The organism is Streptomyces sp. 796.1 (genome assembly GCF_047525675.1).
Taxonomy (GTDB): Bacteria; Actinomycetota; Actinomycetes; order Streptomycetales; family Streptomycetaceae; genus Streptomyces.
This window is the reverse complement of the sequence record NZ_JBLIWA010000020.1, coordinates 56,485-114,155: the sequence shown is the minus strand read 5'-3', so window position 1 is coordinate 114,155 and position 57,671 is coordinate 56,485. Positions and strand designations below refer to the sequence as shown.

Below are 57,671 nucleotides of genomic sequence, written 5' to 3'. Positions count from 1 at the left end.
GCCAGCCGCAGCCGTGGGGCGACGCCCGCCGTCCAGCGGCTGATGCGCAGTTGCAACAGCACCACGAGGACCGGGCCGAGCGAGTACACCACGCCCCAGGTGGCCGGGGCGATGCCGTAGCTCTGGGTGAGGGCGATGGGCAGCACGGTCTCGTACGCGTAGACCACCGTCCAGGCGGAGGTGGTGGCGAGCATCAGGGCGTACAGCCGCCAGTCGCCGAGCATGGCCAGGCCCGCGCTCCGGCGCGGCCGGGCGGCCCCGGAGGTGCCGGGGGCGTCCGGGGCGCCGGGGGCGGGTGCGCCGGCGCCCGGGGTGCGGTAGGGCACGCGGAGGGCGGTGAGGAGCGAGAGGGCGTAGAGGGCGGTGACTTCCAGGTGCAGCAGCCACCAACTGTGGTCCACGAGTCCGGCGCCGAGCAGCGGCCCGGCGAACGTGCCGACGTTGATGATCAGCCGGTAGCCGGCGAACAGTTCCTCGCTGCGGCTGTCCGGCGCCGCGTCCACCAGGGCGATCCGTTGGGCGACGCCGCGCAGCGGCTGGAGGAAGGTGACGGCGACGAGTACGACGCAGGCGGTACGGACGCCGACGCCGGGCAGCAGCAGGACCGCGCAGCCGGTGACCTGGCCCGCGGCGCCGAGGTGCACGGCGGCGCGCGGCCCGAACCGGTCGGTGATCCTGCCCCCCAGGTAGCCGCCGCAGACGCCGGCGAGACCGGCCACGACGTACGCGGCGGACGCCTGCCCGGCGGAGGCGCCGAGTTCGCCCACCAGCCAGGGGCCGAAAAAGGTGGCGAACACCGAGAGGGCCGCGAAATTGACCCCGATGGAGGTCAGTGGCCGACGCGCCGGACGCGGAATGTCGGAGCCCAGGACCCGCCGCATCAGAAACTCCGTATTCGGCATGTACACGAGTCAACCAGCGCATCCGATACACCGTCAAGACAATCGAATGGAGGGCGCATTATGGCGCCGCCGATAGCCCCCTGCGAAGAGGTCGACCACCTCGCCGACCTCGATCTGGAGCGCTGGGACGCATCGCTGGGAGCACACGATTTCTACGCCTCTTCGACCTGGCTGCGCATCGCCGCTGACACCGCCGACCTACCTCCCTGCTATCTCCGTACGGCCTACTCGGACGACCAGCATCTAGCCACTCTCGCCTGCTATCCGATGGCCGCCGACTCCCCTTTTCCTTTCTGCCGTGCGGAATTCCTCGCCACGCGTTTCCTCACCTCCTGCGCGACGGGTTCCGGTGCCCGTACCGCCGCGTCGTTGATGCCGGCGCTCTTCCTCGGTGGCCGGAATCCGGCGCACACCCGGATCGGCACCGGCGGCCTGGAGCCGGGGTCGGACGCGGAGCGGGCCGTGCTGGACAGGTTGCTGACCGGCGCCGAACGCGCCGCTGCCGCGCGCGGGCTGCGCAGCGTCGGCATGCTCTACGTCGACGAGGACGCCGCGCCGCTACGGCAGGCGCTCACCGAGCACGGCTACGTGGCGTTCCCGCACCACGAGGCGGCCGTGCTGACCGTCCCGGCGGGCGGCTTCGACGCGTACGCGCGCGGGGCGGCCGACTGCCCGCTGACGGCGAACATGCGGAACAACGTGCGGCGCGAGCGGAAGCGGCTGACGGCCGCCGGCGTGCGCTACCGCGCCGGCGGACTCGACCCGGCCGCGCTGGCCACGGCAGACCGGCTCGAAGGGTGGCTGAACCGGAAGTACGGAACCTTCGACGACGCGGCAGTGCGCCGGCTGCGGGAGCGGATCGCCGCGCACGCGGGTGACGCGGCCGGGCTTGAGTTCGCCGACCTCGACGGGCGGACGGTCGGCTCGCTGCTGTACTTCCGCCACCGCGACGAGCTCTACGTCCGCACGGTCGGCTTCGACTACGCGGCGACCGACGGCCTGCCGGTCTACTTCGGGCTGCTCTTCTACCACCTCATCGAGCGGGCCGCCCGGTGCGGCGTGCGCACGGTGCACTACTCGGTGGGCAGCGCGGAGGCCAAGCGCCGCCGCGGCTGCCGCCTCGTCCGCCAGCACGCCTACGTGAAGGGGCTCGCCCCCGGTCTGCACGCGGCCTTCGCGGATGCGGTGGCGGCGGGGTAGCACGGCGACGGCGGGCCCGGGCCGTTCGTGGTGCCGGCGGGCCGGTGGCGGTGGCGGTGGGCCGGTCACGGTGGCGTCGCGGGCGGGGCCGGCCGGTGGGTGAGGGGCCGGGCGGTTGCCGGTGGGCGGGCGGTAGTTGCCGGTGGGCGGGCTGAGCGGTTGCCGGTGGGGAGCGGCCAGCCCGCCGGGGGAAAATGCGCCGCGTCATGCGGGGGCGCCCGGTTACCGTGTGGCCATGCAATGACGCCTGCCCGCCGCCCGGGCACCACCTCACCTCCTTCGTCACCTCGGCGCTTCGTCACCCCAGTGGTGCGCCACCTCGGCGACCGCTGGAACCCGAAATCCACGAAGGAGAAGTCGACATGAGTTCCTCCCCCTCGGGCCCGCCCCCGGGAGGCCGTGCACCCGACCCCGCCACACCGGCCAACCACGCACGCCCGCACGCGCGATTCCACGCGCGCTCCCACACCAAACCCACCGGACTCGTCGTCCCCGACGCGTTCGCCGCCTCGTACGCGCTCGTCAGCCCCACCGGGCGGGACTGGGTGGCCGGGGTGCCCGCGCTGGCCGAGGCGATGGTGGAGCGCTGGGAGCTGCGTATCGAGGGGCCGGTGAGGTACGGGATGGCCTCCCTGGTAGCGCCCGTGACCTGCGCGGACGGCACGCCCGCGGCGCTGAAGTTGCAGGAGGTGCGGGAGGAGACGGCCGGTTCGGTGGCCGCCCTGCGGGCCTGGGACGGTGATGGCGTGGTGCGGCTGCTCGACCACGATCCGGCCACGGCCAGCATGCTGCTTGAGCGGCTGGACGCGGCCCGGCCGCTGTCGGCGGTGGCCGACGACGGCACGGCGATGCCGGTCATCGCCGATCTGCTGGTGCGGATGACGGCGCTGCCGGCGCCCGCCGGGCTGCGCCACCTCGCCGACATCGCCGCGGAGATGGTCGAGCAGACCGCGGGCGCCGTCGGCGCGCTGCGGGAGCCGGCCGAGCAGAAGCTGTTGCGCTACTGCGCGGACGCGGTCGCCGAGCTACTGCCCGAGCCCGGGGACCGGCTGCTCCACTGGGACCTGCACGGCGGCAACGTGCTGGCCGGCGTGCGGGAGCCGTGGCTGGCGATCGACCCGGAGGCGCTGGCCGGCGACCCCGGGTTCGAGCTGCTGCCTTCGCTGGATGACCGCTGGCCGCCGGGCGTCACGGCGGACGAGGTGGCGCGTACGGGGCTGCGCCGCTTCGACCTGCTGACCGAGGCGCTCGGCCTGGACCGGCAGCGGGCCGTCGGCTGGACGCTCGGCCGCGTCCTCCAGAACGGCCTGTGGGACGTCGAGGACGGCAAGCACGCCCTGGAGCCCACCCAGGTCACCCTCGCCACCGCACTCATCGACCGCTGAGCCCACCCGTCGTACGGCCCCGGCGCACGGGCCCCGCCGTCCGAGGACCGCCGTACGGGCCTGCCGTACGAACCCGCCGTACGGGCCGGGACGATCCGCCGCGGACACGGGCACGGACACCGACCTGCACGCGCACGCCCACGCGCGCACGGGGACGCGGAGGCGGACGCCCACGCAAACACGAACACGGGCGGGAACACCGGCGCGGAGATAGAAAAGGACGAGCCCCGGATGAATTGACATCCGGGGCTCGTCCCTGCATATATTAAAACCTTCATGCCCGCTCAAAGAATGGCATGAAGGAGAAACTTTCTGCGAGCAGCATATCCCGTCAGGAGTGAAATTGTCAACCGAGGAAATGCGGCAGGAACAACAATTCATTACCGGCGTCTATGCCCGCCTCGACGAGCTGCGGGAACAGGCGGCCGATGCGGTGCGCGAGGCGCTGGCCCCGGTCGGGAACGGTTTTCAGGCCAGGCTTGAGCGGGATGTGCGGGTGGCGGAGCGCGCCGGCCTGCTCCAGGCGATCGAGACCGGTGAGAACGGGCTCTGTTTCGGTCGGCTCGACTTCCGGGACGGATCGACCCACCACATCGGGCGCATTGGAATTCGCCGGGACGACCCGTCCCGTACGCCGTTGGTGGTGGACTGGCGGGCCGAGGTGGCGCGGCCGTTCTACGTGGCGACCGGGCACTCCCCGATGGGGCTGCGGCGCAGGCGTCACATCAGCACCGAGGGCCGCACGGTCACCGCGCTGCACGACGAGTTGATGGACCTCGGCGACCCGACCCGTACCGGGCACGAGGGCGCGGACGCCGACGAGGTCCTGCTCGCCTCGCTGGACGCGGCCCGTACCGGGCGGATGCACGACATCGTGCGGACCATCCAGGCCGAGCAGGACGCCATCATCCGCGCCCCGCACCAGGGCGTGCTGGTGGTGGAGGGCGGCCCGGGCACCGGCAAGACGGTCGTGGCGCTGCACCGGGCCGCGTACCTGCTGTACGAGCACCGGGAGTTGCTGGCCCGCCGCGCGGTGCTGGTCGTCGGCCCGAACCCGGCCTTCCTCAGCTACATCGGCGACGTGCTGCCCTCGCTCGGCGAGACCGGAGTGCTGCTGGCCACGCTCGGCGAACTCTTCCCCGGCGTGCGCGCCACCGGCGCCGACACGCCGGCAGCGGCCGAGGTCAAGGGCCGGGCCGCGATGGCCGACGTGCTGGCCCGCGCGTTGCGGGACCGGCAGGTGGTGCCGGAGCGTGCGATCGAGATCGACCACGACGGGTACGGGACGCTGTCGCTGGACCGGGCGATGGCCGAGGACGCGCGCTGGCGCGCGCGGGAGAGCGGGCTGCGGCACAACCTGGCCAGGCCCGTCTTCGCCTTCCACGTCATCGACGCGCTCACCGCGCAGTTGGCGGAGCGGATCGGCGCCGACCCGTTCGGCGGGCCGAACCTGCTGGGCCCCGACGACATCGCCCAGTTGGGCAAGGAGATCGCGACCAGCCGGGCGGTGCACGCGGCCATCGACGAGCTGTGGCCGCAGCTCACGCCGCAGCGGTTCGTCGCGGACTTCCTCGCCGACCCGGTGCACCTGGACGCCGCTTCGACCGAGCTGATCCGGCGCGCGGACGGCCCCTGGACCCCGGCGGACGTGCCGCTCCTGGACGAGGCGGCCGAACTGCTCGGCGAGGACGACAGCGCGACCCGGGCCGCCGAGGAGGCCGCGCGCCAGGAGCGGATCGCCTACGCGCAGGGCGTGCTCGACCTGTCGGCGGGTTCGGAGACCTACGAGTTCGAGGACGAGGAGTCGGAGGTGCTGGCGGCGCACGACATCATCGACGCCGAGCGGATGGCCGAGCGGCACGAGGAGGCCGACCACCGCAGCGCCGCCGAACGCGCCGCGGCCGACCGGACCTGGGCGTTCGGCCACATCGTCGTGGACGAGGCGCAGGAACTGTCGGCGATGGCGTGGCGGCTGCTGATGCGCCGCATCCCCACCCGCTCGATGACGCTGGTCGGCGACCCGGCGCAGACCGCGGAGGCGGCCGGCCTCGGCTCCTGGGAGCGCGTCCTTCAGCCGTACGTGGCCGACCGCTGGCGCCACGTCAGGCTCGGCGTCAACTACCGCACGCCGGCGGAGGTGATGGAGGTGGCGGCCGGCTTCCTGCGCGCGCACGACCCCGCGTTCGCGCCGCCGGGTTCGGTCCGCTCGACCGGGGTGCGGCCCTGGTCGCTGCGGGTGGCCGCGGACGGGCTGGCCGGTGCGGTCGCCCGGGCGGCCAGCGGCGCGCACGCCGGCGGCCGTACCGCCGTCATCGCCCCGTCCGACCTGCACCGCGACCTCCTCGCCGCCCTGCCGGAAGCGGCCCACGGGCCCGTCCCTGACCTCACCCGGGACCTGGTCCTGCTCGATCCGCGGCAGGCCAAGGGGCTGGAGTTCGACACGGTGCTGGTGGTGGAGCCCGCCGCGTACGGCGTGAGCGACCTGTACGTCGCCCTGACCCGCGCCACCCAGCGGCTCGGCGTCCTCCACGCCGGGGAGTTGCCGGTGGGGTTGGCGGGGACGGAGGGACTTGAGGTGCTTGAAGCGCTGGACGGGCTGGACGGGCTGGACGGGGTTGCCGGGCCGACGGGGGCTGTCTGACGGCACGCGGTCGCAGGGGCCGGTGAGGTCGCCCGGGGCCGATGAGGTCGCCCGGGGCCGATGAGGTCGCCCGGGGCCGGTGAGGTCGCAGAGGCGAGCAGGGTGGGGGCGGGCGAGGTCACGACAGCCGGCAACGTCGTACGGGCACGGGCCGGGGTCGAGCCGCTGACGGCGGGGAAACCGCTGGTCAGACCGGCCGGCGGCCGGATTGTCAGTGGGGCCGGATACGCTCGCAGGCATGAATTGGCCCGAGCGCATCGCACAGTTGCGGCAGTGGACCCGGGGCGGCACGCGCGCCCCGCACAAGCCGCTGCTGGTGCTGTACGCGCTCGGTCACTTCCAGCGGGACGCGGACGCGCAGCTCCCGTACACCGCCGTGGAAGCGGACCTCGGCCGGCTGCTCGCGGAGTACGGGCCGGCGCACAAGACCACCCCGGCCTACCCCTTCCACCACCTGGTCACCGACGGCGTGTGGGAGGTGCGCACCGCCAGCGGTGCCGGCAGTCCGGGCCCGCTGGTGCGGGAGTTGCGGGCGTCGGGGGCCGCCGGCCGGCTGGCGCCCGAGTTGCGCGCGGCGCTGCGCGGCGAGCCGGAGCTGCTCGGCCGGCTGGCCCGGGTGCTGCTCGACCGGCACTTCCCGCCGTCCCTGCACGGCGAGTTGTGCGAGGCCGTCGGCCTCGACCTGGAGCCGGCGGACGAGGCCAGGCTCATCGCGGCCCGCCGCCAGCGCGACCGCAGGATGCGGAACCTGGTGCTGACGGCGTACGAGTACCAGTGCGCGTTCTGTGGTTACGACGGGCAGCTCAGCAGCGCCGGCGCCGGTATGCAGCCGGTGGGGCTTGAGGCCGCGCACGTGCGGTGGTGGGCCTTCGAGGGTCCCGACGAGGTCGAGAACGGGCTGTGCCTGTGCTCGCTGCACCACAAGCTGTTCGACAAGGGTGTCCTCGGCATAGGCGATGACCTGCGGGTCCTGGTCTCCCAGCAGTTCGTGGGCCGCAGCCGGGCCGCCCGCGAACAGGTCATAGCCCTGGCCGGCCGCCCCGTGCTCGGCCCGCAGCCGGGGTCGAGCCCCGTCGCCGCGGACCACCGCACCTGGCACACCGAGCAGGTCTTCCGCGGCACGGCCCGGCCGGCGATACCGGTGGGCTGACGGCACGGGGACGTCTCCTTGACCGGGGTGCCCCTCTGACCGAGGTGTCCCGTTGCCCGTGACCGGGACGTCCCTTCGGCCGGGTCGACCCAGTCAGCTTGGCGGGAGCCCACAGCCCGCCCGACCGACCCTGCCCCCTCCAACACCCCAGCCGCGCGGCCCTCGACCCGACAGCACCGGATCAAGTACGCATCACAGGATGAAACCACAGGGAAAATGACCTCTAAATGATCGGCCCCTCGTTCCGCCACCTGACCAATGCTTCCCTGTCTTTACTCTCAGCCACGACGACAAAGTACTCCTTGTGCATGTCGACGTAGAAATCATTCTCGAAGGTCCAACTGATCGTGGAGACGTCGAGCGCATTCTCATGAGTGAACAATTCGCCAATTCTCGCCCCATATTTGTCTTCCACTGAACTCTGGTACGGGAAATCGTTCACACTCAAGGTAATCTCACTCAGGTCACTCTTTGGCTCGCCTCTCTCTCCATCGTCCTGAACTTCCCCTTCCTCCCTTTTGACGAATGATTCAAATTCATACATATCCTGCTTTACGGGAAATGAGGCGACGCGCACAGAAATCCCATTGGCCTCGGACTCGGAGAGGGCCGTACCTGCGCCATATTTTGGTGTACATGAGAGCGTGACGTTTGCTCCAGGTATCCGGGATAGACCTTCCACGGATTTACAATCCAACAATGCGTGCTTGACTCGATCATTGAGGCGCTCCTCGCCCTCAGTGATTTCGCGAGGCTTCTCTACTGGGGTTTCAGGCACAGTCGCATCTCTGCTCGGCTTAGCCTCCGGGGCGCCATCTCTTCCCTCGCTGTCGCCATTCCAAGGGCCGATCCAGATGACGAAGGACGCGATTCCCGCGATGGCAAGTACCGCGGAACCTACAGCAAACCACTTCCTCGATTTTCTAGCCGCAGGTGCAGGTGGAGCCGGAGCTGCGGAATCACTTGGCGGGATGGCTGAGTTTTTCGGCGCCGACACTGAAACCACAGTGAACTGGTCGGGCAGCCACCCGGCCTCAGGGAGCACCTCAGTCAGGCCGAGCCGGTTTCCCACCTCCCGGCACATGGAGGCCACCTCGGCAGCTTCGGGCCGATCAGCGGGGTTCATCGCCAGGCAGCTACCAATCAGGGCCCGCAGCGGTTCCGGGCAATCGGTAAGATCCGGTTCGCCACCCATAAGGTAAGGAATGGCGGCGAGCAATTCATCCGCGAAAGGATGGAATCCCGTCGCGGCGACATGGATGGTCAACCCCAGGGCGAATACGTCCACGGCCGACGTGGTTGGCGTATCGCGCTTAAATTGCTCGGGAGCCATGAAGGCTGGGGTGCCGATGCGGGTGTTGGTGCCCGTCAGAGAAGTGGGGTCCAGAACTCGCGCGATGCCAAAGTCGATCACGGATAATCCACTTTGGGTCAGGACGACGTTTCCCGGCTTGAGGTCCCGATGGATGATGCGGGCGGCGTGGATGGTTTCCAGGGCGTCCGCAACGCCGGCCGCCAATCCTATACATGTTCTGATCGGAAGCGAGCCATGAGTGGAAATGGCTTGCGCCAGCGATACACCTGGAACGTACTCTGTGGCCAGCCAGGGCATCGGCCCTTCGATATTGCTGTCCACTACGTTTGCAATGTACTGCCCTCGCACACTTCGGGCAGCCTGCACTTCCCGTTCGAACCGCTGCCGAAAACGCGGATCCATCGCGAGGTCAGGGCGCACTGTCTTGATGGCGACTGGTTGCCCCCCGCGTGTGGCTGAAAGATATACTGCCCCCATCCCGCCGGTTCCCAGGCGGCCTTGGAGTACGTATCCCGAGATGACGTCTGGGTCCCCCTGGCCTAATGAATGCACCACCATGTGTATCCCCCCGATCTCCTCATGACTGGAACTGCTCATCCTATCCAGCCTTCCAACTTCGCGAGGAGTCTTGCCGTCAAGTCGTTGGCTCGAAATGCCGTAGAGGTCCTTCGCCCGCACTCGTTGAAGGCGTCGCGGTTCAAGTGCGCTGATGGGGACATTGGTGGCGAACGCGGTGGGCTGTAGCCCACCGCCCCGACCACGGCTGGCTCGGCCCGCAGCACGACGCCGGCCTGCGACGTCGCCGCATGGCCAGCGACAACGACGAGGCACACAGGACTCACGCCTTGTGCCACGGTGGTCGGCATGGATCGGCAGTCCGAGAGCCCAGAACTCTGGGCGTTCCTGGGGTCACTGCACCATGGCGAGATCCTGTCGGGCACCCGTCTCGCCGATCGAACGCTTCGGGTCTTCGTGGCCCTGGACGACGCCCCTGATCGTCCGACACTGCCCAGCGTTGGATTCACCGTGCCCCCGAACTGTCCTGGCGGCGCTTCGACCGCTGCCACAGCAGCCGCCGGTACTTGCCCCCCCTCACCCCGCCCCGTACCAAGCCCCCACCAGCGCCGCTCCCGCCACCAGCCCCAGCGCCAGGACGAGCGCTCCCGGGGGGAGGCCCTTGGGGTGGAGGGTGCGGGCCGGGGGTGGGGCGGGGAGGTGGGTTGCTTGGGAGCGGTGTTCGGCGGGTGGGTTGTTCGGGAGGATGACGCGCCAGGGTTGCTGCGGGTCGTACTCGACCACGGCGCGGTCCCGGTGCAGCAGCCCCTGGAGGTCCAGCGGGTGCCGGAGGCGGATGCGGTACGGCGCGTGGCCGGCGGGCGGCACCACGGTCAGGTCGAACTCGAAGGCGCTGTCCGGCGAGCGGGGGTCGCCGGCCGGGCCGTTGGTGGTCCGGTCCACGGCGCGCACCCGGTGCACCACGGCCGGCGCGTAGGCGCGCGGACCGCCCTCGCGCAACGGCCACGCCACCTCCTGCGTCGTCGTAATGCCCGCCTCGCCGATGGCGCCGAACGCGGCCAGCACCAGGGCGCTGGTGAGCAGGCCGACCAGGAGCAGCCAGCGCGGCCCGGAGACGGCGCCCACCGTGAGGGCGGCGAGGCACAGGCCGGTGACGGCGGCGGAGAGCAGCGGCAACACGGTGAACAGCCGGCGGACGGTGAACGGGACGGTGCTCATGGCCGGCTCCACAGGGTGCGCGGGGCGATGGCGACGCGGATGCGGCGGGCGTCGGCCGGGTGCTGCTTGTCGTAGACGGCCCGTACGGTACGGCGCAGCGCGATGCGTTCGGTGACGGCCGGGACCTCGTACGCCACGCCCTTCTCGTCCTCGAAGGCCACGGTGACCTCGCCGTACTTGCCGCTCACCGAGCGCCAGCCGGAGAGCGTGGCCTCGGCCGTCGCGTACCGGCCGGTCAGCCGGCGCAGGGCGGCGCTGCGGCGGAGGCTGACGGCCGCTCCCCACCAGGCGAGGACGGAGCCGACGCCCACCACGCACCACAGGACGGTGAGCCAGTCGGAGACGGAGTGCGTGGAGATCGGCAGCATGATGTGGAAGGCGGTGACCGAGTCGTGGCCGACCAGCCCGTCGGCCACGGCGTCGTGCCAGCCGACGATGCAGGCCAGGGCGCAGAACACGGCCACCGTGCCGCCGGCCGCGCGGCGCAGGAAGCGGGTGGCGAGGAGGCCGAGCACCGCGCCGGTGGCGATGCCGAGGAGGGGTGCGCCGGCCGCGAAGGAGTCGCTGGAGCAGCCTTGGGAGTCGCAGGTCCACTCCACGTCGGCCGCCTCGTAGCTCGCCGCGTGCCACACCAGCCACACGTGCCAGGCCAAGAGCGCGCACGCGAGCGCGCGCAGCCCCGTTCCGTAGGCTCTCCGTCGCACGCCGCCGGCCCCCGCTCCTGTGCGGCCCCCCTGTGGTCCGGCCGCGTCGTCCCCAGGACGATAACGGCCCCGGCCGCGCCCTGTCGGTGAGCTCCACCACGGAGCGGGGCGGGGGCTCGGCTGCCGGAGCTGGCCCACGGGTCAGCGCGGGGTGCGGGGCCGGGTGGGGTGCGGGGCCGGCCGGGGGCTGCTGGGGCGAGTGGGTCGGGCGGGTCCTGGTACGGCCCGTGGGCTGGGTGGCCGGGTACGGGTGGCGCGAGTGGCGGGCGGGGCGGGGAAGCCGACGGGGCGGGGCCGGCCGGGGGCTTGGACAACGCGCGCATCCGGATTCGGTATGGCTGGCATACGAAGTCTTTATTGGCCTTCCCGGCCGCGGCGGGACAGGATTTCGGTACGTGCCCGACCCGGGCGCGTAGGAGTTTCTACGGGAGGTTTCCCGTCATGCGGAAGCGAATCCCCACACAGAAATGCGCGGCACTTATCCATGGCCCGGCGCCTTTCTGCGTTCAGGAGTGCGGGGCGGCGGTGGGCGCATTTCCGGCATCGGCCCCGCCGGCGGGAAAGGCCGTGCGCAGATGGCGGATGAAGGCACGGGCCGCGGGGCCGTGTGGGCCGGCCGCGCGCCAGCCGAAGGCGAGCGCGGCGCGCAGGTCAGGATCGGTAAGCGTGATCGTCCGCAGCGCCGGGGCGCGGGAAGTGGCGTACGGGGCGGGCAGGATCGCCACGCCGAGGCCGTTCGCGGCGAGTTCGGCCAGCACTCGCGGGTCGCTGGCCTCGAAGGCGATCTGCGGCGTAAAGCCGGCGGCGGCGCAGCCCGCTTCGACGGTGGCCCGGGCGCCGACGCTGTAGTGGAAGGTGATCAGCGGCTCGTCGCGGAGACCGGCGAGCGGCAACTGGTCCCGGTCAGCGAGGTGGTGACCCGGGCTGACCGCGGCGACCAGCGGTTCGTCCGCGACGGTCAGGGTGTCGATGCCAGGCGGCAGCGCGGCCGACGGGGCGAACACCACGGCGTCGAACTGGCCGTCCTGCAACCCGCCGAGCAGCCGGTCCGAGGTCGCCTCGGCGAGCGTCATCTCGATGGCCGGGTGGCGGGCGTGGAACACGGCGAGCAGTCGCGGCAGGTCGTGGGCGGTCGCCGATGAGGTGACCATGCCGAGCGAGACCCGACCGCGCACCAGCCCCGTGTGGTCGGCCACGGTCTGCCGCACCTCGGCGACGGCGGCGAGCGCCGCCCGGGCGCTGGGCAGCACCGCGGCCCCCACCTCGGTGAGGCGCACGGTGCGCCCGGAGCGGTCGAGCAGGGGCTGTTTGAGTTCGCGTTCGAGTTGCCGGATCTGCGTGCTCACACCCGGCTGGGCGACGTGCAGTTTGGCCGCCGCCTTCGTGAAGCTCTTTTCTTCGGCGACCGCGACGAAATACTCCAACTGCCGTATCTCCATGGCCATTCAGCGTAACAGGGCGACCAGATTCCCCTTCGCCGAAACCCGTCGCCTGGCCCGCTCGCCCCGGTGAATTCCGCCCGGCCCTTCCGCCGCCCGCCGCCCCTCTTCCGCTCCACCTCTTCTGCTCCCCCTTCTCCTGCTCGTCCCCTCTCCTGCTCGCTCCCTGCTCTCCCCCGCTTCTCCGTTCCGCCGCATTCCACCCGCCTCCCGCGGGGGCCACGCCCAGCCCACCATCGGAATTGCGCAGGCCGGTCACCGGTGCGCGCACGAGACGAGGAACCTTCCCATGCCAACACCACCGGACGCCCCCCGCGTACCGCACGCGGTCCCCGACCCCGCCACCGCGGAAGGCGCAGTCACCGACCGCGCGCCGGCAGACCGCGCGCCCACCCCCCACGCCGATGCCGAACGCCCAGTCGCGGGGCCGCGCGAAGGGGGAGGGGGCGCGGAGCCGCGCGAAGGGAGAGGGGATGCGGGGCCGCGGGACCGCCCGGCCGCCACCCCGCAGGGCCGCCCCGCGGCGGGCCCCGCGTGGTGGAGCGTGCCGCTGCTCGGGTTCGGGGTGTTCGCGGTGGCGACCAACGAGTTCGTGCTGGCCGGCATGTTGCCGCAACTGCGCGACGGGCTCCATGTGTCGCTGCCGACCGCGGGCCAGGTGGTGACGGTGTACGCGCTGGCCTGCGCCCTGCTCGGACCGGTGCTCGCGACGGTGACCGCGGCCTGGTCGCGCCGGCTCACGCTGCTGTCCGCCGCGGTGATTTACCTGGTGGGGACGGTCGGCGCGGCCCTCGCGCCGACCTTCGGGCTGCTGCTCGTGGCGCAGGCGGTGGCGGCCGGCGGCACCGGCCTGTTCGTACCGGTGGCCGCGGCGACGGCGGCGGCGCTGGTGCCGCCGGAGCGGCGCGGGCGGGCGATCGCCACCGTGTTGACCGGCTTCACGGCCGCGACGGCCTTCGGCGCGCCGCTCGGCACCGCGTTCGGCAGCGCCTTCGGCTGGCGGGCGACCATGTGGTTCGTGGCCGCGCTGGCCGTGGTGGGCATCGCCGGCCTCGTGGCGGGGGTGCCGCGGGAGATCAGCACGCCACCGCCGGAGGGGCTGCGCAGCCGGCTCGTACCGCTCGCCGACCGCCGCGTGCTGGTCACCCTGCTCACCACGATGGTGGCGTTCACCTCGGTCTACGTCCTGTACACCTACATCGCCGAGGTCTTCGAGCCGGCGACCGGCGGGGCCGGTGGGAAGGTGGCCGTGCTGATGTTCACCTTCGGCGCGGTCGCCATCGTGGGGAGCTACGCCGCCGGCGTCCTCACCGACCGGGTCGGTGGGCGCGTCGTGATGGCGCTGTGTCTGGTGTGGGTCCTGGTGTGCATGTTGGCGCTGCCGTTGGTGACCGGTTCGTTCGCGGCCTCGATCGGGTACGTCGGCGTACTGGCCGTTGCCGGGTTCAGCATGAGCGCGCCGCAGCAGCACCGGTTGATCGGCCTGAACCCGCCGCTGGCCGCGGTGTTGGTGTCGCTGCACGCCTCGATCCTGTACCTGGCGATCGCCCTGGCCGGCGGCGTCGGCGGCCTCGGCGTCTCGCTCGGCGGCGCGGACAGCCTCGGCTTCGTCGCGGCGGCACTCGCACTGATCGCACTCGGCCTGTCAGAACTGGCCCACCGGGTGGCCGCGGGGCAGCCGGAAACGGGTGGGGATGCGGGTGCGGGTGAGGATGCGGGTGGGGATACGGATACGGGTGGGGATACGGACGCGGGTGCGGAGGGCCCGGCTCCGGTGCCGACCCCGGCTTCCGTACCGAACCCGTCCCCCGTACGGGATCTACGAGGTCCCGCACGGGAACGGGCCCCGGGCGACGCCCCCTAGCCCAGGGCCTGCCCGTAGGCCAGCAGCCTCCAAGCGCGCGGGCAAGCGCCCCGCACGGGCAAGCTCACCGGCCAGCCCAAACGAGCCGAGCCACCCACCGCGGGCGGAACCCACGCCGGGAGCGAGCCCCCGCCAGGGCGAGCCCACGCCAGGAGCGGGCCCGCACCAGGAGCGAGCCCACCTCGGAACCAGACCCACGCCGGGAAGCGGGCCCATGCCGGGGCCCGTTCGGCGCCGCCGTCCGTACCGACCCAGAAGCTGGGCTGGCCGGTACGGGCGGCGGCGCACCTCAGAAGTCACCCCGCGGGACGCCTCGGCCCGTTCCGCGGAGGTGGACCCACGCCGCAGCGATCAACCCGCGCCACAGCCCACGGCGCCGGCCTCGGCCCGCAACGCGGGCAGCCGCCTCAGTGCCCGGACTTGTGCAACGTGCACGTCGCCTGTGCGGTCTTGCTCGGGTCGCTCTCGGAGCGGGCCGTGAGGGTGATCTCGCCGCGCGGTGCGGCGCCGCGGTCGGCCGTGACGGCGACGTCGACCGGTACGGAGGAGCCGGCGGTCGCGGTCGCGAGGCGGTTGGGCAGCCATGCCTTCCAGCCGCGCCCGGTCGCCTTGGCCGACAGCCGGTAGACGTCGGAGTCCAGGTAGGCGCTGACGTCCTCGGGGTGACCTGCGGCGTCCGCGGTGCCGCTGCCCGTGTTGGTCAGCGGGAAGGTGCACACGGCGCGCTGCTTCATCGGCTTGCCGCGCGAGGCGCCGCGGTCCAGGTCGAGCCCACGGGCCTGCCGCCCGGCGCCGTCCAGGGAGCGGACGCCGACCGTGTACGACAGGACGCCGGCCTTGTCGCGTTCGATGTCGAGCACGTAGAAGTGCAGCCGGTTGGCCTTGTCCACGTACTCGTACGAGCTGCCCGAGTCGGCGCCCGCGTGGAACAGGGCGTCGCTGAGCTGCCGGTAGTCGCCCATGGTGATTTTCTGCTCGGTGCCGTCGGGGCGCTTGAAGTCCACCATGTCGATGTCCTCGGGGTGCGCGTCGACGACCCAGGCGAAGGGCGCGCGGTCCGCGTTCTTCGTCTTGCTGAACATCACGCCGTTGTCGGGCGTGAAGGAGTCCATGCCCATCCGGTCCACGACCTCGACGGTGTAGTTCTGGTAGCCGCCGCCGTCGCACAGCGGGTCGGTGGCGCGGTCGCACTCGGGCGAGAGGTCGCGGCCCATGGTGATGTTGACGCCGGTCAGCCCCTTCGCACCGGGCGGCGCGGAGCGGGCTGTGACCTTGGCGACCACGAGCCCGGAGCCCTTGAGCGCGTCCCGGTCCAGCCGCAGCACGTTGTTCTCGCCGACGATGCCGAGCTTGAGCTTGTCGCGCAGCACGTGGTGGGCGCCCATCGAGGCGCCCGCGGTGGCCGGCGTCTGCCACCGGGTGTGCGGGCCGCCGGGACCGTTGAACGAGCCCCGCGAGAGCATCCCCCAGATGCCGGTGTACGAGCGGCTGAGCGGCTTGCCGTACGGGTTGTTGTAGTTGTCGGCGATGCCCAGGATGTGGCTGAGTTCGTGCGCGAAGACCGCCATGCCCGAGCTCTCGGCCTGGGTGGAGGAGCCGTCCGCGGCGTTCGGCCAGATCCGGGCGGCGGCCTGCCAGGACGTCCACGGCACGTACCGCGTCTTGGCCGCGTTGCTGCCGTCGGCGGTGGGCTTCGGCGGGCCCCAGGCGGCCGGTACGGTCTTCGGGTCGGCGAACTTCATCTGCCCGAACTCCTGCCAGGCGGACGACTCGTCGACGCCGGCGGTCAGGAAGAAGACGAAGTCGAAGTCCTTCGGCCGGTCGGCGCCCACGTCCGCGATCCAGGCGCGCTTGCCGTCCGCGCGGATGTCCTTGCCGCAGGTGTCGCCCACCGGACAGGCACCCGGGTTCATGCCCGGCTCGATGCCGTACTGGTACGACTTGTGCGGCATCTTGTAGACCCCGAAGGCCGTCAGGTCCACGCCGACCCGGCCGCCGGAGTCCTCCATCCAGTACTCGTTGATGGTGTGGCCGTGGTTCAACTTGCCGGGCTTGTTGAGGAAGTCCTCGTAGAACTGCGGCACCTTGGCGCGCGGCACGTTGGAGGCGTCCGGCACCGGGTTGCCGAACTTGGCCTTGCCCGCGGGCTGGGTGACCGAGAACCCCTCGTCGGGGTAGTCGAGCAGCACCAGCGCGCCCTTGAAGGTCCGGTCGGTGGGCTTGACGTTCGGGTTGGCCCAGTCGGTGCCGGGCACCGAGCGGTACTCGGACCAGGTCATGTCGTCCGGGTTGCGCCAGTTCTGCGGGTCGATCGGCTGCGCGAGGGCGGGCCGCTCCGGGCGCCCGTGCCCGTCGGCCTCCGGCGAGGCCCCCGCGGGCCCGACGGCCAGCGAGGCCACCACGCCGATCCCCAGCGCGAGGACGCCGAGCCGCCGGGCCCGCCGCAGTCCGCGGGGTGTGCGGAGCGCACGGGGTGCGCCAAGCGCACCGGGCGCACCGCCACGGGTCGCCGCCGGCCGCGGGCCGGGCGAGTGGTCAGAGTCGGATATGGAGGGAATACCGGGCGCGGAACGACCGCCCCGATCACCGAGTACGCGACGCACGCGCGGACGACGGAAGGACAAGACTCACCTCGTGACCTGAGATTTTCGGACATGGACATGGCAAGTCGAACGATGGGGATCTCCCACCGCGGTCAAGGTAAGGCGGGGGACGGCGGCGCGCCAGAGTGCGGACACGGGACTTCTGGGGTGAGGGCGACTGCGCGTCGAGCGGGGTGGGGGTTGGTGGGTGTCGGCGGGGTGGGGCGACTGCGCGTCAAGCGGGCTACGCGGGGTGTGGAAAAGAACAGCGCCCTCGCCGAGGTGGGTCCACGGCGGGGCGCTGGCTCACCCCTGGACGGGGCGCGGAGACCGCAGTGCCAATGGCAGGGATGCGGCGGCAGGCTGGGAGTGTTCCTGTGCCCCTGAACGCCCTCCTGCGCCGCCGTACGGCGCTGACGCGGTCATTCCCTGGCAGATAGTCCCCGAGTCGCGTAGTAAGCGTGCAGCGCGGCCTCGCTGCCGGAGCCCAGAGCGGTCATGATCCGTTGGAAGCGGGCGGAGCGGAGATCGCCGGCCACGATGATGCGGGGGTGCTGGTCGGTGGGCGGGCAGTATCCGTCCGCACCACGGGCCAGCTCTCCGGGTGGGGCGGTGGGCGCGTTGCCGATGCTGAGGTAGACGGTGTCCGCCGTGACCGTCCGCCGGACGCCGCCCTGGCCCACCGCTTCCGCTGATACCTGGGCGCCTTCTCCGCAGGTCAGCGTCAGGTGCTCGACGGGGAGGAGGGTGACTCGGGGGTCCTCGCGGATCTCCTCGGTCTTGTACGCGTCGGTCTCCGGGTACGCCACGAGCAGGCGGGTGTCGGTGGTCGGGTGGGCGCGCAGGAAGGTGCCGATCGGGCGGTCGCCGCCGAGGACGAGGAGGGTCCGACCTTCGGCGTCGTCCGCCCCGGCCTCCCAGAGCGGGGGCAGGGCCAGGCCGTCGGGGGCGGTGGTCCAGGCCACGTCCCGGGGCTGGAGGGGGCCGACCCCGGTGGCGACGATCGCGTAGGGGGCGGCGAGGCGGGTGTCGGTGTCCACCGTGGCGCTCACTCCGTCGTCGTCAGCGTGGAGTGCGGTGACGCGTCGGCCGAGTTCGAGGCGGCACAGCTCCGTGCTCTTCAGCTCCGCGACGATGGAGTCGGCGAGCTCGGGGCCGCTGGTGTAACCGCCGAGGACGTTGTTCAGGGCCGGGATCCGGTAGAGGTTCCGGCACAGCCGGTCCGGCTCGACCAGGATCGAGTGCATGCCGACGCTGGCGGCCATGCGGGCGGCGGCGCAGCCGGCCGGGCCGCCGCCGATGATGATCAGATCGGTGTCGTACAGCGTGTCGGCCATGGGGCTATTCCAACACCGGGGCCCCGGCGTACGCAGTGAGTTGGTCGATCACGTGGTCGCTGGTGACGAGTTGGCCGGTTCCGATCAAGCGGCGGGCGACGAGGAGGCCGGCGTCGTGGACGTCGGGGCCGGCGTCGCTGGCGCAGGCGTCGGTGACGATCCAGGGTGCGTAGCCGTGCTCGAAGGCGTCGGCTGCGGACTTCAGGACACAGCTCTCGGTGGCGATCCCGCAGAAGACGAGGTCGGTCCAGGCGGCCCGGCGGATCAGTCCGGAGGCTTCTGGGGTGAGGAGCGTGTACCCGGTCTTGTCGACGATCGCGTGTGCGTGGGCGGCAGCCTCGGTGAGTTCGGGGACGATGTCGGTCTCGGGCGCCTCTTGGAGCCGGTGCCACTGGAAGAAGCGCTCATAGGGGCTGTCCGGGTAGTTGAAGTACCGGGTGAAGATCACGGGTCGGCCGGCGGTGGACCACTGGGCGATCAGGTTGGAGACCGCGGGCACGGCGTGGCGGCTGTGGTGGTTGACGAAGCCGTTCTGCATGTCGATCACGACCAGCGCGGCGTTGCCGATGTCCATCCGTTGTCTCTCCTGCCCCGTGTGTTCAGTCGACGCTCTCGCGTAGAGCGTCCTGTGCGGCGCGCAGCCGCTCGGCCAGTCCGCTGGTCTTCATGATGGCCTCCCGCATCAGGACGTGCTGAGCGGTCTCCTGGGCCCGGGCGGTGGTGAGGCGGGAGGAGGCGGCTCGCAGGAAGCGCCAGCCGTACTGCTCGGGCATGGAAGGGTCCCGACCGTCCTCGATCATCTGCTGGATCTGGCGGGTGAAGCACCACAGGGCCTGGACGGCCAGTTCGCAGCTGACCAGTTCGTCGATGGTGAGGCTGCGCTCACGGGAATGGGAGGCGTAGGCGACGCCGGACCAGCCGGCGTAGGCGGTGGAGACTCCTCGTACGCCGAAGGACACGATGTCAGGGTGGTCGAAGCCGGTGGCGAGTAGCGACTCCTCGACCGTGCCACCCAGAGGCGCGGGCCCGCCAGGAGCGCCGCGGTCGACCAGAACAGAGGGAGTGGACAAGAGGCGCAGGGCGGTGTCGTAGGCATGGCCGGCCCAGGGGCCCGAGGTGAGCCAGTACAGGGACAGGACGTACTCGGGGTTGGGGACGCTGCCGTGGTCCTCGCCCAGGAGGTCACGGAGTTCGTCCCGTGCCCAGGGCAGGTCGCAGGCGTACGAGCGGTAACGCCAGACGGCGAGGTCGGTGAGCGCGGCGGGCTCGTGCGGTTGGACGAGGTGGAAAACGGCGACCCCGCACGCGAAGACGTGCAGGACGCAGTCCAGTGCTTCGGGGTGGCCGACGCGGGCTGAGGAGGACTCCAGCCACTGGTCGTCCGCGCTCGGAGTCATGTGTGCGCGGAGCCGGCTGGCGCACTCGATGCCGATGAAGACCGGCAGGAACTTGTGGGAGTCGACTTCGATCCGGCCTGTGCCGGGCGGCGCGGCGTCGTTCGTTCCCAGCGCCGCCGCGAACCGCGCCTGCGCGTCGTTCGACGCGCGGTCAAGCGCGGTGTCGAGTACGGCCTGGGATTCGGCGCGAGGCTGGTAACTCGCCCCACCACCCTCCCAGTTCGACACGGTGCGGTCGCTGACACCCAAGTAGGCGGCGAAGTCCCGCAGGCTCATGCGCAGGGCGTCGCGTAGCAGGCGAGCTTCCCGGCCGGACCATCGCTGCACCGTGACCACCGTCGTCCCCCCTGTCCGCCACTGGTGGGACGCCGAAGCGACCAGTGTGGCCAACCCCGTTCGGCATCGCTGCAGCACTGTTGCAGCACCCGTGCGTCACGCTCCGCGACCAGTGTGCACCATGCTGTATTCGCGAGCCGGGGAAAGTGGTGACCGTCGAAAAGTGCCCCTCGGCTGGTTCTCTCCGGTTCCAGATCAGAAGGAGCAAACGGCATGACCGACATCGTCAAGCGCAACGCCCGCGCCATCCTCCTCGACGGCGACGAACTCGTCCTCATCAAGCGCACCAAGCCCGGCAGGGAACCGTACTGGGTAACCGTCGGCGGAGGGGTCGAGGCGGACGACGCGACCATCGAGGCGGCCCTGCACCGCGAGGTGTTCGAGGAACTGGGCGGCAAGCTGGAGCGCGCCGAGCTCGTCCACCTGATCACCGACGAGTTGGAGGGTGGCATCGGAGTCCAGCACATCTTCGCCGCGCGCCTGGAGTCCATGGACCTGGCCACACGGACGGGGACGGAGTTCGCCAAGCCGGAGCGGGGCGGGTACGAGGCGGTCCGGGTGCCCTTCACCGCCCGGGCCGTTCGCGAGCTGAACCTGATGCCGCCGGAGCTCGCCGAGTTCATCGCCGCGAACACGGACGCGATCGTCTCCGTCCTCGACACCCCGATCCGCGAGGCGTGAGCTATGGCGCAGGCCCCGGACTTCGTCAGCCTCAACGGCCCTGACAACGTGGGCAAGACGACCCATCTGGTGCGGCTAGCCGGGCGCTGGGACGGCTTCCAGCCGCTGGGCGCGGTCCACGAGCACGACCCCGAGCCGTGGGCGCGGGTTGCCGCCGGCGACTACGCCCGGTGGTGGTTCGAGATATCCACGACCGTCGAGCTCACCGAGATGCTGCTCGCCGGCCACGCCAAGCGGGCCTCCGCCCATGAGGCCGGGCGCACGGGGCTGCTCGACCGGGGCCTGCCCATGCTCCTCGCCGTAGCCACCGCGACCTGCGCGGTCAAGGACGGGCTGACGGTCGGCGAGGCGTTCAACACCGTGGCGGGCATCGCAGGTTCGCGAGCCACGGCACCGGAGACCTCGATCCTCCTGCTGCCATCCCTCGACGCCGAACGCAGCTACGCCATCACCAGCGCCCGCGAGGGGCGCCCCTGGACCGGGATCTACCCGGCCTACCAGAAGACGCTGCACGCGGTCCTGCTCCACCAAGCCGACCACGGCGCGTACACCGCGGTCGTGGACTGCGAGGACCGCTCACTGGACGACATCCACGCCGACGTACTCGGCCACGTCGGCCTCCCCCGACCCACCGACGGGAGTCCCCGATGACCCAGAACTCCCCGCCCCTGGTCCTTCCACCTGGTCTGTCCCGGGCCATGGCCACGCTCCAGGACAAGGACCGGCGCCGCCTGGACGACGCCGTCACCCGGCTCCACACCGTCAACGGGCGTCTGTGGGACACCGAGGACCGGGTGCGCGGCGCGTTACTATCCGCCGCCCAAGTCGCCGACTGCAAGCGGGAGATCGACCAGCTCAACGCCGAACGCAACGCGCTCGCCGAGCGGGCCGACGAGATCCTCGGTTCGCTGGCGGACGCGGGCCGCGCCGACGCGCCGCTGCACACCGAGACGCTCGCCTCCGTCGTCGACCGCCTGTCGGTCCTGACGCTGCGGATTTGGCACGGCGAGCGGGCTGCGGCCCGGGACGAGCTGGCCCGTCGACGTGTCCCAGCCCTCCATGGTCAGCGGGAGGAACTGTGCGCCGCCCTCGACGCGCTGGTCTGCGATGTTGCCGCTGGCCGCCGCCGGCTTCCCGTACCGGCCCGCTTCAAGCTGTACGGCCGGGCCGGCAACGCCCCAGCGCAGATCAAGCCGAGTCGGCGTCTGCGCCGGGTCCTCGCCTTCGGCGGGCTCAGCGAATGCGGCAAGAGCACCAGCGCCGAGTTCGTCCAGCGCACGTGCGGTGCCCAGCGCCTCAAGATCGGGTTCCTGCTGCGGCAGGCGGCTCACCGGGAGGGTCTTGCGGACCCGTACGCGCTGTCGGCCCGTCGTCAGGCCGAACTGCTGCTCGGCGAACTGAACCGCTTCGCGGACGGCCACGTCGACACGAAGTTGTTCACCATCGAATCCGTCCACGACGACGCCTCGATCGCCGAGCTCAAGCAGCTCATGGGCGACAAGCTCCAGACCGTCTACCTGGACGCCTCCTTCGCCGTACGCGTCGAGCGGTCCGGGACATCGGCCCAGGCCGTCGCCGCGAAGGACGAGATCAAGATGAGCCGCGGCGCCCACCAAGTGGCCGCGCTCGCCGACCACGTGATCGACAACACCAGCAGCATCGTCGCGCTACGCGCCCACCTCCGGCGCATCGCTGCCCCGCCCACTGCCACGGCGCTGCGCGTGGCCACCCCGTACGGGCTAGGCCTGCCAGCCGCCGTCGCCTCGGCGACAGCCGACTTCACCGACGCGGTACGGGCATACGGCCCCGGCGTACGGCTGGTCGCCCTGACCGGCAGTCCAGGAGAGGGCAACTGGATCGCCGGCTGGTCGGACCTGGACCTGCTCGTGGTCGCCGAGCACGAGGCCATCGGCCAGGTCCACGAGGCTCTGGAGCAGTACCGGACGGCCCTGAACGGCGCGGCCTCCCTCGGTCCCACGCTCGTCACCCCCGGCGAACTGACCGCCCGGCGCCTCACCCCGCGCCTGGAGTTCGTTCTTCACCAGCTCCAGCAGGGCAGCCCCGTCCTGCATACCGCACCCGGCTTCGAACTGCCGACGAGCAGTCGAGACGAGCTCGCGTTCGCCGCCGTCCGGGAGGTTCCTCAGGTCATCCTGACCATGCGCCGCCTGCGCGCCGACGCGGGGCCGGCCACCCTGCGGCAGCTCTACAAGCACCTCGTGCTTGCCTGCCGCCTCCTCCTGCGTGAGCACAACCAGTGGGAGTCCGGACCCGACCGGATCCTGACTGCGGCGTCCTGCATGCCGGGCCTGTCCGTCGTGTCGGTGCCCTCCCTGGCCGAGGTCTCCAGTGCCTGGCGCGACGGCGACGCTGAGCTCGTGCTCAAGCCCGTCTGCGCGGCTGTCGACCAGCTCCTCTCCTGGTACGCCGCCCAGCTCGCCGCCTGAGCGACCTCCCTCTCCTTCCTTGTTCTCCGTCCGACAGGAGCCTGGCCATGCCCGAAACCATCACCCTGCCGTCCTTCTCCGCCCGGATCGTCGAGCGTCTCAGCGTCGGAGCCACGAGCCGCCGCGAGCGCGTCATCCACTCCCTGGACGGCCTGGAGGCCCCGGTCCACCCCGACGCTCTCGCCTGCACCGGAGCCGGCCTCTGGCGTCTACTCCGGGCGCAGGTGCCGGACGGACTCACCTCCGTGGACTTCCTGCTCGGCCTGGACGCCGGCGGCATCCTGCCGACCGTCTCCCTCGCTGGCGCCGCCCGCCTCCCGTACAAGATCGCCTGGAAGCTTCACCTCCCCCTCGACGGCGCGGTCCGTTTCAGCGAGCCCCACGCGATGCGCACCAATGTCTTCGCGTACGGCATCGCTCCCGGCCAGCGCATCGTCATCGTGGACGACGAGATCACCACCGGCCGGACCCTGGCCGACCTCGCCCGCCGCCTCCGGGAGGCCGGCGCCGTTCCGCTGGCGGCGGCCTGCCTGGTGGAGGACACCACCCGCGGAGCCCGTGACCTGCTCACCGAGCTCGATCTGCCCCTGGTCTCGCTCACCACGATCGAGGGCGCGGCGTGACAGAGGTCGCTTCGGCGGGGGTCCGGTTCCACCGCGGTTCGCTGGTCGTCCCCGCCGGGGCCGTCCACACCACCCCGCTCGGGTACGACCGGGACAGCGTTCCCGTCGGCGCGCCGCTGCCGCTCGCCGCCTCGGCCGAACTCGTCCACCGTCTGAGCGGGTGCGGCGAGGTCGTGGTGGCCTTCGAGGGGAAGCTCGGCGACTCCCTCCTCGCGCTGTCGGGGGTCCGCGCGGTCCTCGACTGGCTGCGGCTGCGGTCGGTTCGCGTGGCTGTCCGAGCGGTCGGTCCGTACATGGGGCTGATCGCCCGCACCGGGCTGACCACGCGGCCTCAGGCCACTGCGCCCAGCGGCCGGCGGGCCGTGATCGGCGACCGCGCGGGAATCGAGGCCCACGGCTCCGAAGCGGCGGTGAACCTGGTTCTCGACCCGGCCACCCCGCCCTGCTGCTCGACCGACGGCCGTGCCCACCCGGGCCTGCCCGCCCGCCACTACCTGGCCCTGGAGCGCCGCCTCGGAATCCGCCTGCCCGGCACGGCACCCTTCGCTCCCACCCTCGCGACCGGGCCGAACAACCTCGTGGAAGAACTGCGCTCGATGGGCTGGCTCGGCTGCCTGACCCTCGCCGCCATCACCGCCACCAGTTGGCCGGAACGCAAGGACTACACCGCCCAGCGCTACATCACCCTGGCCGAGCACATCGCCGTGACCCACCAGGCCCAGGCCCGGCTACTGCTCATCGGTGGCAACCCGGGCGACGGGCTCCGCGTCACCGCGGAGGCTCCCCGGCGCCATGTGCAGGTGCTCCACCTCGACGGGATGCCGGCCGACGGCCTCGCCGACCTCTTCCCGCACTGCCATCTCATCGTCGGCAACGACACCGGCCTCACCCACCTCGCCGCAATGGCCCAAGGCCGGGACGGAAGCTCCCCGCCCGTCATCGGCTTGTACGCGCGCCACAGCCACAGCAAGTGGCGCACCGGCCTGCCGCACCACCACGCCGTCGCCACCGACCTGTCCGACCGCATGCACCAGGGCGACCTCTGCCCCGTCCGCGACGCCATCGCCCCGGACACGGACATTCACATGGACGCCTTCCCGCCCGCCGCGCTGGCCCAGGTCTGCCTCGACCTGCTCGACGGGGTGAGGTCGTGATCTTCCAGCCTCTCCTTCGGCTGGGGCCGGTACGGCGCTTCACCCGCAACCTGCTCTGCTCCGTCGACCTCCTCGGCCGCCCGCTGCTGCTGAAGTACACCCGCGATGTGGTCGAGGCCCGTGAGGAGTTTCGCGGCCACGCCCGCCTGGCCCGGCACTACCGCATCCCCGCCCTGCACGCCCACTTCCGCGTGCCGGGCGGGCACCTCTTCGCGTACGAACGCCTCCCTGGGGGCGCCGACCAGGGCCTCCTGCTCGACCTCCTCAACGCGGACGAGCCGGGCGGCGACCTTGGCACCCACATGGACGAGCTCACGGCCGCGTACCGCGAGGTCATCCTGGCGACGGCATGGCCGGCCGGTCCGGCGCATGTCGTCCGCAAGCTGTACTGGGACCGCGCGGCGCCCGGCGGCCGACTCGACACGTACTACGCCGGCAACGACTTCCTCATCGCCGACGGCCTCATCGACATCCCGGTCTCCCGCCTCAACACCTACACCCTGAAGATCAACGGCCGCCGGCACCCCCTGGATTGGGCCGCCTCACTCCGCTGGCTGCGCGCTCACTACGCCACGGCCGAGCCGGTCTGGGCGGCCCTCACCCAGGGCGACCCCACCGACGTCAATCTCGCCCATCCGCTCGCCTGGTTCGACTACGACACCGCCGGGATGAACAGCATCCCCGGCGAGTTCGCCAACTTCCTCTGGTACGCCTCCGCCCTCGGCGGCTGGCTCGTCCCCACGTACAACCCCGCCGCCTTCGCCGACCACCCCGCCACCTTCAACCACGTCCCGTCCAACACCCCCGAGATCCGGCGAGCGGACGTCGACCACGCCACGAGCACCATCCACATCGACTACGTCCCGCGCCTCTCGGCACCCCGACGAACGGCCGTGACCGCGTACTGGAACCAACTCGTACAACCAGTCGCGGACCGTCTCTGGCCCGGCGTGAACCTGGCGAACCTGCTCCGCCCCTACCTCGCCATGCGCATCCTCGGCGTCTACAACCTGGCCAACCTCGCACCCGAGGACCGGCTCATCTTGCTCGCCCGGCTCGCCGAGGCCATGAGCCCCGCCTTCGACCCGACCGCCTACTTCTGCCCACTGGAGTGGCCATGCCCGGCCCCCTGAACGGCCGTACCGCCCTGGTCACGGGAGCCACAGGCGGCCTCGGCTCGGCCATCGCCCGACGCCTCGCCGCCGACGGCGCCACCGTCGTCCTCGCCCATCTCGACGACGACCAGGCCGCAGCCGAACTCGCCACCCACATCACCGACAGCGGCGGCACGGCCGTCCCTCTGAAAGCCGACCTCCGCGAGGACGAGGCCGTACGTGCCCTCTGCCACCAAGCCCTTGACGCACTCGGCCCGATCAACATCCTGATCAGCAACGCCGGCGCCTACCCCCGCCGGCCATGGAGGGAGACGACACCGGCTCGCTGGGACGACGCCCTGGCCACCAACCTGACCAGCCACTACCTCCTCACCCACGAACTCACCCCCGCCATGACGGCCACCGGCTGGGGCCGGATCATCACCATTGGCTCCGTCCTCGCCACGGCAGGCCGCCACGACCTCGCCGGCTACATCAGCGCCAAGGCCGGCCTCGAAGGACTCACCCGCGCCCTCGCCCGCGAACTCGGCCCCGCCGGCATCACCGCGAACTGCGTCGCCCCCGGCTCCATCCGCGTCCCCGCCGAGGACACCGTCGTCGAAGACCCGCAGGCGATGACCGTCCGCCAACTCGCCCGCCAGTGCGTCCAGCGCCGGGGCCGCCCAGAAGACGTCGCCGCGGCCGTCGCCTTCCTCGCCACCGACGAGGCCGGCTTCATCACCGGCCAGACCCTGCGCGTCGACGGAGGCTGGATCCTTGGCTGACATCTGGCTCATGCGCCACGGCGCCTACGAAGGCCACCGCCCCGGCTACCACGCCCCGTACGAGGCTGTTCTCACGCAGGAGGGCCGTGACCAGGTGCGCCGTTCCCTCCCGCTCCCCGAGGGCATCACCGCGATCGTCACCAGCCACATCCCCCGAGCCCGCCAAACCGCAACCCTCGTCTCGCGCCTCACGGGCTTGCCGATCGTCGCCACCTCCGGCCTCCTCGCCGAATGGCGAGCCCCGAGCATCGTCCTCGGCTGCACCGCCGAGACCTACCCGCCGGCCTACCGTGCCTGGCGATCCCGCCGCATCGCCAACCCCTCCCTACGCTGCGAAGACGGCGAAAGCCTCACCGACCTCCACACCCGCGCCCGCCACTGCGCCGCCTACCTCCACCACACTGCCGGACGCCACGGCCCCCTCTTGGCCGTCTCTCACACCCTGTTACTGGGCGTCCTCACCCACCTTCGAGAGGGCCCCGCCGCCTTCACCTTCGCCGTGAAGACCCCATGGCAGTTCGCCGAGCTTCGGCTTCTGCCTGCCGTGACGGGTGGCACCCCGGCCATCAGCGATCTGCCCAGGGGCGCCGATGGCCGCACCCCGTAGCGCGCAGGGAATTTACTTGTCGGCTCACCACGAGGCGGTTGCTGCGGGTCACCGGCGACGAACCGGTGACCCGCTACCTCATCCGCATCTCCGTCGACCGCAAACCCGAGCCGCCCAACGCCTACTACCGAGTCCACCCACTCACCTGGGACGAACTCGACCTCACCGCCACATGCGGCGCAGCGCCGAGGTGGCGCTAGGTACGGGTACAGCCCGCGGCGACTGTCACGAGCCGGCGCGGTTCACCCAGCACCAGCAGGCCGGAAGATACGCATCGCGCGGCGACGGCCTGCGCAGCACCAGCCGACCGAACGTCTTCGCACTACCCCTCGCGGCGGCGCTTGGTGGGTTGGGGCATGCCTTCGACGAGGAGGGCGGGTTCGACGGCGAGGAGGCGGGTGCGGAGGGCGTGGACGAGGGCGACGCGTTCGAGGTTTTCGACCGCTGACCATTCGACGTCGACTTCGTCGCGGGGGAGGCTCGCGAAGGCGTCTTCGGGGGCGCTGCCGCCGTCCAGGATGAAGGCGAGTTCTTCGTCTTGTTCGCCCTCGATGGCGGGTTGCTGATCGACGGCGAGGAGGGCAGGTTCCTTGGGCAGCGTGATGCCGAGCGCGTCGGCGACGCGGCGGGCGGCGGCAGGGATCGACTCCCCGGGCCGCACGATCACCCCGGGTGGGCAGCTCCAGCCGTCGCGTACGACCTGGAGTACGCGGGGCCACATGCCAAGGGGTGCGAAGTACTTGGGGTTTTCGACCGGGCAGCGGATGAGGAGGAAGACCCAGATTTCGCGGTGGGGGTTGGGTGAGTGGGGGGCGTTGAGGGGGTGTACGAGTTTCACGCGGCTTCGCTTCCGTGGGTGAGGGTTTGCAGTCCGGCGCAGGATTGGGGCGCGCGGTCGTCGAGGGTGATGAGTCCGTACGCGGCCCGGCCGTCGGTCCAGCACCAGCCTTCGACGGTCTCGTACTCGACGCGGTGCCGGTTGGGGCACAGGACGTTGCTGCGCAGGGCTTCGGGGTCGAACATCGACTCCTGGTACGCGTCGTGGAACTCGACGTCCGTCACGGGAGACCACGTGCCGTCCTCACCGAAGCTGAGGAAGAAGCGGAGGGGGGTGCCCATGACGAGTACGCGGTGGGTGCCGTCCATCAAGCGTCCCCGTTCGGCGCGGGGTTGAGGCTGGATGTGGGTGTCGGATTGGGCGTGGAGGTGGGCTGGTTGCGGTGCTTCGGGCAGCGGCAGGGCGGCCAGGCGCCGGTTACCACCTCGCGGAAGGCGTCGGCACATGTCTGGTCGCTGTCGACGGAGGTCACGGTGACGACCGTGGCTTCCGGGTCGGGTGGCCCGCTTTCGCCTGGGCGGCGGCGATATACGCGCAACCTCATCAGATGTTCCATGGACTTGGCCTCCCCACCACACGGTGGCTAGTTACTTGGTCCTGCACTGGCGGAGGCTTGGTCGGCAGGGCGTATCGCTCAAGAGCGCGCCCCTCAAGGCAAGAACTGCTCAACTCTGATCGCAGATCCATCCCTTGCCGGCCAATCAATTGCCTCTCACCAGCAAACGCCTGCAACCCGCCTAACGGTGAGCTTGAATTCAGTTCCCTCAAGGGGTGAGCCGAAGACCGGCGAGAGAAATAGGAGGTCACGCGCATGGATGACACGAGCCCTCAGTTGACCTTGAGCCCACTCGAACACTTCGGTCACGACGTACGTAAGGTGCGGGAGGGTCGCAAGATCACGCAGAAAGCGCTGGGTAAGGCCACCGGCTACTCGGAGTCCTACGTCTCCAAGGTCGAAGCCGGGGTACTCATGCCCAGCCGGAAGTTCGCCGAAGGTCTCGACCGAGTGTTCGGCACGAACGGCCTGTACGTGAGCTTGCTAGCGCGGCTGGATGAGTCTTCGGCACCGAGCTGGTTCATCCCGTACCTACGGCGGGAAGCGGAAGCGGAAGCGATCATGGACTTCTCAACCGCCACACTCATGGGGTTGGTGCAGACTCCCGAGTACGCGCGCGCGATCTTCCGCGCCGGCTTCCCGCGAGCCACAGACGAGGAGATCGAACGCGAGGTTGCGAAGCGAATGCTGCGGCAAAGCACTCTGGCGCGCCCCAACGCCCCGACGACGTGGCTTATCCTCCATGAATCGTGCCTGAGAACCGTCGTAGGTGGACCAGACGTCATGGCGAGTCAGCTCGAATCCCTGACGAGCATCGCGAAACATCCCGCCATGGACATTCAGGTTCTTCCTTTTACAGCGGGAGCACACGCGGCGCACATCGCCGCCTTCACGATCCTCCGCTCGGCCACCGGTGAGTTGGCGACGCACATGGACGACGTTGTCGGCGGGCGGCTGTTCACTGAGGGCCCGGCGGTCGAAAAGACAGTGGAAGCGTACGAACGGTTGCGGGCGCACGCCCTGGCGCCCGATGCTTCACTAGAGATCATCAGCAACCTCGCGAAGGAGTACGAGACATGACAGGCATTCGATGGGTCAAGTCGAGCTACAGCGGCTCCAACGGGGGGCAGTGCATCGAGTGGGCGCCCGCGCAGGTGGCTGCGACCGGCACCGTGCCCGTCCGCGACAGCAAGAACCCCCAGGGCCCAGCCCTCGCGTTCGGCACCACCGCATGGACCGCGTTCGTCGCAGGCGTAAAGGCCGGCGACTTCAACGCCTGACCCCGCCGCCCCGCACGACAGGCCCCCGACCGCGCTCCCAACCGGTCGGGGGCTTTGGCGTACTAGCTCAACTCACCTGCGCTGTAGCAGATTTGAGTGACCCCCAACCAGAAGGGTCGCGCCTCATGGCCGATGAATGGATCAAGTCGAGCCGCAGCTCCAACGGCGACGAACCCGTCGAGTGGGCCCCCGCTCCGGCCAACCACGCCGTAGGCCCATACGGCGGTGTGTGGTTGTCGCGGTACGAGTTCTACTCGTCGGGGCGGGCGGACACCTTCGAGGGCAAGCACTACGTGGTGATCGTGCAGACGGGTGACCGGCTGACGGCCCGGAGCCTCCCCGGGGCGAGCAGCAATCCCGACAGTCCGCTCTCGCTCGACCTCACGGTCGACGCTTCGGTGGTGACCGGCAGTTGGTCCGAACAGACCGCGTCCGAGGGTTACTACCGGGGCGCCCGCTACCACGGCGCCGTCCAACTGCTGGTGGAGCCTACGGGCCGCCGCATGGCCGGCAAGTGGGTCGGGTTCGGGAAGGACTTCGACGTCAACACCGGGCCCTGGGAACTCCGCCTCGTCGACCCGTCCACCAGCAAAGCGGTACTCCGGCGGTACAGCCGAGCCCCGGAGTAACCCTGCGCCCACGGGCAAGCAACCGCCCCGCACCGCTCAGTGATGGAACCCCGTACGTTCCGCGTCGGTGGGTGGGCCGGCTGCCAGGCGCTTGATGGAGCGGCGCATGTCGTCGGCGAGCAGGGCGATCTGGTCGCGGCCGACCCCGTGCCGGATCAGCACCCGCTGGATCAGCGTGTCGTGGCGGTCAGCCGGCAGCGGATAAGCCGGTACCTGCCAGCCGCGCAAGCGGAGTTGGTCGGATAGGTCGTACAGGCTGAACGGGGAGCCCTGCGGATCGGTGAGCGTGTACGAGACGGCCGGCAGCGCGCCCTTGCCGTCGTAGAGGAGGGTGAACGGGCCCATCTCGGCCACCTGTCCCGCGAGGTACTGCGCGGTGTCGGCACACGCCTGTTGGACGCGGCGGTAGCCGGAGCGGCCGAGCCGTAGGAATGCGTAGTACTGGGCGATGATCTCGCCACCGGGGCGTGAAAAGTTGAGGGCGAAGGTGGGTATCTGGCCGCCGAGGTAGTCCACCTTGAAGATCAATTCGGCCGGTAGCGCCGCCGCGTCCCGCCAGATCGCCCAACCGACACCCAGCGGCGCCAGCCCGTACTTGTGCCCGGAAGCGTTGATCGAGGCGACCCGCTCCAGGCGGAAGTCCCAGACCAGGTCCGGGTGGAGGAACGGGGCGATGAAGCCGCCGCTGGCCGCGTCCACGTGGATGGGAACGTGCCAGCCGCGCTCGGCCTCGATCCGGTCCAGCTCCGCGGCGATGGCGGCGACCGGCTCGTAGTCGCAGGTGAAGGTGACGCCGAGGATCGCGACGACCCCGATCGTGTTCTCGTCCACGTACTCCGCGAGCTGGTGCGGCTGCATCCCGGTCGCCCCCGCCTCCAACGGCACCTGCCGCAGCTCGACGTCGAAGTAGCGGGCGAACTTCTCCCAACAGATCTGTACGGGCCCGGCGACGAGGTTGGGCCGGTCGGTCGGCAGGCCCGCGGCCTCCCGGCGCTTGCGCCACCGCCACTTCAGCGCGAGTCCGCCGAGCATCGCGGCCTCGCTGGAACCGGTGGCCGAGCAGCCTACGGCGCCGGTCGCGCCGTCCGTCGGCCCCGCCCCGCCGTGCGCGCCGCGCGCCCCCTTCGCGCTGCCCGCAGCCGCGGGCGCGTGCCACAGATCGGCCAGGATGTTCACGCAGCGCGCCTCGATCTCGGCGGTCTGCGGGTACTCGTCCTTGTCGATCATGTTCTTGTCGATGCAGTCGTTCATCAGCCGGTGCACCTGGTCCTCCGACCAGGTGGTGCAGAAGGTCGCCAGGTTCTGCGCCGCGTTCCCGTCGAGCAACAGCTCGTTGTGGAGCAGCGCGTACACCACCTCGGGCGGCGCGTGATCGTCCGGCATCCGGTGCTTGGGCAACACGTGCGAGCTCAACGGCGTGGCGAAGACGTCGGTGAACGGGTCCTCCGCGTGCGGGTCCTTGGCTTCGTGCAGGGCCACGGGGCGTCCTTGGGGTGGCAGGGGCTGCGCGGGTGGGGCGGTGGGCGGCGCGGCCTGTGGGGCTGTGGGGCTGGCCGGCCAGGTGTGCGCGTACGTGGATGCGTACGCGGATGCGCGTACGGGTGCGGCGTACGGCTTCTCTCGACGTATACCGGAGTGCGGGCGGGAGCGCCGCCGGGGTGGGCTGATGGGGTGGGCCGCCGGGGCGGACTGATGGGGCGAACCAGTGGGGCGGACCGGTGCGGTGGTTCGTCGGGGCGGGCGGCTCCCCACGCCTCCAACCGCCGAACCAACTGCACAACCCGCCGGCGCCGGGCACCCGTAAGGCAGATGCTGGAGGGGACGAGGGCGGACAGCGGGTTGGGAGGCTCCGCATGGCGGACCACGAGGCGGGGGAGCCGCGGCGGCGGGCTGGTGCGGGTGACGGTGCGGGTGACGCCGACGGTGGCACCACCGGTGACGCCGGTACCGCCACCGGCGGCCGGGCCCCGCACCCCCGTACCGGTGCCGCATCACCCCGCCGCGGCACCGTCCTGGCCCTCGTCTGCGCCGCGCAGTTCATGGTCATCCTCGACGTGTCGGTGGTGAACGTCGCCCTGCCGTCGATGCAGGCGGCCCTCGGTTTCGACGCGGTCGGCCTCCAGTGGGTGGTCGGCGCGTACGCGATCGCCTTCGCCGGGTTGTTGCTGCTCGGGGGGCGGTTGGCGGACCTGTACGGGCGGCGGCGGGTCTTCCTCGTCGGCCTCGCGGTGTTCTCGCTGGCCGGGCTCGCCGGCGGGCTCGCCAACGCGCCCGGCACGCTGATCGCCATGCGCGCCCTCCAGGGCCTGGGCGCCGCGATCCTGGCGCCCGCCACGCTCACCATCCTCACCACCACCTTCGCGGAGGGCGAGGGCCGCACGCACGCCCTGGCCACCTGGACCGCCGTCAGCTCCGCCGGCGGCGCGGCCGGCAACCTGGTCGGCGGAGTCCTCACCCAGACGCTCTCCTGGCGTTGGACGCTGCTGATCAACGCCCCGATCGGGCTGGTCACCGGCGTCCTCGCGGTACGCCTGCTGCCCGCCGACCGGCTCCGCACCGCCGCCCGCCGCCTCGACGTACCGGGCGCCGTGCTGGCCACCGCCGGCGTCACCGGGCTCGTGTACGGGGTGACGCAGGCGGAGAAGCAGGGTTGGACGGGGCTGCCCACCCTGTTCGGCCTGGCCGGCGGCGTGCTGGCGCTGGCGGGCCTGTGCTGGGTGGAGGCCACGGCCGACGACCCGCTGATCCCGCGCGGCCTGCTGCGGCTGCGGACGGTACGGGTCGGCAACGCGGTGATGCTGTTGGCCGGCGCGTGCTTCCTGCCGATGTGGTACTTCCTGTCGCTGGCCATGCAGGACGTACTCGGCTACGGCCCGCTGGCCACCGGCCTCGGCTTCCTCCCGCACACCCTGGCCGGCGTGGTGGCGGCCCGCCTCGCCCCGTACGCCATGCGGGCGCTCGGCGCGCGGACGCTGATCACCCTGGCGGCGGTACTGGCCGCGGGCGGCTTCCTGTGGCAGAGCCGGCTGGGCGCGGACAGCAGTTACGTCGCCGGGTTGCTCGGCCCGGCGCTGGTGATGTCCACCGGGATGGGCCTGCTGATCACGCCCATCACCAACACGGTCACCTCGGGGGTCCCCTCGGCCGCCGCCGGCGCCGCCTCCGGCCTGATGAACACGGCCCGCCAGGTCGGCGGAGCGTTCGGCCTCGCGGCCCTGGTCAGCGTGGCCAGCACGACCGCGTCCCCGATCGCCGGCTACGAGCGCGCGTTCCTCACCATCGCAGGGCTGTGCGCGACGGTGGCGGTGTTGGCTTGCGCGCTGCCTGCGGGGGGCCGGGGGCGAGAGGGGGGACTGGGGGGCGGGTGAGGGGTGGGGCGCGGGGCGGGGGGAGCAAGCCCCTCCCAACGGGCGCCCGCGCACCGGCCCCCACCGAGCCGCTCCCCGGTCCGCCCGAAAACCAGATGCACCCCCACCGACCCCTCCCTACCCTGAGCCCATGCAGACGCCCCGGATTTCCTAGCTCAAGGACACGCTTCCACGCCACCCGTGTGTCCTTCTGCTTATCCGGAGCGTTCTCCCGTGATCACCGTTCGCGACCTCGACGTACGCGCAGGCGCCCGCCTCCTGCTGGCCGGCGTCTGCCTCCACATCGCACCCGGCGACCGCATCGGCCTGGTCGGCCGTAACGGCGCCGGCAAGTCCACGCTGCTCGCGCTGCTCGCCGGGCAGGGCCGGCCCGGCGCCGGCGCCATCACCCGTACCGGCCCCGTCGGCTACCTCCCGCAGGACCCGCGCGCCGCCGACCCGGCCACCAGCGTCGTCGACCGGGTGCTCGCCGCCCGCGGCATGGACGTCGCCGTGCGCGCGCTGCGCGCCGCCGAGCAGGCCATGGCCGATGCGGCCGGCGCGCAGGCGCAGCAGCGGGCGATGGACGCGTACGCGCGGGCCGAGGCCGAGTTCCAGGCGTGCGGCGGGTACGCGGCCGAGGCCGAGGCCGCGCGGGTGACGGCCGGGCTCGGGCTGCCCGAACGCGTCCTGCACCAGCCGGTCGGCGACCTGTCGGGCGGGCAGCGGCGCCGCGTCGAGCTGGCCCGCATCCTGTTCGGCCGGCAGGGCACGCTGCTGCTGGACGAGCCGACCAACCACCTGGACGCGGACTCGGTCGGCTGGCTGCGGTCGTACCTGGCCGCGTACCCGGGCGGACTCGTACTGATCAGCCACGACACGGAGTTGGTGGCCGACACGGTGAACCGCGTCTTCCACCTGGACGCCGCGAGCGCCACGCTGACCGTGCACAACACCGACTGGCGCACGTACCTCACGCAGCAGGCGGCGGCCGAGCGGCGGCGCGCCCGGGAGCGGGCGAACGCCGAGCGCAAGGCGGCGGCGCTGCACGCGCAGGCGGACGCGATGCGGGCGCGGGTGTCGACGGCGGTGGCCGCGAAGAACATGGCGCGCCGCGCCGACCGCATGCTGGCCGAGACGCGGCCGGCGCGGCGGCAGGAGAAGGTGGCCAGGTTCCGGCTGCCGACGCCGGCGCCGTGCGGCCGTACACCGCTGGGGGCGGTCAGCCTGACCAAGTCGTACGGCGACCACCGGGTGCTGACCGGCGTGGACCTGGCCGTGGACCGCGGCAGCCGGCTGGTCGTGCTGGGCCTGAACGGCGCGGGCAAGACGACGCTGCTGCGGCTGCTCGCGGGGCGCGAGACCCCCGACGCGGGCCGCGTCGTGCGCGGCCAGGGCCTGCGCCTTGGCTACTTCGCGCAGGAGCACGACACGTTGGACGGTGCCCGCACCGTACGGGAGAACCTGGCGGAGGCCGCGCCGCAGCTCACGGACGGCGAAGTACGGCGCGTACTCGGCTCGTTCCTGTTCGCGGGGGACGACGCGGACAAGCCGGCCGGGGTGCTCTCGGGCGGCGAGAAGACCCGGCTGGCGCTGGCCGGCCTGGTCCACTCCGGCGCCAACGTCCTCCTCCTGGACGAGCCGACGAACAACCTGGACCCCGCCTCCCGCGACGAGGTCCTGACCGCCGTCGCCACCTACCCCGGCGCGATCGTCATGGTCACCCACGACCCCCAAGCCCTCACGGCCCTCCGCCCGGACCGCGTCCTCATCCTGCCGGAGGGCGATGAGGACTTGTGGAGTGAGGAGTACGGGGGGTTGGTGGGGTTGGTGTAGGGGGCCCGGCGGGGGGCGGGGGCGGGAGTCCGGGGGCTTTCGGTGCCGCACAGTCGGTGCGCAACCCCGTAACGGGCGGCCCCGGGGATCTCCCCGCTCCCCCGCGCGTTGAACGTGACACGCAGTCGTCCGCACCACGCCGATCCCGTACGCCCCACACCCACCCCACCCCCCACACCAGCAGCACCCTGCACACCCCCGCACGCCCCGCCGGCCAGGCGTTTCCTCCGTACGGGTGAGTGCGGGGGCTGGGGGGTGCTCGGGGTGGGGGGTGGGGCCTAGCTTGGCGCGGTGGTGAACCTGGTGGCTGGTTCCGCTGACCGGAGGTGCTTCCCGTGCAAGGTCCCGCTCCGCATGACTCCCAGCACATCGCCGAGGCGCCTCGGGTGCGGGCCGCGTTGGATCCGGAGGCCGTGGACGCGCTGCTCGGGGACCTGCGTTCGGCGGCCCTCGCGCTGGTCGCCGAGGCCGAGGCCGAGGAGCAGCGGGAGTCCGAACTGCACTGCCTGGACGAGGAGTTAATGGTCGCGCAGCGGGCCGAGGGACGCAGCGTCTACGAGCCTTCGGCGGCGCTTGCCTCCGCGCGTGCGGGGCTGGCGGCGCGTTCCGCGCGCCGGCACCAGCAGACCGCCCGCGCCTTCGTCGCCTGGTGGGCCGATGCCGCCACGGTCGCGCTGGTGACGGCCGCCTGTCAGGCGTCGCCCCACGAGTTCCGGATCACGGCGGCCAACCCCGAGGTCGCCATGGACGAGGAGGGCCTCGCCCACCTGCCCCCGGTCGCCGACCGCTCCCGCCAACTCATCGAACTCGGCGCCCACATGCACGACAACGGCGACGGCCTGCGCGAGATGGTCACCGACCTCGCCGTCCGTAGCGGGGTGCGCATCGGGCGGGACGCGTACGGGCAGGTCACGGTCTACGAGGACGGTATGCCCGAGGCCCGCAGGCACCGGCTGTGGGGCGACTGCTGGGCCGACCACCAGGTGCCCGCCCTGCCCACGGCCGAGCAACTCGGCATCCTGCTGATGGACACGCCCGGCGACGTCCTGGTGCGGCTGCACGCCGCGCTCGACGCCATCGACGCCACGTTGGTCGCCAAGACCCGTACGGAGCGGCTGGCCGACAAGAGCGAGCCGTGGACGCCCGACGAGATGATCGAGTACGAGACGCTGTGCGTGGAGGTCTCCGGGCTGACCCGCAGGTTGGCGGAGTACGCGCAGGTCGCCACGGACAGCGTGGCCACGGTCCGGACCGCCGCCCGGCAGCGGGGCGAGCGGGCCGCGGGGGCTGCGGGGGCCGAGGGGGCCGAGGGGGGTTCCCGGGCCCTGCCCCGTGCCCGTACGGAGAGTGGGGCGGGGGTCGCGGGGGCCCGTACTTCTTCGGAGGGCGGGGCCGGCACCAGCGCCGGGGCAGTGGTCGGTGCGATGGGGGTGGAGCAGCGGGTGGAGTAGGTCCGCCCGCCGCTGGCGACGCGCCCACCACCGCGGGCCCCCACCATCGCGGGCCCACACCCCGCCGCGGGCGCGCGCCCGTCGCCCCGTCCGTCTCAGTCGAGCACCAAGCCCCCGCTGGGACCCCCGCAAGCAAAGTCGAGGATTGACGGGGCCTGTGGCGCGGCAGACGATCTCTGGCGGGGCCGGTCACGCCGGGTCCGACAGGGGCCGGGGCCGCCGGTGCCGCGAGGAGACGGAAGGTGAGCCGTGGAAGCGCTGGAGGCGGTGGCCATCGGAGCCGCCGGCGTCGTGGCCGGGGGCATGAACGCGGTCGTCGGGTCCGGCACGTTGATCACCTTTCCCACCCTGTTGGCGTTCGGCTATCCGCCGGTGATCGCCAACGTCTCCAACAACATCGGCCTGGTGCCGGGCTCGGCGAGCGCCGCCTACGGCTACCGGCGCGAGCTGCGCGGCCAGCGGTCGCGGGTGCTGCGGTTCGCCGCCGCCTCGCTGATCGGCGGGCTCACCGGCGCCCTGCTGCTGCTCAAACTGCCCGCGTCGACCTTCGACGCCGTGCTCCCGGTGCTCATCCTCACCGCCTGCGCCCTGGTCCTCCTCCAACCGCGCCTCAACCGCTGGCTGAGCAGCCGCAAGGACAGCAGGAAGCACGCTGACGGCGGCCTGCCCGTGTGGTGCGGCGTGCTCGGTACGGGCGTGTACGGCGGGTACTTCGGGGCGGCACAGGGTGTGTTGATGATGGGCCTGTTCGGGGCCTTCCTCGACGAGGACCTGCAACGTCTGAACGCCGTCAAGAACGTGCTGAGCTGTACGGTCAACGCGGTCGCCGCCGTGGTGTTCATCATCGTCGCGGACGTGTCGTGGGCGGCGGCTGCCGTGGTCGCCGCCGGTTCGACGCTCGGCGGCCTGATCGGCGCCCGGATCGGCCGCAAGCTCTCGCCCGCGGTGCTGCGCGGCGTGATCGTGGCGGTCGGCGTGACGGCTTCGGTGAGCGTGATCGTGCGGTGATTCACCGGGGCGCCCCCACCCGTCGCTGGGCGGCGCCTACCGCTGGGCGGCGTCCACCGCTGGGTGGCGCCCTCATCCGTCGCGGGGTGGCACCCATCGCTGGGTGACACCCCCGCCCGCCGCTGGGTGACACCCTCGCCGCCTGATGGCGCCCGCGCCACGGGCCAGCCCGCGCCCCCATGGTCAACCGCCCGCCGCAGCCGGCAAGCTGCCCCCATGGACCAACCCGCCCACACGCCGCACCCGCCACGCACACACCAGCCGGCTCGGCCGCCGACACCAGTCCCAGCCCCAGCCGCGCACCAGCCGGCCCGGTCGCCAGCCCCGGCCCAGCCGGCAGCCCGGCCGCACCCGCGGCCCGGCACGACCGCCACACCCCCCGCCCCGGCCCCGGCCAGCTACGTACACGGCTACTCCGGCCAGGAGGCGAAGCGCCTCGGCGACCAGGCGGACACCCTGGCCGCCCTGCTGCACGCGGGCACGGCGTACCCGGCCGGCAGCCGCGTGCTCGAAGTGGGCTGTGGGGTGGGGGCACAGACCGTGCACCTGGTGGCGGGCAGCCCGGGGGCGCGGATCGTGGCCGTCGACCACAGCGCCGCATCGCTCGCGCAGGCCAGGGAGCGGGTGCGCGGGCAGGCGCCGGGGGCGGCGGTGCAGTGGTGTCGGGCGGACCTGTTCGCCCTGCCGTTCCCGGACGCGTCGTTCGACCACGTCTTCGTCTGCTTCGTCCTTGAGCACCTGCGCGCCCCGCAGCGCGCGCTGGCCGGGCTGCGCCGCGTACTGCGGCCCGGCGGCACGCTGACGGTGATCGAGGGCGACCACGGTTCGGCGTTCTTCCACCCGGACGGCGCCGCCGCGCGGGCCGCCGTCGGGCACCTGGTCAGCCTCCAGGCGGCCGGCGGCGGCAACGCCCTGCTGGGCCGCGCGCTCCAGCCGCTGCTGACCGCCGCCGGGTACGCCGGCGTCACCGTCCACCCGCGCACCGTCTACGCGGACGCCACCCGCCCCCACCTGATGGCCGGCTTCACCCGCAACACCTTCATCCCGATGGTCGCCGCGGTCCGCGACGAGGCCCTGACCAGCGGCCTCACCACCGCCGCCGACTGGGACCGCGGCCTGGCCGAACTCCACCGGACCGCAGAGCCCGGCGGCACCTTCCACTACACGTTCTTCAAGGCCACGGCCGTACGGGAGTGATCGCGGCGCCGGAGGGCGGCAACGGCAGCCGCGGGGGACGGCCACTGTGGGGATGACCTCTGTGGGGATGACCTCTGTGGGGATGACCTCTGTGGGGCGTACGAACCAGGGGCGCACGGGCCGGAGGCGTACGAGCCAGGGGCGTACGAGCCAGGGGGCAAGCGGGCCGAAGTCATGCGCAGCGCCCACCCGGCACCGCGCCGGCCCGGCCCTCCGCCTACGCGTCCTTCATCTTCGGCATCTCCCCCTCCGTGTTGCTGGGGTCGATCACCGCGAAGGCCGCGCCCTGCGGGTCGCCGAGGGAGGCGAAGCGGCCGAAGGGGGTGGCCAGCGGGCCGAAGTGGACCTTGGCGCCGCGGGCGGTGGCGCGGGTGACGGCGGCGTCGCAGTCGGCCACCGTGAAGTAGATCTTGATGTGGGCCGGGGCCTCGGCCGGGAAGTCCTCGCCCATCGCGGCGCGGCCGAGCACCGCCTCGCCGTCCTGGCCGGCCGGCGTGAAGATCTTGAAGTCCATCTGGTCGTCGTCCACGCGCTGGGCCCGGTAGCCGAAGACGGCGGTGAAGAAGGCGTCGGTCTGTTCCGGCTGGCGGGTGTAGACCTCGGCCCAGCAGTACGCGCCGACCTCACCGACCTTGTCGAAGCCCTGGTGCCGGTCGCCCTGCCAGACGCCGAAGGCGACGCCGGCCGGGTCGCGGGCGAGCACCATCGTGCCGAAGTCGCTGACCTGCATCGGCCCCATCAGCACCTCGCCGCCGTTGTCCCTGATCCGGGCGGCGGTCGCGGCGGCATCGTCCGACGCGAAGTACAGGCACCACGCGGAGCTCTCCTCGGAGCCCGGCATCGGCGGCACCACGGCGGCCACGGCCTGGTCCCCCACGTACGCCTGCGTGTAGTTGCCGAACTCGGTGGAGCTCTCGCCGAACGTCCAGCCCAGGACGTCACCGTAGAACGCCTTCGCGCCCTCCAGGTCGGTGAACATGGCGTCGGCCCAACACGGCACCCCTTCCGGGTAGGTGGCCATGGCCCCTCACGTCCTCTCGCTCGCCCGGCCCGCCCAGACCTTGAGCGGGTGGTCCGGCCTTCACGCTAACCACTCACCCGTAATTCCGCGCGCGGAGGGACGCATTCCGATGCCTCTTCCTCGGCGGTTCAGCGGCGGTTCCGCGATGGCTCCACGACGGTTCCCCGATAGCGGCTCCCGGCCGCAGGCCCGTACCCGTCCACGTGCCTCAACGTCCCACCGCGATGCGGTCATCACTGCTGGTCAACGACGTTCCGCCGCGTCCGGGACCGGCGGCGCCACGGGCCCGCGGCCGGGTCCGGCCGCGGCGCCACCGCAGGCCCCGCAGGAACGTTCCCGAATACCGCACGTCGAGGTCATTCACGGTCCGCGACGGGGAAATTCGCGGACGATATTCCGACAGGCGAGAGCGTACGTTCCGGAGGGCGAAAGCGGGAATGCCGGAACGGTATCCGGGAGCCGAAAAGAATGCACGGATCGGCGCCGGACGGGGTAATGTCTGCGCACCGTCCCGCTTTTCCACTCCCCCGCGCCCGCGCCGCCGCAGCGCCGTACCCGTCGTGTCGTCGTACCCGTCGTGTCGTCGCGTACGGCCGTGTCGTCGCACGACCGAGCCGCGTCGTACTGCCGAACCGACGACCCGCCGTACCGCGTACCGCCGGCCCGCCGGCGCGGGGAACAAGGAGATCCGCCATGCCCGCCGTACCGCCCCAGCCCGCCCGCACACCCGCAGCCGCGCCGGCCGAAGGCACGCCCGCCCCGATAGCCACCCAGGCCCCCGGCACGCCGGCCCCCACCGCCCCCCTTGCTCCGCTCACCGCCGCCGACCAGCACAGCGTCATCCAGGTCCGCGGCGCGCGGGAGAACAACCTGCGCGAGGTCTCGCTCGACCTGCCCAAGCGGCGGCTCACGGTCTTCACCGGGGTCTCCGGGTCCGGCAAGTCCTCGCTGGTCTTCGGCACCATCGCGGCCGAGTCGCAGCGGCTGATCAACGAGACGTACACGGCCTTCGTCCAGTCCTTCATGCCGAGCCTGGGCCGGCCGGACGTGGACGCGCTGCACAACCTGAGCGCGGCGATCGTCGTGGACCAGGAGCGGATGGGCGCCAACTCGCGCTCCACGGTGGGCACCGCCACCGACGCGTACACGATGCTGCGCATCATCTACAGCCGCCTCGGCACCCCGCACATCGGCACCTCAAGCGCGTTCAGCTTCAACGTCGCCGAGGGCATGTGCACCGCGTGCGAGGGCGTCGGCGAGGTGTCGACGGTCGACGTCGACCAACTCGTGGACCGCACCAAGTCGTTGAACGAGGGCGCGATCACCGTGCCCGGCTTCGCGGTCGACAACTGGTACTGGCAGGTGATGGCGAACTCCGGCCTGTACGACCCGGACACCAAGCTCGCCGACTTCACCGAGACCGAGTGGGCCGACTTCCTCTACAAGCCCAGCACCAAGATCAAGACCAGTTCGCACACCATCACCTACGAGGGCCTGGTCACCAAGGTGCAGCGGGTGTACTTGACCAAGGACCGCGAGACGATGCAGACCCAGTTGCGCGCCTTCGTGGACCGGGCGGTGGTCTTCAGGAGCTGCCCGGACTGCGGCGGCTCCCGGCTGAACGCCGCCGCACTGTCCAGCACCATCGACGGCGTCAACATCGCGCAGTGCTCGGCGATGCAGATCAGCGACCTGGCCACGTTCGTCCGCGGCATCGCCGACGCCTCCGTCGGCCCCATCGTCAGCGCGCTGCGCGACCTGCTGGACTCCCTCGTCGAGATCGGCCTCGGCTACCTCAGCCTGGACCGCCCGTCCGGCACCCTGTCCGGCGGCGAGGCGCAGCGCGTGAAGATGGTGCGCCACCTCGGCTCCAGCCTCACCGACGTGACGTACGTCTTCGACGAGCCGACGGTGGGCCTGCACCCGCACGACATCCGGCGGATGAACGACCTGCTGCTGCGGCTGCGCGACAAGGGCAACACGGTGCTGGTCGTGGAGCACAAGCCGGAGGTCATCGCGATCGCCGACCACGTCGTCGACCTCGGTCCCGGCGCGGGTTCCGAGGGCGGGCACCTGTGTTACGCGGGCGACGTGCCCGGGCTACGCGCCTCCGGCACGCTCACCGGGCGCCACCTGGACCACCGCGCGAAGCTGCGCGAGCAGCCGCGGACGCCGCGCGGCTGGCTGTCGATCCGCGGGGCCGACGCGCACAACCTGAAGAACGTGGACGTGGAGGTGCCCGAGGGGGTGCTCACGGTGGTGACCGGGGTGGCCGGCTCCGGAAAGAGCTCGCTGATCCACGGCTACCTGAGCGGCCGGGAGGGCGTGGTCGTCGCCGACCAGTCCCCCATCCGCGGCTCCCGCCGCTCCAACCCGGCCACCTACACCGGGCTGCTCGGCCCGATCCGTACCGCCTTCGCCAAGGCCAACGGCGTCAAGCCGGCCCTGTTCAGCGCCAACTCCGCGGGCGCCTGCCCGAACTGCAACGGCCTCGGCCTCGTCTACACCGACCTGGCCATGATGGCCGGCGTGGCCTCCACCTGCGAGGAGTGCGAGGGCAAGCGGTTCACGCCGGAGGTGCTGACGTACACGCTGCGCGGCAAGAACATCAGCGAGGTGCTCGGCATGTCGATCGCCGAGGCACACACGTTCTTCCCCACCGGCCAGGCCCACACCATCCTCGGCCGCCTCAACGACGTCGGCCTCGGCTACCTGCGCCTCGGTCAGCCGCTCAACACGCTCTCCGGCGGCGAACGCCAGCGCATCAAGCTCGCCATCCACATGGCGGAGAAGTCCTCCACGTACGTCCTGGACGAACCGACCACCGGCCTCCACCTCGCCGACGTGGACAAACTCCTCGCCCTGCTCGACCAGTTGGTGGATGCCGGCAACACGGTCGTGGTCATCGAACACCACCAGGCGGTGATGGCACACGCCGACTGGCTCATCGACCTCGGCCCCGGCGGCGGCCACGCAGGCGGCCAGATCATCTTCGAAGGGACCCCCACCGCCCTGGTCGAAAAGGGGGACACGCTGACGGCCGAGCATTTGCGGGAGTATGTGGGTGGGTGAGTGAGGGGGGCGCCTGCCGGCGGGGTGTCTGCCGGCGAGGGTCTGTCGGCAGTAGACGCCTGCCGGCGGGGGCGGGCTACCAGGTCGGACGGGCCGAGACGCCGCCGTCGACCACCAGGTCGTGGCCGTTGACGAAGGAGGCCAGCGGCGAGGCCAGGAAGACGCAGGCGTTGCCGACGTCCGCGGCGCGCCCGAGGCGGCCCGCGGGCACGGCAGCCGTCCAGCGCCGTACGCCGTCGGGCCAGGCGTCCGCGAGCCCGGGCCGCTCGATCAGCCCGGGCGAGACGGAGTTGACCCGAATCCCGTACAGGCCGTACTCCAGCGCCGCCGACCTGGCGTGCATGACGATCGCCGCCTTGGCCGCGTTGTAGTGCGCGTGGCCCGGCGCGGGCTGGCTGGCCTCGATGGAGGCGATGTGCGTGATGGTGCCGCCGCCGGCCGGCCGCATCACCTCGGCCGCGGCCTGGGTGCAGGCGAAGGTGGAGCCGAGGTTGGTGTCGACGACCGCGGACCAGTCGGCGCCGGTCATCTCCGCGAGTGGCTGGATCGGCTGCACGCCGGCGTTGTTGACCAGCGCGGTTAGCCGCCCGCGCCACTGGGCGGCCTCCTGGACGAGCCGTCGGCACTCGGCCTCGGCGGCCAGGTCGGCGCCGATGGCCAGCGCCTCGCCGCCCGCGCCCTCGATCTCCGCGACGAGGGCGCGGGCGCTGTCTGCGCTGCTGCGGTAGTGCGCGACGACGGCCGCGCCCGCGGCGGCGAACCGCCGCGCGATCCCCTGTCCGATCCACCCACCGGCCCCGGTCACCAACACGACCTGCCCGCGCAGATCGGGCAGCACCTCACTCTCCAACTCCCCATCCTCTCCAGCAGGTTGGTCGCCTCACGGTCGACACAGCGCCCGCACCCGTTCGGCGAGTTGTGGATAGTCCGCGGCCAGGGCGTCCGCGTCACCGTGCTCGTACGTCTCCTCGCTGAACCCCGGCGCCATGGTGCACCCCACCAACGACCAGCCCCCAGCGCCGGCCACCACCCCGCCCATCCAGGTCCCGGCCGGAACGGTGAACTGCACGCACTGCCCGCCGAACACGTCGGGGCCGAGCAGCACCGTACGGGCCGAGCCGTCGGGCGCGAGGAGCAGCAGTTCGAAGGGTTCGCCGAGGTAGAAGTGCCAGGTCTCATCGGAAGCGAGCCGGTGCAGGGCGGAAAACCCGTCGGGCTCATCGGTGAACAACACGACGATGGCCGACCCCTCGGGCCGCCCGTCCCCCCGCTCCTCCCCGGCCCAGGTCCGCACGAACCACCCACCCTCGCGCGGTATCGGCTCAAGCCCAAACCGCTCGATGAGCCGCGCGGGCTCCCCCCACCCAAGCCGCGCGGGACCACCCGCACCACTACCCGCACCGACACCACTGCCACTGCCACTGCCACTGGCCACGGGATACTCCTCCGCTGATGGTGGGGTCAGGGTACGGGGGTGGGGGTGGGGTGTGTGCCGGGGCGTTCGGGGGTGCTGTGACACCGCCCTCCTACCCCTCCCCCGCGCTGCCCCTGCCACCGCGACGCCGCTTCGCCCTGGGAGCGGTTTCCCCGCCGGCCCCAACGCCAAGTTTCGGCCAACGTCACCCCCTTCCCGACCGGAACCGCTTGGCGGTGCAGGAGGAGCGTCCGACGGAGCGGCTGAGGGCGCGCATCCGCCACGACGCCGACAACAAGGTGGATAGGGCACGGAGTTCGCTCCAGCGCCACTCCACGCACGGAGAGAGCCGCGTCCTCCACTCTTACGAGACCAGAGGAGAATCCCCCGATACGCCCTATCTGACCCAGCCGGATCCACCCCGCCCCGATGGGCGAAATCGATCGTCGTCACGGAACTGCTACAGCGCGTAGAGGCAGCGCACCGTATCGTTGGCGTAGCTGTACGCAATTGGAACACGCGTTTGGCGTGCAGTGCGTCCACGCGACGTAGGCGGGTGGGGCCGCGCCGGGGAGCGCGGGACCGTGCGTTGCGAGCGGGCCGACCGCAACAGGGGAACGCAGCAGCTAGGGGGAGCGAAGTGAAGTTCGACATGGGCAGCACCACGCTGTCCGACCTGGGCAAGAGCACCGTCGGATCGAGCGACGACCTCGGCACGTTGATCCAGGCACTCATCGCGGCCGTCCAGCCGCTGGAGGGGCGCTTCAACGGGGCGGGGCGGGCGGCGTTCGACTCCTTCAAGGACCGTTCCGACGAGATCACCGCGGCGCTCAACGAATCCCTGCGGATGATCCTGGGCGGCCAGAGCGGGATGGACAGCGCCTTCGGCACCGGAGACCAGGAACAGGCGGACAACGCCCAACAGACCATGTCCGGTGCCAATTTCGAAGCGGCCCGGTTCTCCGGGCGCTGAACGGGGGGTAGTCATGAGCAACCAGGACCGCCGCAGCTACGACCTGGGAGCGTCCGCCGAGGTACAGGGCGGGCTTCAGGGTGTCATCGGCCGCCTCGAACTGGTGCTGGCCGACCGCGATCGAGCGGTGAAGGCCGCCATGGCCGATTTCAAGGCCGATGGCGTGGCGGACGAGTACCACGCCAAAGAGGCGCGCTGGAACCGTTCGGCCAACGAGGTCCGGGACATCATCCGACTGGTCAAGAACACCCTGGAGAAGAACGACACCACCGCCCGCAACACGCTCGCCAAGGCGCGGGCAGCGGTGGACGGGATCGGCTGACACCGCCAGCTCCACCACCAACATCGGCCACGCGCTGCACAGCGCCTGGCCCCTTTGGGCTGGCTGCCTGACGCCCAGTCGAACGCGCGGCACGCAGCGGCGTGCCACGGGGGGAGATAGCGCATGACGAAGTGGGACATCACGCCATCGGGGGTCCGTACGGTCACCTCGCTCACGGACGAGGCCGCGGGCGGGCTCAAGGGGCACACCGACGCGTACCTGAAGCACATGGAGAGCGCAGCGTCATCGGTGGGAACGATCACCGAACCGACGTGCGGCACCAGCAGTCAGGGGCCGGTCGCCGCGGCGTTGGCCGTGTTCGCCCAGTCGACCGTCCCTGACCTTCAGTTCATCGGACTCCGGGCCGCCCGGTCCATCCTCGGCGCCCGCGCGGCGACCGGCGCCTACCTCATGGGAGACCTGGACATGGCGGCCCAGGCCCAGGACGCAGCGCTCCAGGTGCCGGACCCGGACGGCCCGAGCGTGGGGGGACGGCAGGACCGCTGATGGACATGATCAGCCCGACCTACATACCGCAGTACACGGGCAAACTGGAGCAGTTGGAAAAGGACATCGCGGACCTGGAGTACGCCGCTAACGGCATCCGGCAGCGCGGCTTCGAGGTGCACGAGCGCTTCCAACTGCTCTCCTCGTCCTACGAGGCCCCCGAAGACGACCTCCTGTTCGCAAGCACCGCCCCGGTACGCGACAAGGCAGGCGACTTCGCCGGGAAGCTGGAGAAGGTGGCGGGCGCCCTCCAGACGTACGCGGGCGAGGTCCGCCCACTGGCGGCGCGCCTCGAACAGTTACAGCAGGACGCCCGGGACTTCGTCACGAGCGTCGAGGACGACGACGACTGGACCGAAGACCAGAAGAAGGTCGACCGGCACAACACGCTGGTCAGCGACGTGAACGCGGCCGTTGCGGCCTTCCATGCGGCCGAGCGCAAGGCCGCCGGCACCATACTCGGCCTCGCCGGCAAGCCCGGCCTCGTCCCTGACGACGGCAGCCACCAGCCGAACATGTACGGGTACGAGGAAGAGGCGCTCGACCAGAGCAAGGACCTCCCCTGGGGCTCGCCCGCCAAGCGCACGTACGACAAGTGGGACATCGGCCACCACGTCAAGAGCTTCGTCTACGACGGGATCATCCGCGACAACGTCGTCGGCGTGGTGCAGGGCCTCACGCTGCTGGCCACGGGGGACGGTGACGCCTGGGCCAACTTGCGGGACTCGGCCGGTGGCCTGGGCCTCTACCTGCTGACGCCCTACGACGCCGCCATGGACTGGGCGATCGGCGAGGACGAGGAGACCCCCGCCGAGAAGCACCTCAAGGAGACGTTCGTCCACACGGCCAAGGGGATGGTGGCGTGGGACATGTGGAAGGAGAACCCGGCCCGCGCGGCTCCGACGGCCATCATCACCATCCTCTCCCTGGGCGCGGCGAGTACGGCCGGCCGGAGCGGCAAGTTGGGCAAGGCGGGGAAGGTCGGCGCCTACGCCGACCCGCTGGGCGCCACCGTCACGCTCACCAGCAAGGCGCTGGCCAGAGCCCCCAAGATCGTCGACGTCACCGCGCGGTTCCGTGCCAACCTGGCCGCATCGCACGGTCTCGACAGCCCGCACAGCGTCCTCGTACTGGGCGACGGTTCCCGCCTCACCGTCCACAACGGCCACTTCACGGCCCGCGACGCCGACGGCCAACTCATCACGGCACCGGCCCGCCCAGAGCCGTCAGCAGCCGACCGCACCCCCTCAGGCCACCACACCCCTCCGGACACCACCCCCGGCCATCGGGAACCCGCCCACGCCCCCGCCCGGGAGCCAGTGTCCGCGGGTGCCCGCACCGGCGGTCCCTCGACACACCACGACACCGGGCCCGGCGGCGGCACGCCTCCCCACCACGGGAGCGGCGATGTGCCGCCGGCCGTGGGGGGTCGGGGTGGGGGTGAGGGGCCTCCCGCCCAGGGTGCGCCAGACGGGGTGCGCGGGCACGGGGCCGACCCCGACGACATCCGCGCCCGGTTGGCGAACGAGACGGACGGGCGAGAAATCGTCCGGCTACAGGTGGCACGGGCCAATGTCGACCCCGACTATTTCAAGGAGTTCTACCGGCGGGACGGCCACCGACGCATCGCTCGCCGCCTAGACGAATTCGGCCACCGAACTCCACAGATCACCCGTAATCCGGATAACCCATCGACATGGATAGCGAAAAGCGATCTGCCACCGCCGGTACTGGAGCGCTATTTGCACGATTCCCCCATTCACGGGGACCTCGAAAGGCTGCGCCCGACCGCCCGGCACGAACTCGAACAGAGTGCGGCAGCAAAAGAAAGAGCAGTGATCGCCGACAACGCCGCCGAGGACAAACTCAAAAAGGCGGAAGAGGCCCATGCCGCCCGCGCAACGCAAGAGACCGAGGCGGCCGTACAGCAGGCCGAGCAGGCACACTCGCCGCTGCATGGGAAGATGCTGAAGTCCAGCGAGAATTTCGGTGAAGACGTAGCACGACTACATGCCATTCCCGAGCACTACCCCAACGCAAAACGCGTAGATGACGGAAAATTCGGAAACAACCGATTCGACCAGATATACGAAGATGCCAATGGGCGCTTTATAGTCGTTGAGGCCAAGGGGTCGACCACCACCAGACTTGGCTATCGAAAATCATATCGAGGCCGCCTGGTAAACCAAGGGACCAGGGAGTATTTCCAGACAATCGTGTACGAGATGAGAAAACGCGCCGAAACGGGTAGAAACCCTCACGAAACAAGACTGGCCGAAGAGCTGGAAATTGCACTATACGACGGAAGGGTTGATTACCTACTCATTAAAGCGAAGTCCACAAAGGGGCAGTACTCGGGTTACGAAATGCAACAATTCGACGTCGGATAGGGAGTATCGATATGCCTACGCAGATCAGCCGAGACGACCCTTCTCCACCGGTCGACCGATCAGAGATCTTCCGCATCGTCGAAGGAGGCGTCGAGAAAAGGCTCATCCGGCTGGAAAACTCACCGCGCATGTTCGGGCTGACGCTCGGCATTATGGAGAGCCGAGCGCGCCTACACCTCCTCCATGACCCCCATGCAGACAAGGTGGAAACCTGGGAAGCCTGGATGCAGGCCGCCCAAGTAGGTTCCGCCCTCTTCGCCGCCGCCACCGCCGCTCCCGGTACCACCGTGTCCTGCCGCATCGCCGAGAAGATGCGCACCTTTTCGGCGACCGGGCCGCAGCACTTCACCGATGCGGGCAACTGGTTGACCGCCTTCTGGATGGCGATCACCTGTCGGGACCAGCCGCGGATGGACCAGCTCTGTCAGGTGCCCATTTCGCTGTTGCGGGAGTCGGGGGCGATCTACGACGAGTACATCTACGACTGGGTGGATTCGCTCCAGACGTACTGGACGGAACGGCCGGGGCTCAGCGACAAGTTCGTTCGGGCGTTCAAGGGGGCCGATCCCGACGACGCGCCGATCGCCGGTCGTGAACTCATGCTGCGGTTGCTCTATCCGCCGCTCAACCTGTTCTACCGCTTCCTTGATCGGGACCATGCGGGGTTCAACACGGCGCTCGTGCAAGCGCTTCAACTACACAAGGCCTACTGGACGGCCAACGAAGAGCGCATGGAAACCGCCGATGGTGCCGTCGCTCTCGACCTGTTGGCCATTGCCTGTCTCGCCTACGACGCCGGATTCCCCATCGACGTCGAGTCCGAATACCTTCCCTCGTGCATCCTCGATCGCAGTTGGGTCGGCGAGTTCGACATGTGACCCTGCACCACCGGGCGTTGTGTGCGCAGCGCCCTGCCGGGCGCCCGGCAGCCTTCGCCTGACCCGCCCCTTTTCGCTTCTCGTACGTCTCCCCGCGGAGGTGAGTTCCCCATGGTTGCCCAGGACTACGACAGTCAGCTCCTCGAATCCGTGTCCGTGCGTCGGCGCCGGATGCGGGACGCCCTGCTCTTCGGCGGCGAGCGGCGGCGGCGGTCGATCGACGAGCGGGTGGGGAAGGCGTTCGCCGGCATGGTGATCGCGGCCGTGGTGTGTGCCGGCTGCGTGGGATGGTCGTTCGTGTCGCACCGGATCGTGGACCGGGACCCCGGCCAGCCGGCGCGTACGGTGCCTTCGCCCGCGTCGACGACGGCTCCCGCAGGGTCGTCCGCACCCGCCCCGAACGGCGCATTCTCGATGGTAGGTTCGAACTCGTGATAGCTGTCGAGGCACGGCGCCGGACCGGGCTGAGCCGGGTCACCCTGGTCGGCGAGCGACGGCGGATCGACCTCGTGCTGCCCTCCGACGAGCCCGTGGGGCGGCTCCTGCCCGACGTCATGGAACTGCTCGGTGACCGAATACCGGCCCGGCCGATGCTCCGCCACCTCGTCACCAGCGACGGCACCGTGCTCGCACCGGACGCCACCCTCGCGGCGGCGCACGTACCCGACGGCGCCGTACTCCGGCTGGTGCGGGTGCAGGACGCGCCGTCCGCACCCGTGGTGCACGACGTCACCGACGAGGTCGCGGACGACCTGGACGTACGCCCCTGGCGCTGGGGTCCGCAGGCACGGCGGGCCACCGCCGGTCTGATCGCGGTCGGGTGGACCCTGGTCGCCGCCCTGTTGGCGCGCCACGAGTTCGCCGCGGACGACGCGGGGCCGGTGCTCGCCGGATCTGCCGCACCCGCCGCGCTAATCGGGGCCCTCGCCGGTCGAGCGCGTCGACGCGGACTGGCGACGACGCTGATCGTGGCGGCCGGAGTGCTCGGGGTGCTCGGTGCCTGGACGCTGGGAGACGCCCACGCCTGGTCGGGAGCCGAGCGGTTGGCGGCGGTAGCGGCGGTGGCGGTGATCACTCTCGCCCTGCTCGGCTGGTGCTCGCCGCTGGGACGCGGCGGCCTGGTGGGGGCCGGGGCCGCGGCCGGGGCGGCCGGGTGTTGGGAGGCCGCCATCGCGTTCAACGACGCCGCGCACACCGCGACCGATCAGGCCCGTGTCGGCGCCCTGCTGGCCGTCGTCTCCGTCGTCGTGCTCGGGGTGTTGCCGAGACTGGCCCTGATGGCGTCCGGGCTCGCCGCGCTCGACGACCGCCGCTCGGCAGGCACCTCGGTGAGCCGCTACGAGGTGTCCACGGCGCTGAGCGCCACGCACCGCGCGCTCGCCCTCGCCACCTGCGTGTGTGCCGTGTCCGGCGCGACCGCCGGGGTGCTCGCGCTGCGCACGCCCACCGTGTGGACGGTGCTGCTCACCGCCGCCGTCGCGGTGGCCGTGCTGCTGCGTTCGCGGGCGTTCCCGCTCGTCGTCGAGGTCGTGGTGCTCCTGCTGGCCGGCGCGGTGCTCGGGGTGCGGCTGGTGACCGTCTGGCTGGCCCATGCGGACCCGGCGGGTCCGCTGGCGGTCGCCACCGGGCTGGCGGTCCTGCCGCTGCTCGTCCTCGCCGTACGGCCCGCCGAACACGTGCGGGTGCGGCTGCGGCGGATGGGGGACGTGGTCGAATCGTTCGCCGTGATCGCGCTCCTCCCGCTGGTCATCGGTGTCTTCGGGGTGTACGGGCGGCTGCTCGACACATTCGCGTAGGGGTGGGGCATGTCGCGGGACGACTGGCAGCGCAGTGTGCTCAAGAGCATCGGTGTGCAGGGGGCTGCCGCGAAAACGGAACAGCCACCGTCGGCCGGTGCGGCGCCCGGCGCGGCCCGTACGCGCGCGCAGGAATCCTCCGCAACGGATCGCTCCCCGCGGGCCGAGGGCCAGACCGCGGGGGCCGAACCGGTGGCGACCGCCGGGCACCACACCGCCTCGGCACCTGCGCCCCACACCCCGCAGCACCAACCCCCGCAACATCAGCAACAGGCCCACCAGGCGACCGGCGTCCCCGCCGCGTCAGAGCGGCCGGCGGGTCCGGAGCCCGACATCGCTGCCGCGGCGCGACAGTCGTTGCCACCCGCCCCCGAATCCCTTCCCGTGCTGCCGCCCGCTCTGGCGTCGGCGGGCGGTCGGCAGCGCCGGGGCGAGTCCGTGCCGCGCCGCTCGCTGCGTGCCCTGCGCGGCGCGTTCGGCTCGTCGGCGGCGCGCGCCGTGGCGGTGGAGACGCGGCTGGCCCAGGAGTTGCAGCAGCCGGTCACCACGGGCCGGCAGATCGTGGTGACCAGCATTCGGGGCGGAGCCGGCAAGACCACTGTGGCCGCACTGCTGAGCCGGGTGTACAACCACTACCGCCACGATCCCGTGCTCACCCTGGAGGCGGACGCCGCGCTCGGCACGCTGCCGGCCCGGTTGGGCGCGCCGTCCGTGCGCTGGTCGTGTGCGGACCTCGCGCAACTCGTCGTCCCGTCCATGCAGCTCACCGACGTCACCGGCTACCTGGTGCCGTTGACGGACGGCGGCTGGCTGCTGCCTGCCGGGCAGGGGCGGGTCGGGTCGCGCGTTGACATCCCGACCTACCGCACCGTGACGGTGGCACTGCGCCGCTACTTCGGGATCACCGTCATCGACTGCGAGACGCTGCCGGGCGAGGTGGCACGGACGGCCGTCGACACCGCGCACGCACACGTCCTCGTCGCCCCGGCCACGGTCGAGGGCGTGGCCGGCACCCGGGCCGTGGTGGAGTGGCTGGCGACGCTGCCCCGGCCGGCCACCGCGCGTACCGTCGTGGCGCTGACCACCAGCACGCCGCACGCCTCGCTCGACCTGAAGGCCGCGTCCGCCCACCTCCGGGAGGCCGGCCCCGCGGTCTTCACGCTGCCGTACGACCGGCACCTGGCGGCCGGCGGGCCGGTCCAGACCCGGCTCCTGGCGTCCGCGACCCGGCAGGCGGCCATCCGCCTCGCCGCCGAGGTGCTCGGCCGTGCGGTGACCGCGCGATGACCCAACGCCTCGTCCACCGGCCCGCGCGGGCCACCAGGCCGCTGGTCGCGGCGGAGCCGCGGTCCATCGAAGCCCCACCGAACCTGCCCGAGGGAAAGATCGGCAACGCGGCGACGGCGCTCCTGCCGATGGCCGGTGTCATGAGTTCCGTGGTGATGATGACCATCATCCGCAACAGCCAGTTCGCCGCGGTGGGCGCGATCGTCCTGGTGGTCGCGCTGCTCGGGGCCGTGGCGCTGTTCTGGTCCCAGCGCGGCAAGGCCCAGCGCACCCGGCGGGCCCAGCGCGAGCGCTACCTGGAGTACCTGGAGGAGCTGCGGGAGGAGCTCGGCGCGGACGAACGCCAGCGCCGGGCCAGCTCCAGGGAGCTCAACCCGCCCCCGCAGGCGCTGTACGACATCGTGCGGGACCCGGCACGGCTGTGGGAGCGGCGCCGTGGCGACCCGGACTTCCTCGCGGTGCGGGTGGGCACGGGCGGGGTGCCGGTACAGCCGCTGGCCATGGGGCAACAGGGCGGCGGCGTACTGACCCCACCCGACCGGTTCATGCTCAACGAGGCCCGTGCCCTGATCGCCCGCTACTCCACCACCAGCGACTTCCCGCTCACCGTGCCCTTGGACCGGGTCGGGAACGTGAGCATCGTCGGGGACCGGGACGCCGCCCTCGGGGTGGCCCGCGCCCTGCTGGTGCAGGCCGCGGTGTGGCACGCGCCGGACGACGCGGCCCTGGCGTTCGCCGTCGCCGACGACCGGCTCGCCGACTGGGAGTGGGCCAAGTGGCTGCCGCACGTCCTGGACTCGTACGCGTACGACGGGCCGGTGGCCGCCCGCCGGTTCGCGCCCGGCCTGTCGGAGCTGGCCCGGCTCATCGGCCCCGATCTGGCCCGGCGCTCCTCCTACGCGGCGCAGGTGCGGCGCGGGCTGTCCGACCGTGACGCACTGCGGCTGGTCAGCCGGCTGCTGGTGGTCAGCGACGACCACGGGCGGCCGGCGGCCGAACTGCCGCGCCCGGATGCGGCCGTGCCGCTCGGCGACATGGGCGTCACGGTGCTGTACCTGCTGGCCGAGCAGGTACACGAGCCGGACCAGGTGTCGGTACGGATCACCGTGGCGGAGGACCGGGTCACGGTCGAGGACCTCCGCCAGCCGGACCGGGCCGCGGCCGGCGCGGTGACCACTCCGGCCGCGCCCGCACCGTTCGGAGCGCCGGCGAGCCAGGGCCGTTGGGACGCGGTGGGTGCCGCCGGAGCCGAGGGGCTGGCCAGGATGCTCGCCCCGCAGCGACTGTCGGCCGAGTCCGCCGCGGAGGGCGCCCCCGTGGCGGGGCCGGTGGACTTCCCCGAACTGCTCGGCATCGCCGACCCCGCGGCGCTGGATGTCGACGGGCTGTGGTCGGCCCGGGGCGAGCGGGACTTCCTGCGCGTGCCGATCGGCGTCGACGACCATCACCAGCCGATGCTGCTCGACCTCAAGGAATCCGCCGAACTGGGCATGGGCCCGCACGGGCTGTGCGTGGGCGCCACCGGCTCCGGCAAGAGCGAACTGCTGCGGACGCTGGTCATCGCCCTGGCGGCGACGCACCCGCCCGAGTCCCTCGCGCTCGTCCTGGTCGACTACAAGGGCGGCGCGACCTTCGCTCCCTTCGCCGAACTGCCGCACGTCGCCGGCATGATCACCAACCTGGAGAACCAGGCGGGGCTGGTCGAACGGGTCCACACCAGCCTGGCCGGCGAGGTCAAGCGGCGCCAGCAGGTCCTCAAGGACGCGGGCAACCTGGCGGACATCGGCCACTACACCGCCCTGCGCGCCCAGCACCCCACGTGGGAGGCGCTGCCCCACCTCTTCGTCGTCATCGACGAGTTCGGTGAACTGCTCACCGCCAAGCCCGATTTCATCGACCTCTTCCTGTCCATCGGCAGGATCGGCCGTTCCATCGGCATCCACCTGCTGCTCTCCAGCCAGCGCATCGAGGGCGGCCGGCTCCGGGGACTGGAGACGTACCTCTCCTACCGGCTCGGGCTGCGCACGTTCTCCGCCGACGAGTCCCGCACCGTGCTGGACACCACCGACGCCTTCGGGCTCCCCCCGCTGCCGGGGTTCGGCTACCTGAAGGTGGACACCTCGGTGTACGCGCGGTTCAAGGCCGGCTACGTCTCCGGCGCCTACCGCGGACCGGCAGCGCAGGCGTACGAGCCGGACGCGCCGTTGGCCCTCCCGTACCCCACCACCAGCACGGTGCTCGACCCGGACGCCGCGCAGGACGCCACCGACACCGCGGACACCGGACCCGCCGGAAGCCGGCGCGACGCGGGGCCTTCGGTGTTGTCGGTGCTGGTCGACCAGTTGGCGAGTGCTGCTGCGCCGGTGCGCCGCATCTGGCTGCCGCCGCTGCCCGCGGCCCTCCCGCTGGACGCGGTGGCCGGCCCGGTCGGCACGGACACCCGCGGCCTGCGCCTCACCCATGACGCCGGTCCGCTGCGGGTGCCCATGGGCCGGCTCGACGACCCCGCCCGGCAGTGGCAAGGTCCGTGGACCCTGGACCTCACCAAGGCGGGCGGGCACGTGGCGGTCATCGGCGGGCCGCAGGCCGGCAAGACCACCTTCCTGCGCACGCTCACCCTCGCGCTCGCCCTGACGCACACCCCGCAAGAGGTCGCCGTCTACGGGCTCGACCTGGCCGGCGGCGGCCTGTCCGCGTTGGCCCCGCTGCCAGGCGTCGGCGGGATAGCCGGGCGGGCGGATCGCGAGCGGGCCGCACGCACCGTCGAGGAAGTGCGTTCCATGCTGGTGACGCGCGAAGCGCTCTTCCGCGAGCACCGCATCGACTCGGTCGACGAACTGCGTCGCACCCGTGCCTCGGGCGGCCTGCCGGAGCTGGGGTCGACCGACGTCGTACTGCTCATCGACGGGTTCGGGGCACTGCGCGACGACTTCGCGGAACTGGATGACCTGGTCACCGAACTCCTGCGGCGCGGCAGCGGTTACGGCATCCACGTGGTAGCCGCCATGCTGCGTTGGAACGACGTCCGGATCGCCACCCAGTCGATGTTCGGCACCAGGGTGGAGGCACGGCTGAACGACCCGGGCGACTCCAGCATCGACCGGAAGCTGGCCGAGACGCTCACCGCCGAGACCCCGGGCCGGGTGCTGACGGACGCCAAGCTGTTCGCGCAAGTGGCGCTGCCCCGCATCGACGCCCGACCGGCCGTCGACGACCTCGGCCCCGCGCTGGAGCGCACCACCCGCACCGTACGAGCCGCCTGGCACGGCGAACCCGCCGCTCCGGTGCGCGTGCTGCCCACCCGGTTGCCCGGCGCACTGTTGCCGGGCGTCACCGCGGAGCCCGACGCGATCCCCATCGGCCTCGGCCAGAGCGACCTGCGCCCCGTCCTGCTCGACCTGTTCGGCCAGGACCAGCACCTACTGGTGCTCGGCGACAACGAGTGCGGCAAGACCAATCTGCTGTCACTCGTCGCCCGCCAACTCATCGCACGCCACCCGGACGACGCCCTGGTCTTCGGGGTGTTCGACCCGCGCCGCGGGCTGCGTGAGGTGGTGCCGGAGCCGTACCGCGGTGGCTACGCCTACAACGGGAAGCTGGCCGGGGCGCTGGCCGGCGGCATCGCCGCCGAGCTCGGCAAGCGGATGCCGGACGAGACTCCGGAGGCGCTGGATGCGTTCGCGGCCGGCACCGGGCCCACCGGCCCTCGCGTGGTGATCCTGATCGACGACTACGACATCCTCACCGCGGCCGGACAACAGCCGCTCGCCGCCTTCCTGCCGTACGTGTCGTCGGCGCAGGACATCGGTCTGCACTTCGTCATCGCGCGCCGGGTGGCGGGGGCCGCCCGGGCGCTGTACGACCCGTTCTTGACCGCGTTGCGGGAGTCCGGCACCACGGCCCTGCTGATGACCGGCGAGCGGGCGGAGGGGCAGGTGTTCCCCGGCCTGTACCCGTCGGCCCAACCACCGGGGCGCGGCACGCTCGTGCGTCGGGGCCGCCCGCACCTTCTCGTCCAGACCGCCCTCACCCCGCCCGGGCCCGCTGAGCCCGGTGGACCCGGCCCCGGAGGCGCCTCGTGACCATGGACGTCATCGCCCTCACCCCGCGGGAGCCCGACCCGGCGACACTGTTGGCCGGGCTGTACGCGGGCGGTCCCGACACCCGGGTGACCCACACGGGCGAAGGCGCCGTCATCCAGCTCCGGGACGAGGCCGGCCATCCGCTGCTCTCGGTGGAGGCACCGATCCTCGTACAGGTCCCCGGCGAGGTGGAGCGCCTGCTGGGAACGGAGCTCCCGGTCCCCGACGGTCCCGTGTGGTGGACCGAGGCGCGGGCGTCCACAGCCGTCGCGGGCGCCGCCGGTTTGGCCGGCTCCTTCGCCGGGCGGCTGGCCACCGTGCTCGACGGCGTCGTCTGGCCCCCCGGCTCGGCCACGACCGAGGTCATCACGCTCGCGCCCGACCCGGCCAACGCGCCGACGCCGCCCGAC

Annotated in this window: 48 protein-coding genes and 1 pseudogene (2 of these 49 only partly in view); 33 read left to right on the top strand and 16 right to left on the bottom strand. The window is 71.6% G+C overall.

Going from position 1 to position 57,671, the window contains the following annotated elements; all coding sequences use genetic code 11:
• A protein-coding gene (locus tag ACMA1D_RS15975) for an MFS transporter (RefSeq protein WP_414724634.1) crosses the window boundary here: on the bottom strand, positions 1 to 902 show its 5' portion. The gene continues 400 nt to the left of window position 1, outside the view; the window shows 902 of its 1,302 coding nt (coding positions 1-902); it begins with the start codon at positions 900 to 902; its stop codon lies beyond the left edge, outside the window.
• 60 nt (positions 903 to 962) lie between these two features.
• On the opposite strand from ACMA1D_RS15975, the gene ACMA1D_RS15970 reads away from it, so the two are divergent.
• From ACMA1D_RS15970 to ACMA1D_RS15955, 4 genes are all read left to right on the top strand, one after another.
• The gene (locus ACMA1D_RS15970; RefSeq protein ID WP_414724633.1) at positions 963 to 2,102 is read left to right on the top strand and encodes a GNAT family N-acetyltransferase; all 1,140 of its coding nucleotides are present in this window, start codon (positions 963 to 965) and stop codon (positions 2,100 to 2,102) included.
• Positions 2,103 to 2,464: 362 nt separating this feature from the next.
• Positions 2,465 to 3,487, top strand: coding sequence for an aminoglycoside phosphotransferase family protein (locus ACMA1D_RS15965; RefSeq protein WP_414724632.1), 1,023 nt, complete (start codon positions 2,465 to 2,467; stop codon positions 3,485 to 3,487).
• 358 nt (positions 3,488 to 3,845) lie between these two features.
• A complete protein-coding gene (locus ACMA1D_RS15960; protein WP_414724652.1) occupies positions 3,846 to 6,128 on the top strand; it encodes a HelD family protein in 2,283 nt (760 codons plus the stop codon).
• Positions 6,129 to 6,366: 238 nt separating this feature from the next.
• Complete coding sequence (locus tag ACMA1D_RS15955) at positions 6,367 to 7,278, top strand: phosphorothioated DNA-binding restriction endonuclease (protein WP_414724631.1); 912 nt, start codon at positions 6,367 to 6,369, stop codon at positions 7,276 to 7,278.
• 223 nt (positions 7,279 to 7,501) lie between these two features.
• Here the strand turns inward: ACMA1D_RS15955 and ACMA1D_RS15950 are convergent, their stop codons facing one another.
• The 4 genes from ACMA1D_RS15950 to ACMA1D_RS15935 form a co-directional block, all read right to left on the bottom strand.
• Positions 7,502 to 9,151: a serine/threonine-protein kinase gene (locus ACMA1D_RS15950; RefSeq protein ID WP_414724651.1), complete on the bottom strand. Its 1,650-nt coding sequence runs from the start codon at positions 9,149 to 9,151 to the stop codon at positions 7,502 to 7,504.
• Positions 9,152 to 9,685: 534 nt separating this feature from the next.
• Positions 9,686 to 10,327: a hypothetical protein gene (locus tag ACMA1D_RS15945; protein ID WP_414724630.1), complete on the bottom strand. Its 642-nt coding sequence runs from the start codon at positions 10,325 to 10,327 to the stop codon at positions 9,686 to 9,688.
• Positions 10,324 to 11,031 (bottom strand): hypothetical protein, encoded by a 708-nt coding sequence (locus ACMA1D_RS15940; protein WP_414724629.1) that lies wholly within the window; start codon positions 11,029 to 11,031, stop codon positions 10,324 to 10,326. Before ACMA1D_RS15940 ends, ACMA1D_RS15945 begins: the two co-directional genes overlap by 4 nt.
• Positions 11,032 to 11,537: 506 nt before the next feature.
• A complete protein-coding gene (locus ACMA1D_RS15935) occupies positions 11,538 to 12,470 on the bottom strand; it encodes a LysR family transcriptional regulator (protein WP_414724628.1) in 933 nt (310 codons plus the stop codon).
• A gap of 544 nt (positions 12,471 to 13,014) precedes the next feature.
• Between ACMA1D_RS15935 and ACMA1D_RS15930 the strand changes: the two genes are divergently transcribed.
• Positions 13,015 to 14,334 carry an MFS transporter gene (locus ACMA1D_RS15930; protein ID WP_414724627.1) on the top strand — a complete coding sequence of 440 codons (1,320 nt, stop codon included), beginning with the start codon at positions 13,015 to 13,017 and terminating at the stop codon, positions 14,332 to 14,334.
• Between the two features lie 407 nt (positions 14,335 to 14,741).
• Here the strand turns inward: ACMA1D_RS15930 and ACMA1D_RS15925 are convergent, their stop codons facing one another.
• The 4 genes from ACMA1D_RS15925 to ACMA1D_RS15910 form a co-directional block, all read right to left on the bottom strand.
• Positions 14,742 to 16,736, bottom strand: coding sequence for a M6 family metalloprotease domain-containing protein (locus ACMA1D_RS15925; protein ID WP_414724626.1), 1,995 nt, complete (start codon positions 16,734 to 16,736; stop codon positions 14,742 to 14,744).
• Between the two features lie 602 nt (positions 16,737 to 17,338).
• Entirely contained in the window at positions 17,339 to 18,253 is a 915-nt protein-coding gene (locus ACMA1D_RS15920) for an FAD-dependent oxidoreductase (RefSeq protein ID WP_414724625.1), read from the bottom strand.
• A 4-nt stretch (positions 18,254 to 18,257) separates the two neighbouring features.
• A complete protein-coding gene (locus ACMA1D_RS15915) occupies positions 18,258 to 18,827 on the bottom strand; it encodes a cysteine hydrolase (protein WP_414724624.1) in 570 nt (189 codons plus the stop codon).
• Between the two features lie 25 nt (positions 18,828 to 18,852).
• Positions 18,853 to 19,926 carry a helix-turn-helix domain-containing protein gene (locus ACMA1D_RS15910; protein ID WP_414724650.1) on the bottom strand — a complete coding sequence of 358 codons (1,074 nt, stop codon included), beginning with the start codon at positions 19,924 to 19,926 and terminating at the stop codon, positions 18,853 to 18,855.
• Positions 19,927 to 20,199: 273 nt separating this feature from the next.
• On the opposite strand from ACMA1D_RS15910, the gene ACMA1D_RS15905 reads away from it, so the two are divergent.
• Genes ACMA1D_RS15905 through ACMA1D_RS15865 form a run of 9 tightly spaced genes read left to right on the top strand, consistent with a single transcriptional unit; the run spans position 20,200 to position 27,577 of the window.
• Positions 20,200 to 20,667, top strand: a complete 468-nt coding sequence (locus tag ACMA1D_RS15905; protein WP_414724623.1) for an NUDIX hydrolase — start codon at positions 20,200 to 20,202, stop codon at positions 20,665 to 20,667.
• A gap of 3 nt (positions 20,668 to 20,670) precedes the next feature.
• On the top strand, positions 20,671 to 21,318 hold the full coding sequence (locus tag ACMA1D_RS15900) for a hypothetical protein (protein WP_414724622.1): 648 nt from the start codon (positions 20,671 to 20,673) through the stop codon (positions 21,316 to 21,318).
• Positions 21,315 to 23,114, top strand: a complete 1,800-nt coding sequence (locus ACMA1D_RS15895; RefSeq protein ID WP_414724621.1) for a DUF4254 domain-containing protein — start codon at positions 21,315 to 21,317, stop codon at positions 23,112 to 23,114. The genes ACMA1D_RS15900 and ACMA1D_RS15895 overlap by 4 nt, the downstream gene beginning before the upstream one ends.
• 47 nt (positions 23,115 to 23,161) lie before the next feature.
• On the top strand, positions 23,162 to 23,737 hold the full coding sequence (locus tag ACMA1D_RS15890) for a phosphoribosyltransferase family protein (protein ID WP_414724620.1): 576 nt from the start codon (positions 23,162 to 23,164) through the stop codon (positions 23,735 to 23,737).
• Positions 23,734 to 24,891 carry a glycosyltransferase family 9 protein gene (locus ACMA1D_RS15885; RefSeq protein WP_414724619.1) on the top strand — a complete coding sequence of 386 codons (1,158 nt, stop codon included), beginning with the start codon at positions 23,734 to 23,736 and terminating at the stop codon, positions 24,889 to 24,891. The genes ACMA1D_RS15890 and ACMA1D_RS15885 overlap by 4 nt, the downstream gene beginning before the upstream one ends.
• The gene (locus tag ACMA1D_RS15880) at positions 24,888 to 26,024 is read left to right on the top strand and encodes a hypothetical protein (RefSeq protein ID WP_414724618.1); all 1,137 of its coding nucleotides are present in this window, start codon (positions 24,888 to 24,890) and stop codon (positions 26,022 to 26,024) included. Before ACMA1D_RS15885 ends, ACMA1D_RS15880 begins: the two co-directional genes overlap by 4 nt.
• On the top strand, positions 26,009 to 26,770 hold the full coding sequence (locus ACMA1D_RS15875) for an SDR family NAD(P)-dependent oxidoreductase (protein WP_414724617.1): 762 nt from the start codon (positions 26,009 to 26,011) through the stop codon (positions 26,768 to 26,770). The genes ACMA1D_RS15880 and ACMA1D_RS15875 overlap by 16 nt, the downstream gene beginning before the upstream one ends.
• Positions 26,763 to 27,377, top strand: coding sequence for a histidine phosphatase family protein (locus tag ACMA1D_RS15870; RefSeq protein WP_414724616.1), 615 nt, complete (start codon positions 26,763 to 26,765; stop codon positions 27,375 to 27,377). The genes ACMA1D_RS15875 and ACMA1D_RS15870 overlap by 8 nt, the downstream gene beginning before the upstream one ends.
• A gap of 38 nt (positions 27,378 to 27,415) precedes the next feature.
• Positions 27,416 to 27,577, top strand: coding sequence for a hypothetical protein (locus ACMA1D_RS15865; RefSeq protein WP_414724615.1), 162 nt, complete (start codon positions 27,416 to 27,418; stop codon positions 27,575 to 27,577).
• A gap of 122 nt (positions 27,578 to 27,699) precedes the next feature.
• Here the strand turns inward: ACMA1D_RS15865 and ACMA1D_RS15860 are convergent, their stop codons facing one another.
• The 3 genes from ACMA1D_RS15860 to ACMA1D_RS15850 are packed head-to-tail and all read right to left on the bottom strand — an operon-like array spanning position 27,700 to position 28,687.
• On the bottom strand, positions 27,700 to 28,215 hold the full coding sequence (locus ACMA1D_RS15860; RefSeq protein WP_414724614.1) for a hypothetical protein: 516 nt from the start codon (positions 28,213 to 28,215) through the stop codon (positions 27,700 to 27,702).
• Entirely contained in the window at positions 28,212 to 28,523 is a 312-nt protein-coding gene (locus tag ACMA1D_RS15855; protein WP_414724613.1) for a hypothetical protein, read from the bottom strand. The genes ACMA1D_RS15860 and ACMA1D_RS15855 overlap by 4 nt, the downstream gene beginning before the upstream one ends.
• Positions 28,523 to 28,687 carry a hypothetical protein gene (locus ACMA1D_RS15850; RefSeq protein ID WP_414724612.1) on the bottom strand — a complete coding sequence of 55 codons (165 nt, stop codon included), beginning with the start codon at positions 28,685 to 28,687 and terminating at the stop codon, positions 28,523 to 28,525. The genes ACMA1D_RS15855 and ACMA1D_RS15850 overlap by 1 nt, the downstream gene beginning before the upstream one ends.
• Before the next feature lie 339 nt (positions 28,688 to 29,026).
• Here ACMA1D_RS15850 and ACMA1D_RS15845 point away from each other — a divergent pair, with 339 nt between their 5' ends.
• The 3 genes and pseudogenes from ACMA1D_RS15845 to ACMA1D_RS15835 all read left to right on the top strand — a co-directional run.
• Positions 29,027 to 29,851 (top strand): helix-turn-helix domain-containing protein, encoded by an 825-nt coding sequence (locus ACMA1D_RS15845; RefSeq protein WP_414724611.1) that lies wholly within the window; start codon positions 29,027 to 29,029, stop codon positions 29,849 to 29,851.
• Positions 29,848 to 30,051 (top strand): DUF397 domain-containing protein, encoded by a 204-nt coding sequence (locus tag ACMA1D_RS15840; protein ID WP_414724610.1) that lies wholly within the window; start codon positions 29,848 to 29,850, stop codon positions 30,049 to 30,051. The genes ACMA1D_RS15845 and ACMA1D_RS15840 overlap by 4 nt, the downstream gene beginning before the upstream one ends.
• Before the next feature lie 218 nt (positions 30,052 to 30,269).
• Positions 30,270 to 30,680 (top strand): annotated as a pseudogene (locus ACMA1D_RS15835) (XRE family transcriptional regulator); the annotation flags it as partial.
• A gap of 36 nt (positions 30,681 to 30,716) precedes the next feature.
• Here ACMA1D_RS15835 and ACMA1D_RS15830 read toward each other — a convergent pair.
• Positions 30,717 to 32,159: a glutamate decarboxylase gene (locus tag ACMA1D_RS15830; RefSeq protein WP_414724609.1), complete on the bottom strand. Its 1,443-nt coding sequence runs from the start codon at positions 32,157 to 32,159 to the stop codon at positions 30,717 to 30,719.
• A gap of 374 nt (positions 32,160 to 32,533) precedes the next feature.
• On the opposite strand from ACMA1D_RS15830, the gene ACMA1D_RS15825 reads away from it, so the two are divergent.
• The 5 genes from ACMA1D_RS15825 (at position 32,534) to ACMA1D_RS15805 (ending at position 39,519) form a co-directional block, all read left to right on the top strand.
• A complete protein-coding gene (locus tag ACMA1D_RS15825) occupies positions 32,534 to 34,048 on the top strand; it encodes an MFS transporter (protein ID WP_414724608.1) in 1,515 nt (504 codons plus the stop codon).
• Positions 34,049 to 34,261: 213 nt separating this feature from the next.
• Positions 34,262 to 35,863 carry an ABC-F family ATP-binding cassette domain-containing protein gene (locus ACMA1D_RS15820; protein ID WP_414724607.1) on the top strand — a complete coding sequence of 534 codons (1,602 nt, stop codon included), beginning with the start codon at positions 34,262 to 34,264 and terminating at the stop codon, positions 35,861 to 35,863.
• A 335-nt stretch (positions 35,864 to 36,198) separates the two neighbouring features.
• On the top strand, positions 36,199 to 37,314 hold the full coding sequence (locus tag ACMA1D_RS15815; protein ID WP_414724606.1) for a hypothetical protein: 1,116 nt from the start codon (positions 36,199 to 36,201) through the stop codon (positions 37,312 to 37,314).
• Between the two features lie 249 nt (positions 37,315 to 37,563).
• On the top strand, positions 37,564 to 38,322 hold the full coding sequence (locus tag ACMA1D_RS15810) for a sulfite exporter TauE/SafE family protein (RefSeq protein WP_414724605.1): 759 nt from the start codon (positions 37,564 to 37,566) through the stop codon (positions 38,320 to 38,322).
• A 216-nt stretch (positions 38,323 to 38,538) separates the two neighbouring features.
• Complete coding sequence (locus ACMA1D_RS15805) at positions 38,539 to 39,519, top strand: methyltransferase domain-containing protein (RefSeq protein WP_414724604.1); 981 nt, start codon at positions 38,539 to 38,541, stop codon at positions 39,517 to 39,519.
• A 217-nt stretch (positions 39,520 to 39,736) separates the two neighbouring features.
• Here ACMA1D_RS15805 and ACMA1D_RS15800 read toward each other — a convergent pair whose 3' ends face one another.
• Positions 39,737 to 40,540 carry a VOC family protein gene (locus ACMA1D_RS15800; RefSeq protein ID WP_414724603.1) on the bottom strand — a complete coding sequence of 268 codons (804 nt, stop codon included), beginning with the start codon at positions 40,538 to 40,540 and terminating at the stop codon, positions 39,737 to 39,739.
• A 693-nt stretch (positions 40,541 to 41,233) separates the two neighbouring features.
• On the opposite strand from ACMA1D_RS15800, the gene ACMA1D_RS15795 reads away from it, so the two are divergent.
• Positions 41,234 to 43,612, top strand: a complete 2,379-nt coding sequence (locus ACMA1D_RS15795) for an ATP-binding cassette domain-containing protein (protein ID WP_414724602.1) — start codon at positions 41,234 to 41,236, stop codon at positions 43,610 to 43,612.
• Between the two features lie 76 nt (positions 43,613 to 43,688).
• On the opposite strand, the gene ACMA1D_RS15790 is transcribed toward ACMA1D_RS15795, so the two are convergent.
• A complete protein-coding gene (locus ACMA1D_RS15790) occupies positions 43,689 to 44,462 on the bottom strand; it encodes an SDR family NAD(P)-dependent oxidoreductase (RefSeq protein ID WP_414724601.1) in 774 nt (257 codons plus the stop codon).
• A 30-nt stretch (positions 44,463 to 44,492) separates the two neighbouring features.
• Positions 44,493 to 44,954: a cupin domain-containing protein gene (locus ACMA1D_RS15785; protein ID WP_414724649.1), complete on the bottom strand. Its 462-nt coding sequence runs from the start codon at positions 44,952 to 44,954 to the stop codon at positions 44,493 to 44,495.
• A gap of 712 nt (positions 44,955 to 45,666) precedes the next feature.
• Here ACMA1D_RS15785 and ACMA1D_RS15780 point away from each other — a divergent pair.
• From ACMA1D_RS15780 to ACMA1D_RS15735, 10 genes are all read left to right on the top strand, one after another.
• Positions 45,667 to 45,999, top strand: coding sequence for a hypothetical protein (locus tag ACMA1D_RS15780; RefSeq protein ID WP_414724600.1), 333 nt, complete (start codon positions 45,667 to 45,669; stop codon positions 45,997 to 45,999).
• A gap of 13 nt (positions 46,000 to 46,012) precedes the next feature.
• Positions 46,013 to 46,321 (top strand): pore-forming ESAT-6 family protein, encoded by a 309-nt coding sequence (locus ACMA1D_RS15775; protein ID WP_414724599.1) that lies wholly within the window; start codon positions 46,013 to 46,015, stop codon positions 46,319 to 46,321.
• Between the two features lie 123 nt (positions 46,322 to 46,444).
• The gene (locus ACMA1D_RS15770) at positions 46,445 to 46,828 is read left to right on the top strand and encodes a DUF6507 family protein (protein ID WP_414724598.1); all 384 of its coding nucleotides are present in this window, start codon (positions 46,445 to 46,447) and stop codon (positions 46,826 to 46,828) included.
• Positions 46,828 to 49,218 carry a hypothetical protein gene (locus tag ACMA1D_RS15765; protein ID WP_414724597.1) on the top strand — a complete coding sequence of 797 codons (2,391 nt, stop codon included), beginning with the start codon at positions 46,828 to 46,830 and terminating at the stop codon, positions 49,216 to 49,218. The genes ACMA1D_RS15770 and ACMA1D_RS15765 overlap by 1 nt, the downstream gene beginning before the upstream one ends.
• 11 nt (positions 49,219 to 49,229) lie before the next feature.
• The gene (locus ACMA1D_RS15760) at positions 49,230 to 50,096 is read left to right on the top strand and encodes an immunity 49 family protein (RefSeq protein ID WP_414724596.1); all 867 of its coding nucleotides are present in this window, start codon (positions 49,230 to 49,232) and stop codon (positions 50,094 to 50,096) included.
• A gap of 111 nt (positions 50,097 to 50,207) precedes the next feature.
• Positions 50,208 to 50,531, top strand: coding sequence for a hypothetical protein (locus tag ACMA1D_RS15755; RefSeq protein ID WP_414724595.1), 324 nt, complete (start codon positions 50,208 to 50,210; stop codon positions 50,529 to 50,531).
• Entirely contained in the window at positions 50,528 to 51,892 is a 1,365-nt protein-coding gene (locus ACMA1D_RS15750) for an EsaB/YukD family protein (RefSeq protein ID WP_414724594.1), read from the top strand. Before ACMA1D_RS15755 ends, ACMA1D_RS15750 begins: the two co-directional genes overlap by 4 nt.
• Positions 51,893 to 51,901: 9 nt before the next feature.
• Complete coding sequence (locus ACMA1D_RS15745; RefSeq protein ID WP_414724593.1) at positions 51,902 to 53,179, top strand: type VII secretion protein; 1,278 nt, start codon at positions 51,902 to 51,904, stop codon at positions 53,177 to 53,179.
• The gene (gene eccCa, locus ACMA1D_RS15740) at positions 53,176 to 57,261 is read left to right on the top strand and encodes a type VII secretion protein EccCa (RefSeq protein WP_414724592.1); all 4,086 of its coding nucleotides are present in this window, start codon (positions 53,176 to 53,178) and stop codon (positions 57,259 to 57,261) included. Before ACMA1D_RS15745 ends, eccCa begins: the two co-directional genes overlap by 4 nt.
• Before the next feature lie 2 nt (positions 57,262 to 57,263).
• On the top strand, positions 57,264 to 57,671 hold the beginning of the coding sequence (locus ACMA1D_RS15735; protein ID WP_414724648.1) for a DUF6177 family protein. 993 nt of this gene lie beyond the right edge of the window; 408 of the gene's 1,401 nt are visible here — the first part of the coding sequence; the start codon lies at positions 57,264 to 57,266; its stop codon lies beyond the right edge, outside the window.

Coding starts and splice junctions, on each gene's coding strand:
- ACMA1D_RS15945 (WP_414724630.1), bottom strand. CDS start 10,327: ATGAGCACCGTCCCGTTCACCGTCCGCCGGCTGTTCACCGTGTTGCCG.
- ACMA1D_RS15760 (WP_414724596.1), top strand. CDS start 49,230: ATGCCTACGCAGATCAGCCGAGACGACCCTTCTCCACCGGTCGACCGA.
- ACMA1D_RS15915 (WP_414724624.1), bottom strand. CDS start 18,827: ATGGACATCGGCAACGCCGCGCTGGTCGTGATCGACATGCAGAACGGC.
- ACMA1D_RS15805 (WP_414724604.1), top strand. CDS start 38,539: ATGGACCAACCCGCCCACACGCCGCACCCGCCACGCACACACCAGCCG.
- eccCa (WP_414724592.1), top strand. CDS start 53,176: ATGACCCAACGCCTCGTCCACCGGCCCGCGCGGGCCACCAGGCCGCTG.
- ACMA1D_RS15765 (WP_414724597.1), top strand. CDS start 46,828: ATGGACATGATCAGCCCGACCTACATACCGCAGTACACGGGCAAACTG.
- ACMA1D_RS15845 (WP_414724611.1), top strand. CDS start 29,027: ATGGATGACACGAGCCCTCAGTTGACCTTGAGCCCACTCGAACACTTC.
- ACMA1D_RS15895 (WP_414724621.1), top strand. CDS start 21,315: ATGACCCAGAACTCCCCGCCCCTGGTCCTTCCACCTGGTCTGTCCCGG.
- ACMA1D_RS15890 (WP_414724620.1), top strand. CDS start 23,162: ATGCCCGAAACCATCACCCTGCCGTCCTTCTCCGCCCGGATCGTCGAG.
- ACMA1D_RS15950 (WP_414724651.1), bottom strand. CDS start 9,151: ATGGTGGTGCATTCATTAGGCCAGGGGGACCCAGACGTCATCTCGGGA.
- ACMA1D_RS15920 (WP_414724625.1), bottom strand. CDS start 18,253: ATGGCCGACACGCTGTACGACACCGATCTGATCATCATCGGCGGCGGC.
- ACMA1D_RS15875 (WP_414724617.1), top strand. CDS start 26,009: ATGCCCGGCCCCCTGAACGGCCGTACCGCCCTGGTCACGGGAGCCACA.
- ACMA1D_RS15900 (WP_414724622.1), top strand. CDS start 20,671: ATGGCGCAGGCCCCGGACTTCGTCAGCCTCAACGGCCCTGACAACGTG.
- ACMA1D_RS15770 (WP_414724598.1), top strand. CDS start 46,445: ATGACGAAGTGGGACATCACGCCATCGGGGGTCCGTACGGTCACCTCG.
- ACMA1D_RS15825 (WP_414724608.1), top strand. CDS start 32,534: ATGGCGGACCACGAGGCGGGGGAGCCGCGGCGGCGGGCTGGTGCGGGT.
- ACMA1D_RS15840 (WP_414724610.1), top strand. CDS start 29,848: ATGACAGGCATTCGATGGGTCAAGTCGAGCTACAGCGGCTCCAACGGG.
- ACMA1D_RS15745 (WP_414724593.1), top strand. CDS start 51,902: ATGTCGCGGGACGACTGGCAGCGCAGTGTGCTCAAGAGCATCGGTGTG.
- ACMA1D_RS15970 (WP_414724633.1), top strand. CDS start 963: ATGGCGCCGCCGATAGCCCCCTGCGAAGAGGTCGACCACCTCGCCGAC.
- ACMA1D_RS15955 (WP_414724631.1), top strand. CDS start 6,367: ATGAATTGGCCCGAGCGCATCGCACAGTTGCGGCAGTGGACCCGGGGC.
- ACMA1D_RS15755 (WP_414724595.1), top strand. CDS start 50,208: ATGGTTGCCCAGGACTACGACAGTCAGCTCCTCGAATCCGTGTCCGTG.
- ACMA1D_RS15775 (WP_414724599.1), top strand. CDS start 46,013: ATGAGCAACCAGGACCGCCGCAGCTACGACCTGGGAGCGTCCGCCGAG.
- ACMA1D_RS15960 (WP_414724652.1), top strand. CDS start 3,846: ATGCGGCAGGAACAACAATTCATTACCGGCGTCTATGCCCGCCTCGAC.
- ACMA1D_RS15910 (WP_414724650.1), bottom strand. CDS start 19,926: ATGAGCCTGCGGGACTTCGCCGCCTACTTGGGTGTCAGCGACCGCACC.
- ACMA1D_RS15855 (WP_414724613.1), bottom strand. CDS start 28,523: ATGGACGGCACCCACCGCGTACTCGTCATGGGCACCCCCCTCCGCTTC.
- ACMA1D_RS15905 (WP_414724623.1), top strand. CDS start 20,200: ATGACCGACATCGTCAAGCGCAACGCCCGCGCCATCCTCCTCGACGGC.
- ACMA1D_RS15935 (WP_414724628.1), bottom strand. CDS start 12,470: ATGGAGATACGGCAGTTGGAGTATTTCGTCGCGGTCGCCGAAGAAAAG.
- ACMA1D_RS15800 (WP_414724603.1), bottom strand. CDS start 40,540: ATGGCCACCTACCCGGAAGGGGTGCCGTGTTGGGCCGACGCCATGTTC.
- ACMA1D_RS15795 (WP_414724602.1), top strand. CDS start 41,234: ATGCCCGCCGTACCGCCCCAGCCCGCCCGCACACCCGCAGCCGCGCCG.
- ACMA1D_RS15965 (WP_414724632.1), top strand. CDS start 2,465: ATGAGTTCCTCCCCCTCGGGCCCGCCCCCGGGAGGCCGTGCACCCGAC.